37 protein-coding genes, 1 tRNA gene and 1 pseudogene are annotated in these 42,109 nt (G+C 67.8%); 18 read left to right on the top strand and 21 right to left on the bottom strand.

Going from position 1 to position 42,109, the window contains the following annotated elements; all coding sequences use genetic code 11:
* Positions 1-184 (bottom strand): iron-sulfur cluster assembly protein (locus V7Z54_RS02095; RefSeq protein ID WP_334133998.1); only part of this gene is annotated, 184 nt, incomplete at its 3' end.
* A gap of 217 nt (positions 185-401) precedes the next feature.
* On the opposite strand from V7Z54_RS02095, the gene metG reads away from it, so the two are divergent.
* The 5 genes from metG (at position 402) to V7Z54_RS02070 (ending at position 6,453) form a co-directional block, all read left to right on the top strand.
* Entirely contained in the window at positions 402-2,522 is a 2,121-nt protein-coding gene (metG, locus tag V7Z54_RS02090; protein WP_334133996.1) for a methionine--tRNA ligase, read from the top strand.
* 154 nt (positions 2,523-2,676) lie between these two features.
* Positions 2,677-2,889, top strand: a complete 213-nt coding sequence (locus tag V7Z54_RS02085) for a DUF3460 family protein (protein WP_334133994.1) — start codon at positions 2,677-2,679, stop codon at positions 2,887-2,889.
* The gene (locus tag V7Z54_RS02080; protein ID WP_334133992.1) at positions 2,886-3,725 is read left to right on the top strand and encodes a segregation and condensation protein A; all 840 of its coding nucleotides are present in this window, start codon (positions 2,886-2,888) and stop codon (positions 3,723-3,725) included. The genes V7Z54_RS02085 and V7Z54_RS02080 overlap by 4 nt, the downstream gene beginning before the upstream one ends.
* 13 nt (positions 3,726-3,738) lie before the next feature.
* Positions 3,739-5,355, top strand: a complete 1,617-nt coding sequence (gene nadB / locus V7Z54_RS02075) for an L-aspartate oxidase (RefSeq protein WP_334133991.1) — start codon at positions 3,739-3,741, stop codon at positions 5,353-5,355.
* A gap of 129 nt (positions 5,356-5,484) precedes the next feature.
* On the top strand, positions 5,485-6,453 hold the full coding sequence (locus V7Z54_RS02070) for a DMT family transporter (RefSeq protein ID WP_334133990.1): 969 nt from the start codon (positions 5,485-5,487) through the stop codon (positions 6,451-6,453).
* Here V7Z54_RS02070 and V7Z54_RS02065 read toward each other — a convergent pair.
* The gene (locus V7Z54_RS02065; protein ID WP_334133988.1) at positions 6,422-7,093 is read right to left on the bottom strand and encodes a sulfite exporter TauE/SafE family protein; all 672 of its coding nucleotides are present in this window, start codon (positions 7,091-7,093) and stop codon (positions 6,422-6,424) included. The genes V7Z54_RS02070 and V7Z54_RS02065 overlap by 32 nt on opposite strands.
* A 33-nt stretch (positions 7,094-7,126) precedes the next feature.
* A complete protein-coding gene (gene hemN / locus V7Z54_RS02060; RefSeq protein WP_443082405.1) occupies positions 7,127-8,506 on the bottom strand; it encodes an oxygen-independent coproporphyrinogen III oxidase in 1,380 nt (459 codons plus the stop codon).
* A 231-nt stretch (positions 8,507-8,737) separates the two neighbouring features.
* On the opposite strand from hemN, the gene fnr reads away from it, so the two are divergent.
* Entirely contained in the window at positions 8,738-9,496 is a 759-nt protein-coding gene (gene fnr / locus V7Z54_RS02055; RefSeq protein ID WP_334133986.1) for a fumarate/nitrate reduction transcriptional regulator Fnr, read from the top strand.
* A 115-nt stretch (positions 9,497-9,611) separates the two neighbouring features.
* Here fnr and V7Z54_RS02050 read toward each other — a convergent pair whose 3' ends face one another.
* From V7Z54_RS02050 to V7Z54_RS02010, 9 genes are all read right to left on the bottom strand, one after another.
* Complete coding sequence (locus V7Z54_RS02050; RefSeq protein ID WP_334133984.1) at positions 9,612-9,947, bottom strand: hypothetical protein; 336 nt, start codon at positions 9,945-9,947, stop codon at positions 9,612-9,614.
* Positions 9,948-9,987: 40 nt separating this feature from the next.
* Positions 9,988-10,287, bottom strand: coding sequence for a nitrogen fixation protein FixH (locus V7Z54_RS02045; RefSeq protein WP_334133983.1), 300 nt, complete (start codon positions 10,285-10,287; stop codon positions 9,988-9,990).
* Between the two features lie 69 nt (positions 10,288-10,356).
* Positions 10,357-11,775, bottom strand: a complete 1,419-nt coding sequence (gene ccoG / locus V7Z54_RS02040) for a cytochrome c oxidase accessory protein CcoG (protein WP_334133981.1) — start codon at positions 11,773-11,775, stop codon at positions 10,357-10,359.
* Between the two features lie 60 nt (positions 11,776-11,835).
* Positions 11,836-12,741: a cytochrome-c oxidase, cbb3-type subunit III gene (ccoP, locus tag V7Z54_RS02035; RefSeq protein ID WP_334133980.1), complete on the bottom strand. Its 906-nt coding sequence runs from the start codon at positions 12,739-12,741 to the stop codon at positions 11,836-11,838.
* 26 nt (positions 12,742-12,767) lie between these two features.
* A complete protein-coding gene (locus tag V7Z54_RS02030; RefSeq protein ID WP_334133979.1) occupies positions 12,768-12,905 on the bottom strand; it encodes a cbb3-type cytochrome oxidase subunit 3 in 138 nt (45 codons plus the stop codon).
* Between the two features lie 24 nt (positions 12,906-12,929).
* The gene (gene ccoO, locus V7Z54_RS02025; RefSeq protein WP_334133977.1) at positions 12,930-13,616 is read right to left on the bottom strand and encodes a cytochrome-c oxidase, cbb3-type subunit II; all 687 of its coding nucleotides are present in this window, start codon (positions 13,614-13,616) and stop codon (positions 12,930-12,932) included.
* A 16-nt stretch (positions 13,617-13,632) separates the two neighbouring features.
* Positions 13,633-15,072, bottom strand: a complete 1,440-nt coding sequence (gene ccoN, locus V7Z54_RS02020) for a cytochrome-c oxidase, cbb3-type subunit I (protein ID WP_334133976.1) — start codon at positions 15,070-15,072, stop codon at positions 13,633-13,635.
* 70 nt (positions 15,073-15,142) lie between these two features.
* Positions 15,143-15,280, bottom strand: a complete 138-nt coding sequence (gene ccoS, locus V7Z54_RS02015; protein ID WP_144328081.1) for a cbb3-type cytochrome oxidase assembly protein CcoS — start codon at positions 15,278-15,280, stop codon at positions 15,143-15,145.
* Positions 15,281-15,288: 8 nt separating this feature from the next.
* The gene (locus V7Z54_RS02010; RefSeq protein WP_443082406.1) at positions 15,289-17,727 is read right to left on the bottom strand and encodes a heavy metal translocating P-type ATPase; all 2,439 of its coding nucleotides are present in this window, start codon (positions 17,725-17,727) and stop codon (positions 15,289-15,291) included.
* 153 nt (positions 17,728-17,880) lie between these two features.
* Here V7Z54_RS02010 and V7Z54_RS02005 point away from each other — a divergent pair, with 153 nt between their 5' ends.
* A complete protein-coding gene (locus tag V7Z54_RS02005; protein WP_334133973.1) occupies positions 17,881-18,324 on the top strand; it encodes a universal stress protein in 444 nt (147 codons plus the stop codon).
* 86 nt (positions 18,325-18,410) lie between these two features.
* On the opposite strand, the gene V7Z54_RS02000 is transcribed toward V7Z54_RS02005, so the two are convergent.
* The gene (locus V7Z54_RS02000) at positions 18,411-19,967 is read right to left on the bottom strand and encodes a malonate--CoA ligase (RefSeq protein WP_334133972.1); all 1,557 of its coding nucleotides are present in this window, start codon (positions 19,965-19,967) and stop codon (positions 18,411-18,413) included.
* A 79-nt stretch (positions 19,968-20,046) separates the two neighbouring features.
* Positions 20,047-20,850: a prolipoprotein diacylglyceryl transferase gene (gene lgt / locus V7Z54_RS01995; RefSeq protein WP_334133971.1), complete on the bottom strand. Its 804-nt coding sequence runs from the start codon at positions 20,848-20,850 to the stop codon at positions 20,047-20,049.
* Positions 20,851-20,933: 83 nt separating this feature from the next.
* Between lgt and V7Z54_RS01990 the strand changes: the two genes are divergently transcribed.
* Positions 20,934-21,182 carry a hypothetical protein gene (locus V7Z54_RS01990; RefSeq protein ID WP_334133970.1) on the top strand — a complete coding sequence of 83 codons (249 nt, stop codon included), beginning with the start codon at positions 20,934-20,936 and terminating at the stop codon, positions 21,180-21,182.
* A 24-nt stretch (positions 21,183-21,206) separates the two neighbouring features.
* Here the strand turns inward: V7Z54_RS01990 and ilvD are convergent, their stop codons facing one another.
* Together ilvD and V7Z54_RS01980 are read right to left on the bottom strand one after the other, a co-directional pair.
* Positions 21,207-23,123 carry a dihydroxy-acid dehydratase gene (gene ilvD / locus V7Z54_RS01985; RefSeq protein WP_334133969.1) on the bottom strand — a complete coding sequence of 639 codons (1,917 nt, stop codon included), beginning with the start codon at positions 23,121-23,123 and terminating at the stop codon, positions 21,207-21,209.
* Between the two features lie 273 nt (positions 23,124-23,396).
* Positions 23,397-23,636 (bottom strand): TIGR04438 family Trp-rich protein, encoded by a 240-nt coding sequence (locus V7Z54_RS01980; RefSeq protein WP_334133968.1) that lies wholly within the window; start codon positions 23,634-23,636, stop codon positions 23,397-23,399.
* A 161-nt stretch (positions 23,637-23,797) separates the two neighbouring features.
* Between V7Z54_RS01980 and V7Z54_RS01975 the strand changes: the two genes are divergently transcribed.
* Complete coding sequence (locus V7Z54_RS01975; protein ID WP_334134000.1) at positions 23,798-24,103, top strand: c-type cytochrome; 306 nt, start codon at positions 23,798-23,800, stop codon at positions 24,101-24,103.
* A 149-nt stretch (positions 24,104-24,252) separates the two neighbouring features.
* Here V7Z54_RS01975 and acs read toward each other — a convergent pair whose 3' ends face one another.
* Positions 24,253-26,247, bottom strand: coding sequence for an acetate--CoA ligase (acs, locus tag V7Z54_RS01970; RefSeq protein WP_334133966.1), 1,995 nt, complete (start codon positions 26,245-26,247; stop codon positions 24,253-24,255).
* Positions 26,248-26,387: 140 nt separating this feature from the next.
* Here acs and V7Z54_RS01965 point away from each other — a divergent pair, with 140 nt between their 5' ends.
* Both V7Z54_RS01965 and V7Z54_RS01960 read left to right on the top strand, forming a co-directional pair.
* Positions 26,388-26,981 (top strand): TIGR00645 family protein, encoded by a 594-nt coding sequence (locus V7Z54_RS01965; RefSeq protein WP_443082404.1) that lies wholly within the window; start codon positions 26,388-26,390, stop codon positions 26,979-26,981.
* A gap of 56 nt (positions 26,982-27,037) precedes the next feature.
* Positions 27,038-28,588, top strand: a complete 1,551-nt coding sequence (locus tag V7Z54_RS01960; RefSeq protein ID WP_334133963.1) for a fumarate hydratase — start codon at positions 27,038-27,040, stop codon at positions 28,586-28,588.
* Positions 28,589-28,759: 171 nt separating this feature from the next.
* On the opposite strand, the gene V7Z54_RS01955 is transcribed toward V7Z54_RS01960, so the two are convergent.
* Entirely contained in the window at positions 28,760-29,374 is a 615-nt protein-coding gene (locus V7Z54_RS01955) for a DUF6806 family protein (RefSeq protein WP_334133961.1), read from the bottom strand.
* A gap of 153 nt (positions 29,375-29,527) precedes the next feature.
* Between V7Z54_RS01955 and V7Z54_RS01950 the strand changes: the two genes are divergently transcribed.
* Positions 29,528-29,612, top strand: a tRNA-Leu gene (locus tag V7Z54_RS01950).
* Between the two features lie 26 nt (positions 29,613-29,638).
* Here the strand turns inward: V7Z54_RS01950 and V7Z54_RS01945 are convergent.
* Positions 29,639-31,021, bottom strand: a complete 1,383-nt coding sequence (locus V7Z54_RS01945; RefSeq protein WP_334133959.1) for an RsmB/NOP family class I SAM-dependent RNA methyltransferase — start codon at positions 31,019-31,021, stop codon at positions 29,639-29,641.
* Positions 31,022-31,104: 83 nt separating this feature from the next.
* Between V7Z54_RS01945 and V7Z54_RS01940 the strand changes: the two genes are divergently transcribed.
* Together V7Z54_RS01940 and V7Z54_RS01935 are read left to right on the top strand one after the other, a co-directional pair.
* Positions 31,105-32,724 carry a peptide chain release factor 3 gene (locus V7Z54_RS01940; RefSeq protein ID WP_334133957.1) on the top strand — a complete coding sequence of 540 codons (1,620 nt, stop codon included), beginning with the start codon at positions 31,105-31,107 and terminating at the stop codon, positions 32,722-32,724.
* 73 nt (positions 32,725-32,797) lie between these two features.
* The gene (locus tag V7Z54_RS01935; protein WP_334133956.1) at positions 32,798-33,382 is read left to right on the top strand and encodes a YqaA family protein; all 585 of its coding nucleotides are present in this window, start codon (positions 32,798-32,800) and stop codon (positions 33,380-33,382) included.
* 10 nt (positions 33,383-33,392) lie between these two features.
* Here the strand turns inward: V7Z54_RS01935 and purN are convergent, their stop codons facing one another.
* The gene (gene purN / locus V7Z54_RS01930) at positions 33,393-34,013 is read right to left on the bottom strand and encodes a phosphoribosylglycinamide formyltransferase (RefSeq protein ID WP_334133954.1); all 621 of its coding nucleotides are present in this window, start codon (positions 34,011-34,013) and stop codon (positions 33,393-33,395) included.
* Between the two features lie 198 nt (positions 34,014-34,211).
* On the opposite strand from purN, the gene V7Z54_RS01925 reads away from it, so the two are divergent.
* The 4 genes and pseudogenes from V7Z54_RS01925 (at position 34,212) to V7Z54_RS01910 (ending at position 39,997) form a co-directional block, all read left to right on the top strand.
* Positions 34,212-35,384, top strand: a complete 1,173-nt coding sequence (locus tag V7Z54_RS01925) for an acyl-CoA dehydrogenase family protein (RefSeq protein ID WP_334133953.1) — start codon at positions 34,212-34,214, stop codon at positions 35,382-35,384.
* A gap of 89 nt (positions 35,385-35,473) precedes the next feature.
* Positions 35,474-36,586 carry an acyl-CoA dehydrogenase family protein gene (locus V7Z54_RS01920; protein ID WP_334133952.1) on the top strand — a complete coding sequence of 371 codons (1,113 nt, stop codon included), beginning with the start codon at positions 35,474-35,476 and terminating at the stop codon, positions 36,584-36,586.
* Positions 36,587-36,782: 196 nt separating this feature from the next.
* Positions 36,783-38,415, top strand: a pseudogene (locus tag V7Z54_RS01915) (GMC oxidoreductase).
* Positions 38,416-38,530: 115 nt separating this feature from the next.
* The gene (locus tag V7Z54_RS01910; RefSeq protein WP_334133950.1) at positions 38,531-39,997 is read left to right on the top strand and encodes an aldehyde dehydrogenase family protein; all 1,467 of its coding nucleotides are present in this window, start codon (positions 38,531-38,533) and stop codon (positions 39,995-39,997) included.
* Positions 39,998-40,006: 9 nt separating this feature from the next.
* Here V7Z54_RS01910 and V7Z54_RS01905 read toward each other — a convergent pair.
* A partial coding sequence (locus V7Z54_RS01905; protein WP_334133948.1) for a hypothetical protein occupies positions 40,007-42,109 on the bottom strand: 2,103 nt, incomplete at its 5' end.

The following is a 42,109-nucleotide window of genomic DNA, read 5'->3' as shown; positions in this document are numbered from 1 at the left end:
TGAAGGCGCGGCGCAAGGCGCCGTGCTGGCTCTGGCACGGATAGCCCAGCTCGACGTCGAACGTCACGTCGCCCTCGTGCACCTGCAGGTTCTTCAGCGCCTTGGTGGACACGAAATCCCTGCCGGTGTTGGGATCGGTGACCGCCTGCAGGGCCTGAAGCAAGCTTTGGGTATCGATCGCCAAGGTCTGTTCTCCTCGTCGTTGTGGGGATGCGGTTGCGGCGCGCCAGCGACCGTGCCGCGCATTGTGGCAGAGCGCGCGTTACGCCCCGGCCGCGCCCCGCATGCACCCAGTGCGGGCGGGTGCTTCGCGGCGGCGCGGGCGCTGCCACCCCAGCCCCTCACCCCGGGGCCGATAGAATCGTGAGCTTTCGTTGACCCGCTTTTCGCGCCCATTCCGCATGTCTGCCACCAAGCGCCGCCTGTTTGTCACCACTGCGCTGCCCTACGCCAACGGCCACTTCCACATCGGCCACATCATGGAATACATCCAGGCCGACATCTGGGTGCGCACCCAGCGCCTGCTGGGGCACGAGGTGCACTTCGTCGGCGCTGATGACGCGCACGGCGCGCCGATCATGATTGCCGCCGAGAAGGCCGGCAAGACGCCGAAGCAGTTCGTCGCCGAGATCGCCGCCGGACGCGCGGCCTACCTGGATGGCTTTCACATCCGCTTCGACAATTGGCACAGCACGGATGCCCCGGAAAACCACGAACTGGCCCGCAGTATCTATCTGGGATTGAAGGCGGCGGGTCTGATCGAGACGCGCACCATCGAGCAGTTCTTCGACCCGGTCAAGGGCATGTTCCTGCCCGACCGCTACATCAAGGGCCAGTGCCCGCGCTGCGGCGCACCCGACCAGTACGGCGACTCGTGCGAGGCGTGCGGCGCCGTCTACACCCCCACCGAACTGCGCAACCCCACCTCGGCCCTGTCCGGCGCCACGCCGGAGCTGCGCCAATCCGAACATTACTTCTTCAAACTGTCCGACCCGCGTTGCGTGCAGTTTCTGGAGGAGTGGACCAGCGCCCCGGGGCGCCTGCAGCCTGAGGTGGTCAACAAGATCCGCGAGTGGTTCGCCAAGGACGACAGCGGCCAAGGGGGCCTGGGGGACTGGGACATCAGCCGCGACGCACCGTACTTCGGCATCGAGATCCCGGATGCGCCCGGCAAGTATTTCTACGTCTGGCTGGATGCGCCGATCGGCTACCTGGCCAGTCTGAAGAACCATTTCGACAAGGGCCAGGCGGCCAACCACTGGCACACGCCATCACGCACGACTCAGCGCTTTGAGGAGTTCGTCGCCGACCCGGCGGTGGAGCAGGTCCACTTCATCGGCAAGGACATCACGTACTTTCACACGCTGTTTTGGCCGGCGATGCTGCATTTTTCGGGCCGCAAAACGCCCACGCATGTGTTCGTGCATGGCTTCATCACCGTCAGCGGCGAGAAGATGAGCAAGAGCCGCGGCACCGGCATCGACCCGCTGAAGTACCTGCGCCTAGGATTCAACCCCGAGTGGCTTCGCTACTATCTGGCAACCAAGCTCAACCCGCGCGTGGAAGACGTGGACTTCAACCCCGACGATTTCGTCGCCCGCGTCAACAGCGACCTGATCGGCAAGTACGTCAACATCGCCTCGCGCGCTGCGGGCTTCATCACCAAACGCTTCGGCGGGCAGCTGGGCGCCATCTCCCCCGATGGCGAGGGGCTGCTCGATACCCTGCGAACCGCGTTGCCCATGGTGGCCGAGCTGTGGGCCGAACGCGAGTACGGCAAGGCGGTGCGCGAGGTGATGGCACTGGCCGACCACGTCAACGCCTACGTAGATCAGACCAAGCCGTGGGAGCTGGCCAAGCAGCCCGAACTGGCGGGTCGGCTGCACGACGTGTGCACCACCTGCATCGAGGCGTTCCGCGTACTGACCGCGATGCTCAAGCCGGTGCTGCCGGCCACCGCCGAACGGGTGGAGGCGTTTCTGCAATGTGCGCCGCTGGACTTCGACAATGCGCGCCAGCCACTGGGGGCCGGGCACGCTATCGCGCCCTACACACACCTGATGCAGCGCATCGATGCCAGCGCGCTGGACGCCCTGTTCGCGCCGACGGCCGCTGCCGCCGATGCCGCGGCCGCTGGGAACGCGGCCAACACGGCGCTGCCCGGCGGTGAGGCCATCGCCCCCACCATCACCATCGACGACTTCGCCAAGGTAGATCTGCGTGTGGCGCGCATCGTGGACTGCCAGCGCGTCGAAGGCTCCACCAAGCTGCTGCGGCTGACACTGGACGTCGGCGAGGGCCGCCACCGCACCGTCTTCTCCGGTATCGCCTCGGCCTACCAGCCGCAGGACCTGATCGGCCGCCTGACCGTGCTGGTGGCCAATCTGGCACCGCGCAAGATGAAGTTCGGCGTCAGCGAAGGCATGGTACTGGCGGCCAGCCACGCCGACGACCAGGCACAGCCGGGGCTGTTCGTGCTCGAGCCCCACCCCGGCGCGCAACCGGGCATGCGCATCCGGTGAGACCGTGCCGTGGGCGCTGCGCATGGCCAACTGCGGCAGCGCATCGTCATGCCCCCTGCACTACACTGGTGTGTGTCTGGCTTCGGAGTACCCAGCCAGGCTTGACCGGCCGCCCTACAATGTTGTGTTGTCCACAACGCAAACACGTCTAGCCATGAACCCGCTTGGCTTGCCCGACTACGTCTCCGACGCCACCCAGTTCATCGAATCGCTCAAGCGCGCCAAGCCCACGCTGGAAGCCGAACAGCGCGCTGGGCGCGCGCTACTGTGGGAGCGCCCGCAGGACCGCGAATTCCTGCGCCAGGTCCAGGCCGCGCGTGTGCCGCAAAAGCCCTACGTCTACCAGACCGAGCCGACGCAGCTGTGAGCAGCACTGCGCCGGCGCCAGCGGCCAGCGACGCCGATGGCCCCGCCCTGATCGATCAGGTGGCCATCGCGCGGCTCTATGGCGAGCCGCTGTTCGCGCTGCCGCAAGACCTCTACATCCCGCCGGATGCGCTGGAGGTGTTTCTGGAGGCGTTCGAGGGGCCGCTGGACCTGCTGCTGTACCTGATCCGGCGCCAGAACTTCAACATTCTCGACATCCCGATGGCCGAGGTCACGCGGCAGTATCTCGGCTACGTGGAGCAAATCCGCACCCGCAACCTTGAGCTGGCGGCCGAATACCTGCTGATGGCGGCCATGCTGATCGAGATCAAGTCGCGCATGCTGCTGCCGCCGCAGCCCAGCGCCGACGGCAGCGAACCCGAGGACCCACGGGCCGAGCTGGTGCGCCGCCTGCTGGAGTACGAGCGCATCAAGGCCGCGGCCCGCGAACTGGAGGCGCTGCCGCAGCTCGGACGCGACTTCTGGCGCGCGCGCGCGTGGGTAGAACAGGTAGCCACGCAGCGCTGGCCCGAGGTCGTCATCGATGATCTGCGGGCCGCGTGGGCCGCGGTGTTGCGCCGCGCCCGCCTGGTACAGCGCCACACCATCACGCGCGAGGCACTGTCGGTGCGCGAACAGATGAGCCAGGTACTGCGCGCCCTGCAGGGGCGGCGCTTCGTCGAATTCACCGACCTGTTCGACCCGGCGCGCGGTGTCGCCGTGGCGGTGGTGACCTTCATCGCCTTGCTGGAGCTGGCCCGCGAGCACCTGATCGAGCTCACGCAAGCCGAGGCTTACGCCCCCATCTACGTCCGCCTGGCCTACGCCAGCGCCTGAAACCTCACACCCCATGTCCGTGCATCTGCCCGCTCCCGCTCCCCACGTGTATGACGCGCTGATCATCGGCAGCGGACTGGCGGGACTGGCCACGGCGCTGCAGCTGCCCCGCCACTGGCGCATCGCTATCGTCACCAAACGCAGCATTGCCGACGGCTCCAGCGGCTGGGCGCAGGGCGGCATTGCCGCCGTGCTGGCCGAGGACGACAGCTTCGCCGAGCACATCGCTGACACCTTGGTAGCGGGCGCCGGCCTGTGCGACCTGCAGGCCACGCGCTTCACCGTCGAGCATGCGCCTGAAGCGATCGCCTGGCTGCGCGCGCTGGGCACCCCGTTTACGGTGGAAGGCGACGGCCTGCACCTGACGCGAGAAGGCGGCCACAGCCACCGCCGCATCGTGCACGCCGCCGACGCCACCGGCGCGGCGGTGCAGCAGACCCTCATCGAACGCGTGCGCGCCGCCGCCCACATCGACGTCTTCGAGACCCACGCGCTGGTCGACCTGATCCTGAGCGACCGCCATGCCGTGCAGCCGACGCTGCCGCGCCGCGTGCTGGGCGCCTACGTGCTCAACGAAGTGACCGACCGCGTGGAGGTGTTCGCGGCGCCGCACACCGTACTGTGCACCGGTGGCGCCGGCAAGGTGTACCTGTACACCTCCAACCCCGACACCGCCACCGGCGACGGCATCGCCGCCGCCTGGCGGGCCGGCTGTCGCGTGGCCAACATGGAGTTCATCCAGTTCCACCCGACCTGCCTGTACCATCCCAAAGCCAAAAGCTTTTTGATTAGCGAAGCGGTGCGCGGCGAAGGCGGCATCCTCAAGCTGCCCGCACATGTGGGCAGCCACCGCTTTATGCCCGACCACGACCCGCGTGCCGAACTGGCCCCACGCGACATCGTCGCCCGCGCCATCGACTTCGAGATGAAAAAACACGGCATCCCGTGCGTTTATCTCGATATTTCGCACCAAAGCCCGGCCTTCTTACACGAGCACTTCCCCAACATCCTCAAACGCTGCGCCGAATTGGGCATCGACATCACGCGCGAACCCATTCCGGTGGTGCCGGCGGCGCACTACACCTGCGGCGGCGTGGTGACCGACCTGCGCGCCCGCACCGACCTGCCCGGCCTGTACTGCGTGGGCGAAGCCAGCTACACCGGTCTGCACGGCGCCAACCGGCTGGCCAGCAACTCGCTGCTGGAGTGTCTGGTGTTTGCGCGCGCGGCGGTGCAAGACATGACGGCGCAGGCACCGACTTCGCCGCCGGCGATCCGCCCCTGGGACGACAGCCGCGTCATCGACGCCGACGAGCAGGTCGTCATCTCGCACAACTGGGACGAGCTGCGGCGCTTCATGTGGGACTATGTCGGCATCGTGCGCACCGACAAGCGGCTGGAACGCGCCGCGCACCGCATCACCCTGCTGCAGGCCGAAATCCAGGAGTTCTATGCCAGCTTCCACGTCAGCCGCGACTTGCTGGAGCTGCGCAACCTGGTGCAGGTGGCCGATCTGATCGTGCGCTCGGCCCAGCAACGCAAGGAAAGCCGCGGGCTGCACTACAGCCGCGATTACCCCCACACACTGCCCGAAGCGCGGCCGACCATCCTCACCCCCGTGCCACGCTGACAACGCTGCTGACGCAGACCCGATTTCTCACGCAAGACTGCCGAGCTGACATCGCCCAACGTCACCGCACCGCCCGCCCATGGCCACCGTCCTGCCTCCCGGCCGGGTCGATGGCCAACCCGCCTGACCATGCTCACGCACACGACCGCTCCCGCCCGTCCCCCTTGGCACGCCTACCTGGCCCTGGCGGGCAGCATGGCCCTGGTGGGCAGTTACGTGGCGCTGTCCAAGCCGCTGGTGGCGGCCATGCCTGTCTTCCTGCTGGCGTGGCTGCGCTACTTGATCGGCGCGGCAGCCATGGCGCACTGGGTGCGCCGCCCGCCGCACGAACCTGCGGCCGACCACCGCACCCACGCGCTGCTGTTTCTGCAGGGATTCCTCGGCAACTTTCTGTTTTCCCTGTGCATGCTCTATGGCGTCAGCCTCACCACTGCCAGCGCGGCTGGGGTGATCATGGCGGCCATCCCGGCGGTGGTGGCGGTACAGTCCGCGCTATTCCTGCGGGAGCGGCTCGACGGGCGGTCGCTGGCCGCCATCGCGCTGGCCGCCAGCGGCATCGGCCTGTTTTCTTTCGACAAGACGGGGGCTGACGGGGCGGCCACGCCAGCGGGCAGCTGGCTGGGCGTACCATTGACGCTGTGGGGCAACGTGCTGGTGCTGGCGGCCGTGTGCTGTGAGGCGGCCTACGTCGTCATCGGCAAGCGCCTCAGCGCTCAGATGGGAGCCAGGCGCATCGCGGCCCTGATCAACCTGTGGGGGCTGGCATTGATGACGCCCCTGGGCCTGTGGGCGGCGCAGGACTACGACTGGGGCCACATGTCGGCCACCCTGTGGGGGCTGCTGATCTTTTACGGGCTGGCCGCCAGCGTCTGGACGGTGTGGCTGTGGATGACCGGCCTGCGCCACGTGCCGGCGGCCCGCGCTGGGGTCTTTACCGTGATGCTGCCGGTCAGTGCCACAGCCATTGGCGTCCTGTTCATGGGCGAGCGGCTGTCCCCAGCGCAATGGGCGGCGTTCGCGCTGGCGCTAGCCGGTGTGGTGCTGGCGACTCTGCCGCCGCAGGGGTTCACGCGCACCACAAGCCGGTCGGCTGGGTGATGCCCATCCACAACGCCCACGCGGAGATGGCCACCAGCGCTGCCCCCGCAGCGCGAATGCCCCAGCCGCCCGAGCGCATCGACCCCAGCCGCAACAGCAACCAGGGGCCCAGCGCCAGCGCCACCATCGTGCCGGCGGCAAAGGCCGCCATGATCAGTGCCCCCGACAGCGCCGATGCCGACAGCGAGGCCACCAGCAACGCCGAGTACAGCAGCCCGCACGGCATCAGCGCCCAGCCCAGCCCCAGCACCACCGGGGCGCGCGGCCCCAACCGTCCCAGCACCGGGCGCGCGCGCCGCCACACCGCCTGCGCCCAGCCATCCAAAAAGGCGGGTTGGCGCGCCTGCCACATCAGCACCAGTCCCAGCAACAGCGCCGCCACGTGCATCATCGTCCACACCGGGCGCAGCACCGCGGTGTGCTGCCCCAGCCAGGCCATGCCCTGTACGGTGCCGCCTGCGACGGCACCCAGCAGTGCATAGCCACCCAGCCGACTGAGCTGCCACGTCCACAGCGCGCGCCGGGCGTGCGGTTCGGCGGCACGGGCAATGCCGGCGCACGCGGCACCGCACATGGCCACGCAGTGCGGCCCGCCCACCAGACCCATTACCCACGCCGACAGCAGCATCGACCCCAGCATGGCCGCATCCTAGCAGGGCCGCCTGCGCGGCACTCAGATGATTTTGGAAAACCGGGCCCGATCCTGGTCCACCTGCAGGTAGCGGTCGAACACCATGGCAATCGCACGCACCAGGTACCAGCCAGTGCACGTAACCTCCAGATGCGTGTCGTCGACCCGCACCAGACCGGCCGCCTCCAGCTCGCGCAGGGCATGCAGTTCACGCGCGAAGTAGCGCCGGAAGTCGATCAGGTGGGCGAGGTTGATCGACTCGAAATCCACCAGCCCCTGGCACATGATCGCCATGATGACACTGCGCCGCAGCACGTCGTCGCGCGTCAGCGCCAGACCACGCACGATGGGCAGCCGCCCCTGATCGAGCGCGTCGTAGTACTCCTCCAGCGTCTTGGCATTCTGGCTGTAGGTGGCGCCAATGCGCCCGATGGCCGACACCCCCAGCCCGATCAGATCGCAGTCCGGCTGTGTGCTGTAGCCCTGAAAGTTGCGGTGCAGTCGCCCCTGCCGCTTGGCCACGGCCAGCGCGTCGTTGGGCAGCGCAAAGTGATCCATCCCCACGTACACGTACCCGGCGGCGCTGAGGTGATCGAGCGACAGCGACAGCATCGCCAGCTTCTCGGCGGCGCTGGGCAGCTCGGCAGCGACGATGCGCCGCTGGGGTTTGAAACGCGCCGGCAAGTGCGCGTAAGCGTACAGGGCCAAACGGTCCGGACGCAACCGCTCGATGTGCTGCAAGGTGCGCCGGAACGACTCGGGCGTCTGCTGGGGCAGGCCGTAGATCAGATCGACGTTGATCGACTCGAACCCCAGCGCGCGGGCCGCTGCCACCAGCTCGAACACCTGATCGGCCGGCTGAATGCGGTGCACCGCCTTCTGGACCGCGGGGTCGAAATCCTGCACCCCAAAACTGAGCCGGTTGAAGCCCAGGCGCTGCAGGTGCGCCAAGCGCTCGGCGGTGACGGTGCGCGGATCGACTTCGATCGAGTACTCCCCGCCGGGGACGAACTCGAAGTGCCGGCGCAGCATGGCCATCACGTCGTCGAGCTCCGCGTCACTCAGAAACGTGGGAGTGCCGCCGCCCAGGTGCAGCTGGCTGACGCGGTGGCCACGCCCAACGTATTGGGTCTGCAACTCCAGCTCACGCCCCAAGTAGCGCAGGTACTCGGCGGCCTTGTCGTGATGGCGGGTGACGACCTTGTTGCAGGCGCAGTAGTAACACAGCGATGCGCAGAACGGGATGTGCACATAGACCGACAGCGGCAGCGCCATCGAGCCGGCGCCGCGCTGCTGCAGCGCCTGGATATAGTCGCGCTCAGCAAACGCTTCGACGAAGCGGTCTGCCGTCGGGTACGACGTGTAGCGCGGCCCGGGAATGTCGAACCGGCGCAGCAGGGCTTCATCGATGACGTGCTTCACGGGGGCAGACTCCATCGGGAGCGTACTGTGCCCGAACGCGGGTCCGTGCCTCTTGACGTGAGTCAAACGCCCCGCGATCGCGGCCCGACCCGTATGGGCGCGCGCCCACGACGCAATCGCGGCGGTGCGCCACGGGCCGTCACGGCACCGAACCGCTGCACGGCCGCAAAACCCGGGGGTTGATGCGGTCATACGGCACGGCACCGCGAAGACGCTTGATATGATGCCGACATGGTGAGCTCCTCCCATTCTGCCGCCCCCCGCGCGCTCGATCCCGCCACCGTCAGGGTGGCCTGCTCGAACTGCAACCTGCGCGAGCTATGTCTGCCGGTGGGGCTCAGTGCCGATGAGGTGCGCCGCCTGGATCACCTGATCGCGGCACGGCGCCGGATACGGCGGGGGGCGACGCTGTTTTCCGCGGGCGATCCGTTTACGTCGCTGTACGCGGTGCGCTCGGGCTTTTTCAAAACCACCGTCACCACCGCCGACGGGCGCGACCAGGTAACCGGGTTCCAAATGGCCGGCGAGATCTTGGGACTCGACGGCATCGTGCAGGACAAGCATTCGTGCTCGGCGGTGGCGCTGGAGGACGCCGAGGTCTGCATCCTGCCGTTCGAGCAGCTGGAAGACCTCTCGCGCGAATTTAGCGCGCTGCAACACCACGTGCACCGCATCATGAGCCGCGAAATCGTGCGCGATCAGGGTGTGATGCTGCTGCTGGGCAGCATGCGCGCCGAAGAGCGTGTCGCCGCCTTCCTGCTCAATCTGGTGCAGCGCCTGCACGCGCGCGGATTTTCCCGTTCCGAGATGATTCTGCGCATGACGCGCGAAGAAATCGGCAGCTACCTCGGGATGAAGCTGGAAACCGTCAGCCGCACCTTTTCGCGCTTTCAGGAAGACGGCATCATCGAGGTGAAGCAGCGCTACGTGCGCATCCTCTCCCCTCAGGCGCTCGAGGCCATCGTCAACCAGGCCGACACCCGCCTATAGGGCCAACGCCCGCGGCCGCTCCCTCTCCTGCCGGTCAAATCGCCTCCCACAGGGCAAACGCGGGCGCACGCCGCTTCGTGAGCCGCGCCCACGGCAAAAGCAGACGTCGCCCCGTTTACGCGCAGCCCCCGCAGTCCGGACGCGCGTCGCTGCCCTGTACTCGCATCGGGTCATTGCGAACGCAGTCGGCGGGCCGCTGGTCGGGCGGTACCGGACAACGGTTGACCTCCCAGGGCGACATCGACAGCAGTGTGGTCAGCGCGCTGGAAGCCATGGTGGCGGCCCAGAAAACGAAGAACGTCACCGTGTAGACCGCCTGGCGCGACCACCCCAGCCGCTCGCCGGCCCAGTGCAATTCGGACGGGTCGACGAACGCGAACACCACCATTTCCAGCACGGCCGCCATCAGAAACGCAGGCCAAGCGATCCACATCAGGCGTTGGGCCAACATCGTCTGCTCCTCTGTCATCGCGCGGCCCTGGGCGAACCGCTCAGTCTTTTCGGGTGTCGTCCTTCGGCAGCGCTGGCGAGACGACGTGGTTGCGCGCCACGCCTGCCGGCAGCACGGCCTTTTCGGCTTGCAGTCGCTCCGCTTCCGTGAGGGGCGCCTGAGGCAGCGCCACGCGAGCGGGCGCCGCTTCGCGCGGCAGCACCGGGTCGGCGTGACGCACCGCGATGACGACCGTCACGACCGACGCGATCACCACCGCCAGCGGCCCACCGATGACGAGCCAGACATAAGGCTCCCGGTACCACGGGCGGATCTTTGCGGTGGGGGGAAGGGTCGTCATCGTGTACATAGTGTATGCCCACAGGGGTACGGTGTCAGCCGGGGACTAACCCGGAGTCCGGCGGTCGCGTCAGCGCGGTATCAAAAAGGTGGTTTTCTCGTGCACCGTGATGTCACCATCCGGAGTGCGGAACGTGAACACGATTGGGTGCGATCCGGGGGCCTGCCCTGGCGGCACCTGCACGCGCACCGCCACCGAACGCACCTCGGTCGGCAGCAGGTGCACCGTGCGCTCAGATGCCACCTCGATACCCGGGAGCCCCTCCACCAGCAGCTGCAGCTCGCGTTCGGCTTCCGACGCGTTCATGAACTGGATGCGGTAGACGTTTTCGATGCGACCCATCTCGACCATACGCGCCAGCGCGCCGCGGTCGCGGATCACGTCCACCTTCAGCGGCACGCGCAGCCACAAGCTGACGCCTAGCGCGGCCACGATCGACAGCAGAATGGCGCTGTAGACCAGGACGCGCGGCCGGAATGCGCGTCTGATCATTTGCGCACGGCTCCAGCCATGGGCCATGCCATTCTGGGTGGAGTATTTGACTAGCCCGCGCGGGTAGCCCATCTTATCCATCACCTCGTCGCACACGTCGGCACAGGCACCGCAGCCAATGCACTCATACTGCAGACCGTTGCGGATGTCGATCCCAGTCGGACACACCTGCACGCACAACGTGCAGTCGATGCAGTCGCCTAAGCCCAGCACCTTCGGATCGGCCGACCGCTTGCGCGCCCCGCGCGGCTCGCCGCGGCGCGCATCATAGGTCACGATCATCGTGTCCTTGTCGAACATCGCGCTCTGAAAGCGCGCATAGGGGCACATGTACTTGCACACCTGCTCGCGCATGTAACCGGCATTGCCGTAGGTGGCAAAACCGTAGAAAAAAATCCAGAACGTCTGCCACGGACCCAGATCCCAGGTCACCACCGTGTGCCCCAGTTCGCGGATGGGGGTAAAGTAGCCGGCGAAGGTAAAGCCGGTCCACAGACCGAACAGGATCCAGGCCACCTGCTTGCCGCCCTTGCGCACCAGCTTGTTCAGGCTCCACGGCGACTGATCCAGGCGCATGCGCGCCGAACGGTCGCCCTCGAAGAGCTTTTCCATCCACAGGTAAATTTCGGTGTAGACCGTCTGCGGGCAGGCGTAGCCGCACCACAGGCGGCCCGCGATGGCCGTAAACAGAAACAGCGACAGCGCCGAAACGACCAGGATGCCCGTCAAGTAGATGAAGTCCTGCGGATAGAGCACGAGGCCGAACAGGTAAAAGCGCCGCGCCTCCAGGTCGAACAATACCGCCTGTCTGCCGTTCCACATCAGCCATGGCAGCCCGTAGAAAACGAGCTGGGTCAGCCAGACGAATACCCAGCGCCACTTCGCAAACACGCCGCTGACAGCACGCGGGTAAATCTTCTTGCGCGCCGCATACAGCGAGACCTCGACCTCCTCGTCGGAGGGCGGCCGGGTGGATGACGTTGCCTGGGTACTCATTGCAGTGTTAAAAAAAGTCAAAAAGGGTCCAGCGATGGCTGGACCCTCGATGTGCACGTCTCAGTTCGCGTGGGACAGTTTCCAGACGTAGCCGGTCAACACATGGATCTGTGCGTCGGTCAGCAGCGCGTTTTGCGCCGGCATCACGTTGTTGAAGCCCTGGTTGATGGCGCGCACGATCGCCTCCTCGCCCCAGCCGTGCAGCCAGATCTGATCGGTGAGGTCGGGCGCGCCAGTGGCATGCATGCCCTTGCCATCGGCACCGTGGCAGGCGGCGCAGGCCGCCCACTTGGCCGCCCCCTGGGACGCGCGCACGCTGTCGTGGGGGCTGCCCGACAGGCTCAGCACGTAGTGCGCCAGATTGCGCACATCCTCCGATCCCCCAACGGCAGCAGCCATGGGCGGCATGACCCCTATGCGGCCCTGGGCGATCGTTTGGTGGATGTACGCGGGCGAGCCATCGCCGCCCAACCAGTCGGCGTCGGTCAAGTTGGGGAAGCCCTTGCTGCCGCGCGCGTCCGACCCGTGGCACTGTGCACAGTAGTTCATGTACAGCCGCTCGCCCACCGCCATCGCCTGCGCGTCCTTGGCCAGATCCTTCGGATCCATGCCCTGGAACTTGGCGTACAGCGGCTCAACTTTGGCCAATGCCCGAGCACGCTCCGCCGCCCACTGTTCGTGCGAGGTCCAGTTCAGCACACCGCCCATCTTGCCGAACATCGGGTACAGCGCGCCGTAGGCCAGCGCGAACACCACGGTGATGATGAACAGATACACCCACCAGCGCGGCAGCGGGTTGTTCATCTCACGCAGATCGCCGTCCCACACGTGGCCGGTGGTGTTGTCGGCCGTTGCCATGACGCGCGTCTTGCCGCTGGCCCACAGGAAGAAGGCACACGCCAGAATGCTGATCAGCGTAATACCGCCGACGTAGAGGTGCCAGAACTCACTGGTGAAATCGCTCATGATGATGCTCCTGGTCGGTGGGGCGGTCAGTCGCTCTGGAACGGCAGCCGGGCTGCCTCGTCGAAGCGCGCCTTGTTCTTACGCGACCACGCCCAAACCCAGATACCAACGAAGGTCACTAGGCTGATGACGGTCACGATGACGCGCAGGTCGTTGATGTCCATGATGATCACCCCTGCAACGATGGGTTACTGGGCGGTGCCTTCGGCCGACGGGGTCTGGGCCGTCTTGCCCTGTTGCGCCAGTTTGTCCCACGAACGGGCCGTCCCCAGCCCCTGCAGGTAGGCGATCAGGGCCTCCAGCTCGGTCTTGCCCTTGACCTCCTCGGCGGCCTTGGCGATATCCTCGTCCGTGTACGGCACGCCCAATTTGCGCAGCGCCTGCATCTTGGCTGGCAGGCTGTCGGCGTCCACCGCGCGACGCTCCAGCCACGGGTACGCCGGCATGTTGGACTCGGGCACCAGATCACGCGGGCTGATCAGGTGAATACGGTGCCACTCATCCGAATAGCGGCCCCCGACGCGGGCCAGATCCGGCCCGGTGCGCTTGGAGCCCCACTGGAAGGGATGGTCGTAGACGAACTCACCTGCCACCGAGTAAGGGCCGTAGCGCAGCGTCTCGGCGTGGAACGGGCGCACCATCTGCGAGTGGCACACGTAGCAGCCTTCGCGGATGTAGATGTCGCGCCCGGCCAGCTGCAGCGCGGAATACGGCTTGACCCCTTCGATCGGCTTGGTGGTGGAGTGCTGGAAGAACAGCGGCACGATCTCGACCAGACCGCCCACTGCCACCACCAGGGTGATGAGGACGATCATCAGGAAGTTGTTGGTCTCGATGCGCTCGTGACCGCTGGGCTTGTGTTGTGCATTGGCCATGGTGTCCTCCTGCGGTTCAGGCGTGCGCGGGGGCGGGAATCGGCACCGGTGTCGCCTTGCCTTGGGTAGCGGTCTTCCACACGTTCCAGGCCATCACGAACATGCCGGCCAGATACAGCAGGCCGCCGAGCAGACGGATGACGTAGAACGGGAAGGTGGCCTTGACCGATTCGACGAAGGTATAGGTCAGCGAACCGTCGGGGTTGACCGCGCGCCACATCAGGCCCTGCATGACGCCGGCAATCCACATGGCAGCAATGTAGAGCACGATGCCGATGGTCGAGATCCAGAAGTGCAGCTCGATGGCCTTGACGCTGTACATCTGCTTCTGGCCAAACAGGCGCGGAATCAGGTAGTACATCGAGCCCATCGTGACCAAGCCGACCCAGCCCAGAGCGCCCGAGTGCACGTGACCGATGGTCCAGTCGGTGTAGTGCGACAGGGCGTTGACGGTCTTGATCGACATCATCGGCCCTTCGAACGTGGACATGCCGTAGAACGACAGCGACACGATCAGGAAGCGCAGGATCGGGTCATCCCGCAGCTTATGCCAAGCACCCGACAGCGTCATAATGCCGTTGATCATGCCGCCCCAGGACGGCGCCAACAGGATCAGCGAGAACACCATGCCCAGCGACTGCGCCCAGTCGGGCAGCGCGGTGTAGTGCAGGTGGTGCGGGCCAGCCCACATGTAGGTGAAGATCAGCGCCCAGAAGTGCACGATGGACAGCCGATAGGAGTACACCGGCCGCTCGGCCTGCTTCGGGATGAAGTAGTACATCATCCCCAGGAAGCCCGCGGTCAGGAAGAACCCCACGGCATTGTGGCCGTACCACCACTGCACCATGGCGTCCTGCACGCCGGCGTAGGCGGAGTAGGACTTCCAGAAGCTGACCGGGATGGCGGCGCTGTTGACGATGTGCAGCAGCGCCACGGCGATGATGAAGGCGCCGTAGAACCAGTTGGCCACGTAGATGTGGCGCACCTTGCGCGTGCCCACCGTGCCGAAAAACACGATCGCAAACGCCACCCAGACGACCGCGATGAGCAGGTCGATCGGCCACTCCAGTTCAGCGTACTCCTTGCCGCTGGTGATACCCAACGGCAGGGTGATCGCGGCCAGCACGATGACCGCCTGCCAGCCCCAAAACGTGAAGGAGGCCAGCGCCGGCGCAAACAGCGTCGTCTGGCAGGTACGCTGCACCACGTAGTAGGCGGTGGCGAACAGCGCCGAGCCGCCGAAAGCAAAGATCACCGCATTGGTGTGCAGGGGTCGCAGACGGCTATAGGTCAGGTATTCGATGCCGAAATTGAGCTCCGGCCAGGCGAGCTGGGCGGCAATGATGACGCCGACCAGGAAGCCGACGATCCCCCAGACCACCGTCATGATGGCGAACTGCCTCACGACCTTGTCGTTGTAGACCCCCGCGGTGGGGGTCGCAGCGGTTGCTGACATGGGAACACTCCTGTTGTGAAACACCCGGACGCAGTATCCGACAGGCGGTCCTCGCCGCCCTTGACGTAAATCAATCCTGCCGAAGGATACGTTCACCCTCGCGCTCAATGTTGTCGAACTGACCGGACTGCAACGCCCACCAGAACAGACCGATGATCAGCAGCACCAGCACCACGGACAGCGGAATGAGCAGGTACAGGATTTCCATGACGTCCCTCACATGGTTCGGGCGGTGGCTTCTGGCCGGGGCACAAACGCCGACGCTGTGGCGGCGCCCTCCGGTTCCGGGGCGGGCCGCGCCGCAGGCAGCCGCGACAGCCGCATCGCGTTGCCAATGACCAGCAGCGAGCTGGCCGCCATCCCCAAGCCAGCCGCCCAGGGCGGCATCCAGCCCATCAGGGCCAGCGGTACCGCGATGGCGTTATAGCCAGCCGCCCAGGCCAAATTCTGGCGCACCACCCGCAGCGTCGCACGCGCGTGCTCCAGCACCGCAACGACATCGGTCATGCGCGCACTTTGCACCACGAAGTCCGCGCGCGTCTGCGTCAGGGGCGCGCCGTGTCCCAGCGCAAACGACACGTCCGCCCGCGCCAGCACCGGCGCGTCGTTCATGCCGTCGCCGACCATCGCCACCCGATGGCCCTCGGCTTGCCAGCGCTGCACGGCGGCCAGTTTGTCTTGCGGACTGGCTCCCGCGATGACCTGCTCGATGCCCAGGGGACGCGCCACGCGCTGGGCCGCCTCCAGGCGGTCGCCGGACAGCAGCCACACGCTCAGCCCCAACACGCGCAGGCGCTCCACGGCAGCGCGCGCGTCCGGTCGCACCCCTTCGTCGAGCACGAAGGTGGCCACCCATCCGGACTCATCGGCCAGGTACGCACACGGCAGGTCGGGCACGGCGCGTCCGGTTGCGGCCAGCGCGGCCTCATCCAGCCCGCAATGGACAGCAGAGCCCAGGCGCCAGCGGTGCCCGTGCTCGTCGTGCGCCGTCAGCCCTCGTCCCGGCACTTCCTGCACCAGCCAAGGGGCCTCGACAGCAGTGCCTGCCCGCGCCACGATCGCGCGCGACGCCGGATGCAGCGACGCCTGTGCCAAGCGTGCCGCCACGCGCAGCGCCTGCCCGGCCTCCCAGCCGCGGCGCGTGCGCACCTCGTGCACGACGACGCGGTCCTGGGTCAGGGTACCGGTCTTGTCGAACACCACTGTGTCAACCGACGCCAGCGCCTCGAACGCCTGCAGCCGACGCGTCAGCACGCCGCGCTGCGCCAAGGCACCCGCGGCGGCCAGCATCGCAGCCGGGGTGGCCAGCGACAGTGCACACGGACAGGTAACAATGAGCACCGCCACGGCCGTGGCCACCGCCCGGTGCGGGTCCACCGACCACCATACCCACGCCGACAGGGCCGCCGCCAACAGCACCAGCCCGAGGAAGGGCGCGGCGATGCGATCGGCCAGCCGCGCCAGCCGCGGACGCTCGGTGCTGGCCTGCTCCATCAGCGCGACGATCTGGCCATAGCGCGTCTGCCGCCCCAGCCGGTCGATGCGCACACGCACTGTGCCGGCCAGGTTGTAGCTGCCAGCCACCACGGTGTCACCCTGCCGGCGCGTCACCGGGTGGGACTCACCGGTCAGCAGCGCCTCGTCCACTGTGGCCGCGTCACTGAGCACCGTGCCATCGCCCGGAAAAGCCTGCCCGGCCTCGATGCGCAGCACGTCGCCCACCTGCAGGCGCTTGAGTGACACGCGCTCCAGCGTGCCGTCGGCGCGTTCGCGCTGCACCTGCTCGGGCAGCCGGTTCATCAGCGCATCCAGCGCCCCGGCGGTGCGGTCGCGCAGCTTCAATTCCAGATAACGCCCGCCGAGCAGGAAGAATACGAACATGGTCAGCGAGTCGAACCAGATGTCCGAACCCCACGGACCATCCGGTTCGAATGTCGCCAGACTGCTGACCACGAACGTGACGGCGATGCCGATGGCCACCGGCACGTCCATGCCGACGCGGCCCTGTCGCACGTCGCGCCACGCGCTGGCGAAAAATGGTCCGCTGGCAAACAGCATCACCGGCAGGCTCAACACCCAAGACGCCCAGCGCAGCAGTTGCACGATGTCGGCCGGAATCTGACCCGGCTCGGTGACGTACTCGGGCCATGAGTACATCATCACCTGCATCATGCAAAAGCCAGCGACGAACAGGCGCCACAACGCCTTGCGCGTCTCCTGCACGCGCGCGCTGACGGCCAGCGCCTGGCGCATCGGCAACAGGCGGTAACCGCTGCGACCCACCGCCCGCGCCAGGTCCGACAGGCGCACGCGCGCCGGATCCCAGCGCAACACCAGGCGCCGCGTCGCTGCGTGCACGTGGGCCTGCAGCACGCCAGGCTGCGCCACCAGCGCGGCCTCCACGGTGTCGGCACAGGCGGCGCAGTACATGCCCTGCACCATCAGCACCGACTCCTGCACGGGCTGCCCGGCCCCCTCCTCCACCGGCTGGGAAAAGTCACGCTGCTCCAGGGGATCGTCGAGCACGCTGAAGTCGTCGTCCACCGTCAGCAGCCCGCGGTGCGGCACCCACGGCGCCGCCACTGCACCGGCGCCATCACCGGCCTCGGCCGCCGGCCGCAGCGGGGTGTGGGACGCAGGGTCGATCTCAGCCATCATGTAACGGTACCCGATCCCGCCACGCACCGGCTTGACCTATGTCAAGCCCACCGACCACCGCAGTGGTAGTCTGCCCGTCGGCTGGGATGTCCCAGTAACCGCGGCACAGGGTGGGCGCCTCGCCGCCGTCGCCAGCACAGGAGGTGTCCGATGTATCAGCGCATTTTGGTAGCCACCGATGGGTCGCCGCTGTCCGAGCGGGCGGTCGAGCACGCCCTGGCTCTGGCCGATCTCACCGGCGCCGAAGTGGTGGCGCTGCGCGTCGTACCCCGCTATCCACAGACGTTTTACGAGGGGGGCATCGCGCTGGGCACCGACGAGGTGCGCCGCATCGAACAGCAGTGGGCCGACGAAGCGCGGCAGACGGTGCAAGCCGTCAAACTGCTGGGCCAGCAGCGCCAGGTCAAGGTCAAGCCGCTGACGGTCAAATCGGACCTGGTCGCGGAAGCCATCGTCGCCGCCGCCAAGCGCCATAAGTGTGACCTGATCGTCATGGCCTCACACGGACGGCGCGGCCTGAAACGACTGCTGCTGGGCAGCGAAACGCAGCAGGTGCTGACCCACGCCCACACCCCCGTGCTGGTGCTGCGCTGACACCGCGCCCCCGGAGCGCGCGGCATCGCCGGGCAGAGCCCGGGACGGGCAACGGCGCATAAGCAACGCCAAGGCCGCAGGGGGCGTCACGATGCCGCCGCGGCATCGCGCCAGCGCTCGCGCAGGACGTTTTTCTGCACTTTGCCCATGGCGTTGCGTGGCAGCTCGTCCACGACCACGCAGCGCTTGGGGATCTTGTAGCTGGCCAGCCGCCCGCGCAGGGCCGCCAGCACCCTGTCGGGCTGCACTGTGGCGCCAGGCTGAGGGATGACCAGTGCCAGCCCCACTTCCCCCCACTCGGGATGCGGCACGCCGATGACGGCGCTTTCCGCAACACCCGGCAGCTCGTTGATGGCGCCTTCGACCTCGGCCGGATAGACGTTGTAGCCGCCACTGATGAGCACATCCTTGCTGCGCCCGACCAGCGTGACGTAGCCGCGTGTGTCGATGAAGCCAACGTCTCCCGTGCGAAACCAGCCGTCTGCGGTGAAATCCTCGGCCGTCTTGTCAGGCATGCGCCAGTAGCCTTGAAAAACGCTGGGCCCACGCACTTGCACGCCCCCCACCTCACCGGCGGGCAGCGGCCGGTCCGCCGCGTCAGCAATACGCAGCTCCACCCCCGGCAGCGGAAAGCCGACCGTGCCGCCGCGGCGCTCGTCCTGCCCGCCGTAGCGCACGTCCGGCCCGCAGGGGTTGGAGGTAAGCATGATGGTCTCGCTCATGCCGTAGCGCTCCAGGATGGTGTGCCCGGTGCGTTGCTGCCAGGCACGGAAGGTGTCGATGAGCAGCGGCGCCGAGCCGCAGATGAACAGCCGCATGCGCGCGCAACGCTCGGGCGTGAGTTCCGGCTCACCCAGCAGCCGGGTATACAGCGTCGGCACCCCCATGAACACGGTGGCGCGCGGCAGCCACTGCAGCACGGTGCGGGGATCGAACCGGGCCGCCCACAGCATCGGGCTGCCGTTGAGCAAGGCCCCATGCACCGCGACGAACAGGCCGTGCACGTGAAAAATGGGCAGGACGTGAATCAGCACGTCGTCCGCCCGCCAGTCCCAGTACTGGCGCAGTATCTGCGCGTTGGCCAGCAGGTTGCCGTGGGTGAGCATCGCTCCCTTGCTGCGCCCGGTGGTGCCACTGGTGTAGATGATGGACGCCAGCGCCTGCATCCCCACCGGCACCGGCGACTGGATGTCGCTGCGGTGGGCCGCACGCTCCAGTAGCGTGCCTTGGCGATCGGTGCCGAGTGTGTAGACCACCTGTGCCCCGGCGCGAAACGCCAGCTTGCTGACCCAGCCAAAGTGCTGCGGCGTGCACACCACCGCCGCAGGCTGCGCGTTATCGATCAAGTACGCCATCTCGGCTGGCGGGTACGCGGTGTTGAGCGGCACATACACCAGCCCGGCACGCAAAGCGGCCAGATACAGCATCAGCGCCTCGACCGATTTGTCCACCTGCGCCACAAGGCGCGCACCCGGCTCCAAGCCACGCGCCGCCAGCTCGTTGGCGATCATCGCGCTGCCGCGATCCAGATCGCGCCAGGTGTAGATCAGCCCCGCGTCGGTCTCGATGGCCCAGCCGTCCAGCGCCGCCGGGAAGGCATCACGCAGGGCCGCGTACAGGTTGGTCTGCGGCTTGTCTGTCATCGTTGCTCTCCTCCATCCCCTACGGCGTCGGCACCGCGTATCGCCGTCCGACACCGGCGCTGCGCTGCCGGGCGCGGCATCACCGCAGCTGCGGCGCGCGCCAGCGCACCCAGGCCCACAGCACGACACCGCAGACGATCAGCGGCAGACTGAGCCACTGCCCCATACTCAGGCCCAGCGACAGCAGCCCCAGATGCGCGTCTGGCTCGCGGAAATACTCGGCCGCGAAACGCAAGCTGCCGTAGCCCACCAAAAACGCCGCCGACACCTCACCGGTGTAACGCGCGCGCGGCGCCCACCACCACAACAGCAGAAACAGCGTCAGGCCCTCCAGGCCGGCCTGGTAGAGCTGGGACGGATGGCGCGGCTCGGGCCCCGCGGCCGGAAACACCATCGCCCACGGCAGATCGGCCGACGCCACCCGGCCCCACAGCTCGCCATTGATGAAGTTGCCGATACGGCCGGCCGCCAGCCCCGCTGGCACACAAGGGGCCACGAAGTCCATCACCTGCAGCCACGACCGACGCTGGCGCCGTGCCCACAGCGCCATCGCCGCCAACACCCCCAGCAGCCCGCCGTGAAAGCTCATGCCCCCTTCCCACACCGCGAACACGCGCCAGGGCTGGGCCAGATAGGTCAGCGGCTGGTAGAACAGCACATACCCCAGCCGTCCGCCGACGATGACGCCCAGCACGCCCCAAAACAGCATGTCCTCCACGTCGCGCCCCTGCCAGCCCAGGGTGTGGTACGGCTTGTGACGCAGCCGCCGCTGGCCCAGCCACCAGAACAGGGCAAAGCCGACCAAGTACATCAGGCCGTACCAGTGCACCGCCAGCGGCCCAACGCGCAACGCCACCGGATCGAAGCCGGGATGGATCAACATAGCCCGCCCCCCGCCCGTGCGCCTTGCCACGCATTGCCGACGTCACCGAAAATGCACCGTCTTGTCATACAGGAGGAAGGTTGATGACCGCCGCGACCGAACGCCGCCAGCACCACCGTGTTCGCGCCATTTTCGAGGAAGCCTTGACCCTCTGCGTGCCGTTTCTCGACCCCCGGCAAGGCATCGGTGGACAGGCGCTGACGCACCACATCCCGGTCGTGTTGCGGGATCGGTTCCCCGAACTGTCGCCTGAAGAGCTGCTGGTGTTGGTGCCGGCGCTGCAGACGGCATGGCGGCTGCGCCAGCGCACGCGCGCCGTGGCCGAGCCGTGATCGCTGGCGAACATCCGCTCCCATTCACGACCGGCTCAGCCGCCCCAGATCGCGCACCGCCCCCTGGTCAGCCGAGGTCGCCATCATCGCGTAGGCCTGCAGCGCCGTGGAGACCCGACGCGCGCGCGGCTTGGCCGGTTTCCAGCCCAGCGCATCCTGCTCGGCGCGGCGGCGCTGCAGTTCGGCCTCGTCCACCATCAGCTGGATGGAGCGCCCCGTCACGTCGATGCGAATGCGGTCGCCGTCGCGCACCAGTCCGATGGTGCCCCCGGCGGCCGCCTCGGGCGAGACGTGGCCGATCGACAGCCCCGAGGTCCCCCCGGAAAACCGGCCGTCGGTCAGCAGCGCGCACACCTTGCCCAGCCCCTTAGACTTCAGGTACGAGGTCGGGTACAGCATTTCCTGCATGCCGGGGCCACCGCTGGGACCCTCGTAGCGGATAACGACCACGTCACCCGGCTGCACGCGGTCACCCAAAATGGCCTCGACCGCCTCGTCCTGGCTCTCGAACACGCGCGCCGGACCTTCGAAGACGCGCAACACCGATGTCGGCACGCTGGTGGTGTAGCGCAGCTGCTCCACCTCGAACATGCTCTCGTCGATACCAGCGGTCTTGACGATGCAGCCGCGCTCGGCCAGGTTGCCGTACAGCACGGCCAGTCCGCCGTCGCGCGAGTACGCGTGCTCAACACTGCGGATGCAGCCCTGCTGGCGGTCCCGATCCAGCGACGGCCAGCGGGTGTCCTGGCTAAACGGTACCTGGGTCGGAATCCCGGCCGGCCCCGCACGATAAAACAGCTCCACCTCGGGCGAAGGCTGGCGCATCACGTCCCAGTGTTGCAGGGCGTCGGCCAGGGTAGGGCTGTGCACGGTGCGCACATGGCGGTGCAGCAGACCGGCGCGGTCCAGCTCGCCCAGGATACCCATGATGCCGCCGGCGCGGTGTACGTCCTCGATGTGGTACTTGTTGGTGTTGGGCGCCACCTTGCACAATGTCGGCACGCGGCGCGACAGGCGGTCGATGTCGGCCATGGTAAACGGCACGCCCGCTTCATGGGCCGTGGCCAGCAGGTGCAGCACCGTGTTGGTGGAGCCACCCATCGCGATGTCCAGCGACATGGCATTTTCGAACGCCTCGAAGGTGGCGATGGAGCGTGGCAGCACCGACTCGTCGCCCTGCTCGTAGTAGCGTCGTGCCAGCTCGACGATCAGCCGCCCGGCGCGGCGAAACAGCTGCTCGCGGTCGGCGTGGGTGGCCAGCATCGTGCCGTTGCCCGGCAGACTCAGGCCCAGCGCCTCGGTCAGGCAGTTCATCGAGTTGGCGGTAAACATCCCCGAGCACGAGCCGCAGGTCGGGCAGGCCGAGCGCTCCACCTCGGCCACCGTGGCGTCGCCCACGTGCGGGTCAGCCGCCATCACCATCGCGTCCACCAGGTCGAGCTTCTTGATCTGCACCGTCTGCTCACCCGGCACCGCCAGCCGCACCTTGCCCGCTTCCATCGGCCCGCCCGAGACGAACACCACCGGAATGTTCAGGCGCATCGCCGCCATCAGCATGCCAGGGGTGATCTTGTCGCAGTTGGAAATGCACACCAGCGCGTCCGCACAATGCGCGTTGACCATGTACTCGACGCTGTCGGCGATCAATTCGCGGCTGGGCAGCGAGTAGAGCATGCCGTCGTGGCCCATCGCGATACCGTCGTCCACCGCAATGGTGTTGAACTCCTTGGCCACGCCACCGGCGGCCTCGATCTCGCGCGCCACCAGCTGCCCCAGGTCCTTCAGGTGCACATGGCCGGGCACGAACTGGGTAAACGAGTTGGCCACCGCGATGATGGGCTTGTCGAAGTCGCCGTCCTGCATGCCGGTGGCACGCCACAGGGCGCGTGCGCCGGCCATGTTGCGGCCGTGGGTGGTGGTACGGGAGCGATAGGTGGGCATGGTCTGAAACAGTAAGCAAAGGGGCTTGGGGAAAGCGGCGCTGGACACAACGCACCCGGCTACAGCTGCCGACCTGCGGTCATTCAAAGCAGCCGCAGCAGCTGGCGGGAATTGTGCCAGTAACGCCATCGCCACGCATCGACTGGGCGGGGCGATACCGGCACCGACGTGCTGGCACCGGCACCCGTCAGCCACGCCCCATCCGCGCCGGGCTCAAGCGACCCGCGTGCCACAACGCGGCCCACACTGGCGGCCACGCCCGGGGCGTGGCTCTTAGGAGCGCGAGGTCGGCGGGCGCAACGCGTCACGCGCCCTGGCCTGCCGCGCTGCTTTGCGGGCCTGCTCGCGCTGCATGGCCTTGCGGCTGGTGTAGCCCGACCAGTCGGCCCACCACCACCACAGCACCGCCGCCCCGAATGGCGCCAGCACCCAGCCCCAGGCCAGGGACGCCACCGGCTCCACGCCGGCCCATTTCAGTCCCAGCAGGATCACACCCAGCAACAAAAAGGCCATGGCTTCGTCTCCCGTGGCGCATCGGCACCGTGCCGCAGCCGGCGCCGCACGACCCTGTATCGATTGCAACAAGCTGTAAAAAGGCATTGTGCCCGAAAGGCGCCCCACTACAATGGCACACGCCGAACCCGCTGTTTTCCTTTCACCTGGAGATCAATGTGATGAAACGTGCTCTGCTCACCCTGGCGGCGCTGGCCGCCGTCTCCGGCCCCGCCCTGGCCGACGAAGCGCTGGCCAAGGCGAAGAACTGCATGGCGTGCCACGCCACCGACAAAAAGCTCGTCGGCCCGTCGTACAAGGACATCGCGAAGAAGTACGCCGGCGATGCCAAAGCCGCCGACATGCTGGCCACCAAGATCCAAAAGGGCGGCTCCGGTGTCTGGGGCGCGATCCCGATGCCGGCCAACCCGCAGGTCAGCGATGCCGAGGCCAAAAAACTGGCCGCCTGGGTGCTGAGCCTCAAGTGAGGCGACACCATCACAGCTGCCGCTGCATCGTGTAACGACACGAGCGTCATCCGGTGCCGGCCGGATGCTCGGTGTGGGCCGGTATCCGCGGTTGCACAGACACAAAAGCCCGCCGCACGGCGGGCTTTTTGCGGGTAGGCACGCGCGCCTTAGTTGTTGCGCGCCAGCTGCTCCAGGATGTGCGGATTCTCCAGCGTCGAGATATCCTGGGTGATGGCCTCACCCTTGGCGATGGCGCGCAGCAGCCGCCGCATGATCTTGCCCGAGCGCGTCTTGGGCAGGTTTTCGCCGAAACGGATGTCCTTGGGCTTGGCAATCGGGCCGATCTCCTTGGCGACCCAGTTGCGCAGCTCATTGGCGATGGCCTTGGCCTCGTCACCCTGTGGCAGCGGGCGCTTGAGCACGACGAAGGCCACGATCGCCTCACCCGTCAGGTCGTCTGGACGGCCTACGACCGCCGCCTCAGCCACCAAGTCGGTCTTGGCCACCAGCACCGACTCGATCTCCATCGTCCCCATGCGGTGACCGCTGACGTTGAGCACATCGTCGATGCGGCCGGTAATGCGGAAGTAGCCGCGATCCTCGGAACGCACGGCCCCGTCGCCGGCCAGATAGTAGCCCTTGAGCTCGTCGGGGAAGTAGCTCTTCTTGAAGCGCTCCGGATCCCCCCAGATGGTGCGGATCATCGACGGCCACGGCTTCTTGACCACTAAAATGCCGCCCTGTCCGTTGGGCATGTCGTTGCCCTGCTCGTCCACGATGGCCGCGAAGATACCCGGCAGCGGCAGAGTGCACGACCCCGGCACCAGCGGCGTGGCCCCGGGCAGCGGCGTGATCATGTGGCCGCCGGTCTCGGTCTGCCAGAAGGTGTCGACGATCGGGCAGCGCTCGCCGCCGACGTGCCGGTAGTACCACATCCATGCCTCGGGGTTGATCGGCTCGCCCACCGAGCCCAGGATGCGCAGCGTCGACAGGTTCCAGTTCTTCGGATGCACCTTCTCGTCGGTATCCGACGCCTTGATCAGCGAGCGGATGGCGGTGGGCGCGGTGTAGAAGATGGTGCAGCCGTGGCGCTCGATCATCTGCCAGAAGCGCCCGGCGTTGGGATAAGTGGGCACGCCCTCGAAGACGATCTGCGTGGCGCCGGCCGCCAGCGGACCATAGGCGACATAGGAGTGGCCGGTGATCCAGCCGATGTCGGCGGTGCACCAGAACACATCGCTGTCCTTCAGGTCGAAGGTCCACAGCATGGTTTGCTTGGCCCACAGCAGGTAGCCGCCGGTAGAGTGCTGCACGCCCTTGGGCTTGCCGGTGGAGCCCGACGTGTACAGAATGAACAGCGGGTGCTCGGCACCGACGATCTCGGGCGCGCACTCGGTGGATTGATCGGCCAGCAGCTCGTGCAGCCACACGTCACGGCCCGCCACCATGTTGCAGGCGCTGGGGGTGCGCTGGTAGACGACGATATGGCGCACCGACTCGCAGCCTCCCATGGCGATGGCCTCATCGACGATGCTCTTGAGCGGCAGTTCCTTGCCGCCGCGCATCTGGAAGTTGGCCGTGACCACCGCCACCGCCCCCGCGTCTTGGATTCGGTCCTTGAGTGCGCCGGCCGAAAAGCCCCCGAACACCACACTGTGCGTGGCGCCGATGCGCGCGCATGCCTGCATGGCGACGATGCCCTCGATCGTCATCGGCATGTAGATGACGACACGGTCACCCTTCTGCACACCCAGCGACTTCAGCGCGTTGGCCATCTGACTGACGCGCGCCAGCAGCTCGCGGTAGCTGACGCGGGTCACTGTCCCGTCGTCGGCCTCGAAGATGATGGCGGTCTTGTGCTCGACCGGGGTGCCCATGTGGCGGTCGAGGCAGTTGTACGAGGCGTTGAGTTCTCCGTCCTGGAACCACTTGTAAAACGGCTTGTTCGATTCGTCCAACACCTGGGTGAAGGGCTTGTGCCACACCAACAGCTCGCGGGCACGCCGCGCCCAAAAGCCTTCGAAGTCGCGCTCGGCCTCCTCGCACAACGCACGGTAGGCATCCATACCCGCAACCCGCGCCTGCGCCACCAGCGCCGGGTTGGGCTCGAAGACACGGTTTTCCACCAGCATGGAAGCGATGGCAGCGGACGATTCAGCCATGTTCAGGTCTCCTCAGGACAAGGTAGCGATTCAGGAACAGCCAGGCACTGTGCAGCGGACATCTGACAAAGGTCTTACGGAAGGGGACTCTACAATCGGCAGGTGTTCGTTCGTGGAGCGCACCGCCAATCATGTCGTCCATGCACAAGCCCATCGCCCCGCTGCCCAAGCTGATCTTCGCCAGCCGCTGGCTGCAGTTGCCACTGTACATCGGCCTGATCGTGGCGCAAACGGTGTACGTTTATCACTTTTGGGTGGAGCTGGTGCATCTGATCGAGGCGGCATTCGGCAACACCGCTGCGCTGGACAAGCTGGTCACCAGCATCGGCTACGTGCCGGATAAGTCGCTCGACGGCCTCAACGAGACCATCATCATGCTGGTGGTGTTGGCGCTCATCGACGTGGTGATGATCAGCAACCTGCTGATCATGGTCATCGTGGGTGGCTACGAGACCTTCGTCAGCCGCCTGCGGCTAGAAGGCCACCCCGATCAGCCCGAGTGGCTCAACCACGTCAACGCCGGCGTGCTCAAGGTCAAGCTGGCCACGGCCATCATCGGCATCAGCTCGATTCACTTGCTCAAAACCTTCATCAACGCCGCCAACTACACCGAGAAGGTGCTGCTGTGGCAGACCGTGATCCACGGCATCTTCCTGCTCAGTGCGCTGGCCATCGCGCTGACCGAGCGCCTGATCCACCACCCGGCGGACGACGACGACAGCGACCGCCACTGACACTTGGCCGCGCCCGCCGACGGCGGCGCGCCCCCCACGCCACCAGGAACCCCATCATGACCGCCATCCGCCAAGATGACCTGATCCAGTCGATCGCCGACGCCTTCCAGTACATCAGCTATTACCACCCGGTGGACTATATCCAGGCGCTAGGCCAGGCGTATGAGCGTGAGCAAAGCCCGGCGGCGAAGGATGCGATCGCGCAGATCCTGACCAACTCGCGCCTGAGCGCCGAAGGCCACCGCCCGATCTGTCAGGACACCGGCATCGCGGTGGTGTTCCTGAAAGTGGGCATGAACGTGACCTGGCCCGACGCCACCATGAGCGTGCAGGAGATGGTCAACGAAGGGGTGCGGCGCGCCTACCTGAACCCGGACAATCCGCTGCGTGCCTCGGTGCTGGCTGATCCGGCCGGCGCGCGCAAGAACACCCGCGACAACACCCCGGCGGTGGTGCATTATGAAATCGTGCCCGGCGACGGCATCGAGGTCATTTGCGCGGCCAAGGGCGGCGGCTCGGAGAACAAGTCCAAACTGGCGATGCTCAACCCGTCCGACTCGATCGTGGACTGGGTGCTCAAGACTGTGCCCACGATGGGCGCGGGCTGGTGTCCGCCGGGCATTCTGGGCATCGGCATCGGCGGCACGCCCGAAAAAGCGATGCTGCTGGCCAAAGAAGCCCTAATGGCACCGGTGGACATCCACGAGCTGATCGACCGCAAGAAGGCCGGTGCCACGCTCAGCCGCGTGGAGGATCTGCGCCTGGAGCTGTACGAGAAGGTCAACGCACTGGGCATTGGCGCCCAAGGCTTGGGGGGCCTGACCACGGTGGTGGACGTCAAGATTCTGGACTACCCCACGCACGCGGCCAGCCTGCCGGTGGCCATGATCCCCAACTGCGCGGCCACGCGCCACGTGCACTTTCACCTGGATGGCAGTGGCCCCGCGAAGCTGCAGCCACCGCGGCTGCAGGACTGGCCCGCCGTCACCTGGACGCCGGACACAAAAAGCGCGCGCCGCGTCAACCTGGACACGCTGACGCGAGAGGAAGTGGCGTCGTGGCGGGTCGGCGACAAGTTGCTGCTCAATGGCAGGATGCTGACCGGTCGCGATGCGGCGCACAAACGTATCGCCGACCTGCTGGCCCAGGGCGAAAAACTCCCGGTGGACTTCACCAACCGCGTGATCTACTACGTGGGTCCGGTGGACCCGGTGCGTGATGAGGTGGTGGGCCCGGCTGGCCCGACCACGGCCACGCGCATGGACAAGTTCACCCGCATGATGCTGGAGCAGACCGGTCTGATTGCGATGATCGGCAAGAGCGAGCGCGGGCCGGTCGCCATCGAAGCCATCCGCGACAACCGCAGTGCCTACCTGATGGCGGTGGGCGGCGCTGCGTATTTGGTGGCCAAAGCCATCAAAGCCGCGCGCGTCGTGGCCTTCGAAGATCTGGGCATGGAGGCCATTTATGAATTCGAGGTGCAGGACATGCCGGTGACGGTGGCGGTGGACGCCAGCGGTACCAGCGTGCACGACAGCGGCCCGGCCGAGTGGCGCCAGCGCATTGCGCGCGGCGAGCTCAAGGGCATTGCGGTGACGCTCGCCTGAGTCCGTCAGCTCCGCCGCAGCGGCTGGTCGGCCGGTCGCCCGGCCGCGCCCGGGGCCGGCGCTTTGCAGCGCACTGCGCGGCACCCATTTGGATGCGGAGGCACTGGTCACCGCTCAGGGACAACTGTCCCGGCGCACGGGCGCTAGGCGGCAAGCCGGGGGCCGGCGATTTCAGTGCAGGTGACGCGGCTTGCGCGGTCCGCCGTGACCACCGCCACCACGCGGCGGCTTGCCCAGTTGCAGCGAGTTGACCATAGCGTCGAAGCGGTTGGCAAACAGCTGGTCGATGGCCTGCACGACGCCACCCAGTTCGGAAGCGTCGAAATGGCGCTCCATCAGGTTGACCACATCCTGCACCAGCAGGTCGCGCTGCACCTGCATGATGGCCGCTGGCGTCGGCCCCACGAAGCACATCAGGAAGTCATCGCGCGCCTCGGCATCAGGCGGCGCTTCTTCCTCGTCAAATTCCAGGTCGTAGAACGACACCTCGATCGCGGCACCGGTAGCGGCGATGTCGTTCAGGCCCATGCACGCCTCTTCGATGGCCAGGCGGAAATCCTCGCCGCCCTCGATGGTCCAGCACAGGTGCAACACCCGTTCGTTGGTGTCGAATCGGATGCCCGGCTCTTCCTCGTAGGCGCTGGCGGCGGCGTCGATGAGCGAGCGGGCACCGACGTAGCTCCACAGCGGCCGCAGCGCCTCCTGGATGTGGGTGTAGTCCACGTCGTCACGCAACGGGATATCGCCGTGCACGTGGATCTCGAACGGAGGGTGGTCGTGGCTCATGATCGGGATCCGTCGCAAAAACGGTATTGTACGACCAGGGCCTGTGATCACCGGGGCAAACCCGGTTGGAGCCGGGCGCGGGCGTGCGGCAACGGGGCGCTGCAGCCGGCCGCCGTGCCGATTAGAATCGGCCGCCGCACCCGGCACGGGCTGGCGAGTGTGATGGAATCGGTAGACATACAGGACTTAAAATCCTGAGGCGTAAGCCGTGCGGGTTCGAGTCCCGCCACTCGCACCAGCACGCGGCAACCATCAGGGCACCGCTTAGCGCCGCCGCCACGCCACGGCATAGAAGCCGTCGGTACCATGCCGGTGTGGCCACAGCCGCAGCGCCCCGTCGGCGGTCACGGCGTCGGCCCTCGACACCCGCGCCGCGGCCAGCAGTTCACCCGCGTCCAGTAGCTCGAACGCGCCGTCGCTGGCGCGCTGGAATGCCTGCGCAACAGCATCGTTCTCCTCCGGCAGCAAGCTGCAGGTCGCGTAGACCAGACGCCCGCCGGGTCGCACCAGCTGGGCAGCCGCGGTCAGGATGCGCAACTGCAGCGCCGCCATCTGGGCGATGGTTTGCGGGGAGTGGCGCCACTTCAGCTCCGGGTGTCGGCGCAGCGTCCCCAGGCCGCTGCACGGCGCATCCACCAGCACGCGATCGATTTTGCCGGCTAGGCGCTGCAGGCGCGGGTCGTTCTCGTGGCTGAGCGTCATCGGATGCACATGGGTCAACCCCGCGCGCTGCAGGCGCTCCTGCAGGCGCTGCAGCCGCGCCCCTACAGTGTCGAACGCGTACAGCCGACCCGTATTGCGCATGTCGGCCCCCAGTGCCAAGGTCTTGCCGCCCGCGCCGGCGCAAAAATCGGCCACGGTTTCGCCGCGGCGCGCGCCCACCAGCGCGGCAATCAGCTGCGACCCCTCGTCCTGCACCTCCAGATGGCCCCACACCCAGGCGGGCTGCGCCTGCAGCGGCGTGCGTGCGGGCAGGCGCAGGCCCCAGGGTGCGTGCGGCGTGGGCTCGGCCGGCAGGCCAGCGGCACGCAGTTCGGTCAGCACCGCGTCGCGCTTGGCGCGTAGCGCGTTGACGCGCACATCCAGCGGGGCGGGAGCGCGCAGCGCGTCGGCCAGCGCCGCCAGCTCATCCCCCACAGCGGCGCGCAGGCGCTCAATCAACCACCCCGGCAAGCCCAGCCGCACCGGCTCGGGCTCGGGCGCGGCGGGCAGCCTCTCGGCGGCGGACCGTGCCGCCAGGGCATCGGGCCCGGCATCCGTTGCACTGGCCCCCAGCACGTCCACCGCCTCGCCGGGCCACGCCAGCGCCACGATGTCGCGGCATGCTGCCGCATCGTCACGCAGACGCGCCACGTCGACCTCGCTGACACCCTCCCCTCGCACACGCTGGCGCAGCCAGCACCAGCGTGGCAGGTCGCGCAGCGCGGCAAACAGCGCATCGCCCACGGCCGCGCGTGCACGCGCCCCCAGACGTTGAGGACCGCGCAGCGCCTGTGCCAGCAGCGCGTCGGGCGGCTGTTGGAAGCGCACCGTCTGCTGCAACAGTCCCGCGGCCAGCTCCAGCGGCGTGACCGGGCGGCTGTGCCCCTTGAGGGGGTTCGAACGTCGGCTGGCCGGAGTCCGGGAGGAACGGGGTATCTTGCTCATGGACGAATTGTCCTGCAGGGACTGCGGCACGATGGCCAGGCCCGCCGCCGCGCGGCGATGGCGGTGCCGGATAATCGCGCCCCATGCCAGATATCGCTTCCGAGGTGCGCCGCCGGCGCAGCTTTGCCATCATTTCCCACCCCGACGCGGGCAAGACGACGCTGACCGAAAAGCTGCTGCTGTTTTCGGGAGCCATCCACATTGCCGGCAGCGTCAAGGCGCGCAAGGCTGCACGCTACGCCACCAGCGACTGGATGGAGATCGAAAAGCAGCGCGGCATTTCGGTGGCCAGCTCGGTGATGCAGATGGAGTACCGCGACTGCGTGATCAACCTGCTGGACACACCAGGGCACCAAGACTTTTCGGAAGACACCTACCGGGTGCTGACCGCAGTGGATGCGGCGCTGATGGTGATCGACGCGGGCAACGGCGTGGAGCCACAGACGCGGCGTCTGCTGCAGGTGTGCCGCGCGCGCCACACGCCCATTCTGACCTTCATCAACAAGATGGACCGCGAGGTCCAGGCGCCGCTGGACTTGCTGGACGAGATCGAGCGTGAGCTGGGCATGACGGTGGTGCCGTTTACCTGGCCGGTGGGCATGGGCAAACGCTTCCATGGCGTGTGGGACCGGCGCGCGGATCAGATGCGGGTGTTCACCCCGGGCGAAGACCGCCGCGGTGGCGACGAGGAGATTCTGGCGGGCCGCGACCATCCGGCCATTGCACAGCGCTTCGGCTTGGAATGGCAGCAGGCGCGCGACGAATTGGAGCTGGTGGAAGGCGCCACGCCGGTCTTCGACCATGCGGCCTTTGTGGCCGGCATGCAAACGCCGATGTTTTTTGGCTCGGCGATCAACAACTTCGGCGTCAAGGAGGTGCTGGACGCGCTGGTGGATCTGGCACCGCCGCCCGGCCCCAAGCCCGCGCTGCAGCGCGAGGTCGCCCCCACCGAACCGAAGTTCAGCGGCGTGGTGTTCAAGATCCAGGCCAACATGGACCCGGCACACCGCGACCGCATTGCGTTCGTGCGCGTGGCCAGCGGACGTTTCGAGCGCGGCATGAAGCTGCGCATCACGCGCACCGGCAAGGAGTTCAAACCCAACACGGTGGTGTCGTTCCTGTCGCAGCGGCGCGAGCTGCTGGAGGAGGCCTACGCGGGCGACATCATCGGCATCCCGAACCACGGGCTGCTGCAACTGGGCGACACACTGACCGAGGGCGAGGCGCTGCAGTTCACGGGGCTGCCGTTTTTTGCGCCCGAAATCATCCGTAGCGTCGAGGTGGCGGACCCACTGCGCACCAAGCAGCTCAAGGCAGGGCTGCAGCAGCTGGGCGAAGAAGGCGCCATCCAGGTCTTCCGGCCGATGGTGGGGTCGGTGCTGCTGCTGGGTGCCGTGGGGCAGCTGCAGTTCGATGTGGTACAGCACCGGCTGGAAACCGAGTATGGGGTGAAGGCGCGCATCACGAGCAGCCCTTATCACGTGGTGCGCTGGGTGACCTGCCCGCCGGAAAACGGCGGCGAGGCCGAACTCAAGCGCTTCATCGATGCCAACCAGCACCGCATGGCGTGGGACGCGGTGGAGGCACCCGCCATCTTGCTGGACCACGCCGCCACGCTGCGCGCGGTGGAGGCCAACTGGCCCAAGATCCGCTTTCATGCCATGCGGGAACACGCCGGGTTGGTCTTTCACGGGTCAGCCTGATGGTCGGCCACACGACCATTATTAGGCCACCCCGCACATGGGCCGGTACACACCGGCCCGGGGAGAAGTCATCGTGACGTGGGGCTTTCAGGCGCTCTACGACCGCGCCCTGGTGTGGGCGCGGCATCGGCACGCGCCGCGCTATCTGGCGGCGCTCAGCATTGCCGAGTCGTCGTTCTTTCCCGTTCCCCCGGACGTGATGCTGGCGCCCATGGTGCTGGCCCAGCCGCAGGCAGCGTGGCGGCTGGCATGGCTGACGACGTGGACCTCGGTGCTGGGCGGGCTGATCGGCTACGCGCTGGGGGCGCTGGCGTTTGCCGCCATCGAGCCGTGGCTGATGGCCAGCCGCTATGCCAGCCCCTACCAGCAGGCGGTGGCGTGGTTCGACGTCTGGGGCGCATGGGCGGTGTTCATTGCCGGTTTTTCGCCCATCCCCTACAAGGTATTCACGCTGGCCGCCGGGGCGCTGGCCATGCCGCTGCTGCCCTTCACGCTGGCCTCGCTGATCGGGCGCGGCGCGCGTTTCTTTCTGGTGGCTGCCTTGGTGCGCCTGGGTGGCGAGCGCATGCAGGCCCAGCTGCGCCGGCACATCGACCGCATTGGCTGGGCCACCGTGGCGCTGGTGGCGGCAGGCGGGCTGGTCTACGCGCTGCGCTGAAGCTCGCCGCTCAAAGCGCCAGCAGCCGCTCGATGGCGCGCGGATAGATCACGTGCTCCTGCGTGAGCACACGCGCGGCCAGCGTCTCGGGCGTGTCGCCGGGCAGGATGGGCACCACCGCCTGCTCCAGATACTCACCGTGGTCCAGTTCGGCGGTGACGCGGTGCACCGTCGCACCGGCAAAGCGGCACCCGGCCTCGATGGCGCGGCGGTGCGTGTGCAACCCAGGAAACGCCGGCAACAGCGACGGGTGGATGTTGACGATGCGCCCTTCGTAGCGCTGCACGAAAGCGGGCGTGAGAATGCGCATGAAGCCGGCCAGAATCACCAGGCCACGGCCCTGCGGGTCGAAGCCATCGATGACGTGGGCCAGTTCGGCATCGAACGCTTCCCGACTGGGGTAGGCGGTGTGATCGACGAGGGCGGTAGGCACCCCCTGTTCGTGCGCCCACTGCAGGCCTTTGGCGTCGGGGCGGTTGCTGACGACGGCCGCGACCGCCGCACCGAAGCGCTCGGCCCAGCGCTGGCGATCGGCGGCGCGCACGATGGCCTGCATGTTCGACCCGGTGCCGGAGATGAGGATGACGAGCGGCCGCGCCGGTGGCGTATGACGGGGGGTGAATGTGCCCATGGCGCCAGTGTAGCGGCAAGCCGTCGTCCAGCCGGCCCGCAACCCCGCGCTCACCCCGGTGGCTTGCGCGTGGCGCCCTGGCGCGACGCCGCGCGCTGGTTCGCATCGGCGCGGCCGACGAGCTGTCACCGGTCCGACAGCGTCTCCTGCGGCTTTGCGGCATAAACCGCCATCCCACGACGTTGAGGAGACGGCACGATGGAATTGGCGTTCACGCCCGAGGAACGGGCGTTTCGCGACGAGGTGCGGGCGTGGATCGACACGCATCTAGACCCCGCGCTGGCGGCGAAGGTGCTGGGCGGACTGCGCCTGAGCAAGGAGGACATCCAAGGCTGGGCGCGTACGCTGGGGCGGCAGGGCTGGCTGGCGTACCGCTGGCCGCGCACGTTCGGTGGCCCGGGCTGGACGGTGGTGCAGCAACACCTGTTCGACGAGGCACTGGCCGAAGCCGGCGCACCCCCCATTCTGCCGTTTGGCCCGGTGATGGTCGCGCCGGTCATCATGGCCTTTGGCACACCGGAGCAGCAACAGCGGTTCCTGCCCGGTATCGCCAGCGGCGAGGTCTGGTGGTGCCAGGGCTACAGCGAACCGGGGTCTGGCTCGGACCTGGCCAGCCTGCGCACCCGCGCCGAACGCGACGGCGACCACTACGTCGTCAACGGCCAGAAAACCTGGACCACACTGGCCCAGCACGCCGACTGGATCTTCTGCCTGGTGCGCACACGTACCGACGGCAAGCCACAGGCCGGCATCAGTTTTTTGCTCATCGACATGCGCTCGCCAGGCGTGACCGTGCGGCCGATCCGGCTGCTCGATGGCGAATACGAGGTCAACGAAGTCTGGTTCGACAACGTGCGCGTGCCGGTGAGTCAGCGCATCGGCGAAGAAAACCAGGGCTGGACGATCGCCAAGTACCTGCTGTCGCACGAGCGCGCCAACATCGCCGACGTCAACCGCAGCAAGCGTGAACTCAAGCGCCTCAAGCGCCTGGCCCAGGCCGAAGGCATATGGGACGATGCGCGTGTGCGCGACCAGATCGCGCTGCTGGAGGTCGATATCGTGGCGCTGGAGATGCTGGTGCTGCGCGTGCTGGCGGCGGAGCGCTCGGGCAAGCCGGCGCTGGACATCGCTGCGCTGCTGAAGATCCGAGGCAGCGAGGTGCAGCAGCGTCTGACCGAGCTGATGCTGCTCGTCGCCGGGCCGATGGCGCTGCCCTACCTGGAGCCCGCCCTGACCGGACAGCCGGTAGCGGCTGCCGACGCTGCGCTGGCGCCGCTGGCGCCGCGCTACTTCAACATGCGCAAAACCACCATTTACGGTGGCAGTAACGAGGTGCAGCGCAACATCGTCGCCCAAACCCTGCTCGGGTAACTTTCATCATGCGGAATAAAACCCGCGTCACGAAGGCAGCCGTCCCCCAAGCAGCCGTGTTTTTCACACCAGACACCGGAGCACGCACCATGGATTTCGATTTTTCCGACGAGCAACGGCAGTTGCGTGACGCGGTGGCTCGCTGGGCCGAGCGCGCTTACCCGTTCGAGCAGCGCCGCGCCATCATCGCCGCCGGCGGCTTCGATGCGCGCATCTGGCGCGACCTGACCGATCTGGGGCTGACCGGATTGACCGTTGCCGAGACACACGGCGGCATGGGCCAGGGCCCGGTAGAGGCACTGCTGGTGCTGGAAACGCTGGGGACAGCGCTGCTGCTGGAGCCGCTGGCCGCCACCTGGGTGGCGGCGGCCCTGTTGCAGGACTGCGCCGATGGCGCGCTGCCGCAGGCTTGGCTGCCGCGCCTGGCGGCGGGGGACCTGGTGGTGCCGGCGCTGCTGGAGCGGCGCAGCCGCCACGACCTGCCGCAGGTGGCCTGCCAGGCCAACGCCGACGGGAACGCATGGCGGCTGAGTGGCCGCAAGCACGTCGTCCCGGCAGGCGACCAGGCGGCGGCCTGGCTGGTGTCGGCCCGGGCGCCCGACGGCGTGGCGCTGTTTCTGGTGGAGCGCAGCGCCGCGGGTATCGCCACAACACCGTATCCGCTGCAGGACGGCAGCCGCGCCGCCGACCTACACCTCAACGCCACCCCGGCCCAACGTCTGCCCGGCGATGGGGCGACGGCACTGGCCTGGGCAGCCGACGTGGGCGCCGCACTGGCATGTGCACAGGCGGTGGGGGTGATGGAGCGCGCACTGGCCCTGACGGTGGAGTACCTGAACACACGCCGGCAGTTCGGTGTGCCCATCGGCAGCTTCCAGGTGCTGCGGCACCGCGCAGCCGACATGAAGATGGCGCTGGAGCTGGCCCGCGGGATGGCCTACTACGCGCTGCTCAAGCTGGATGCCCCGCAGGCCGAGCGCCGTCAGGCGGTGGCCCGTGCCAAGGTGCAGGTGGGCCAATCGGCACGTTTCGTCGGTCAGCAGGCGGTGCAGTTGCACGGCGGCATCGGCGTCACCGACGAATACGTGGTGAGCCACTGCTTCAAGACACTCACCCAGCTGGAACTGAGCTGGGGCGACACGCTGCACCACCTGGGGACGGTGGCGGCGGTAATGGGCGAAGACGCCGCCGTCGGCGCCTGAGCGGGTCCGGCACACCAGGCGAGCCGGTGCCTGTAGGACCAGTCCACGGGCGGCGGCGTCTGCCACCGTGTGCGACCGACGCCGCGGCGGGCCTGCCGGCGTTCGGCACCCTACCTGTCGGCGGCGCGACAGCCCCAACCCGGTATCGGGTTTCCCCGCTGGCGGGGCGACTATCGACTGTCCCACTATCGCGATCATGCAGGCGTTCGACGTCGATTTCGCGATCATCGGGTCGGGTTTTGGCGGCGCGGTGGCGGCGCTGCGTCTGGCCGAGAAGGGCTACCGCGTGGTGGTGCTGGAGCAAGGCCGGCATTGGCAACCGCAGGATTTTCCCGCCAGCAACTGGCAGCTGCGCCGCTGGCTGTGGCGTCCGGCGCTGGGGTGCCACGGGTTTTTCAGTCTGCGTCTGTTTCGCTACGTTGTGGTGCTGCACGGCAACGCGGTGGGCGGCGGCTCAGTCACCTATGCCAACACGCTGCTCGAGCCGCCACCAGAAGTGTGGTCGCACGGCACCTGGGCTGGACTGGACGACTGGTCCTGGATCATGCCCGCCCATTACGAAACGGCGCGGCGCATGCTTGGCGTCACCGTGAATCGGCGCCCCGCAGCGGCGGACGAGCGGCAGCTGACGATGGCGCAGGCCTGCGGCCTGCAGGACACCTGGGTCCTGACCGACGTGGGGGTATTTTTCGGCGACGACCATGACCACGAGGGAGGACGCCTCCACCCGGACCCCTATTTCGGTGGTGTGGGGCCGCCGCGCACATCTTGCTCCGGCTGTGGCGCGTGCATGGTGGGCTGTCGGGGTGGGGGCGAAGAACACGCTGGACCGCAACTACCTGCATCTGGCCCAGCGCCAGGGCGCCGTGCTGCGGGCGCAGACGCGCGTCACGCGCATCGTCCCATTGCCGGCCCCGGACAGTACCGCCGACCCCAGCGGGGCACACGGCTACGCAGTGCACGCCATCGGCACGGCCGACGCCAACCGGCGGCATCAGGTGCTGCGCGCGCGGGCCGTGGTGTGCGCCGCCAGATCACTCGGTACCCAGGCGCTGCTGATGGACGCACGCCGTCGCGGTGATCTGCCATATCTGTCGTCCGCGCTCGGCCGTCACGTGCGCACCAACGCCGAATCGCTGATTGGCGTGCGCTGGCCGGACAGCCCCGTCGATCTGTCGCGCGGCATCGCCATTGGCGCCAAAATCCGGCTCGATGCGCACACCACCGTCGAGGCCACGCGCTACCCTGCCGGCTCGGACGCGATGGCGCTGCTGTCGACCATGATGGGTGGCGACGGCACGCGCGCCGGCTGGATGAAGGCGTTGCTGTCCGCTGTGCTGCGCAGGCCCTGTGCCACCGCCCGACTGCTGTGGCCCCGCCACTGGGCGCGCGAATCGATGATCCTGCTGTGCATGCAAACGCTGGATGGCACGCTGACGCTGCGCTGGGAGCGCCCGTGGTGGTGGCCGTTTGCACCCCGTCTGCGCAGCCACGGCGCACCGCTGCCCCATGCCATTCCGGACGCCGAGAGCTTCGCGCGGCGCGCCGCGGCAGCCACCGGCGGGGTGCCGATGGCGTCGCTGCCCGAAGTGCTCTTTCACATCCCCATGACCGCGCACTGCTTGGGCGGCGCCGTCATGGCGGCCGACGCCGACAGCGTGGTGTGCGACGCGCATCACCGGGTATTCGGCCAGCGTAACCTGTACCTGATGGACGGCTCGGTGGTCGGCGCCAACCTCGGCGTCAACCCCAGCTTGACCATCACCGCCCTGGCCGAGCGCGCCTGCAGCCGAATTGCGCCGGCGGCAGCCGCCGCGATGACGGGTTGAACCCCGGGGGTGTAGATTGGCTGCGACCCCGGGGTCCCCGGGAGTCCGGGAACCGCCCAGGGTCGGTTCCCCTCCCCCGATCGCCGACCGGTCCGTTCACGTCACAATGCTCATGATGAACGCCTGGCGACACGATTTCAGCGCCTTGCCCCCCGGCGATCTGCACGCCGCGCTGCAGGCCCAATGTGAACGCATGCGCGCGGCGTGGAGCGCCACCGCACCCACCTCCGCTGGGCAGCGGCGCGCCCGCCTGACCCGACTGCTGGAGGCTGTGCTGGACCGCACAACCGAATGGGTGGAGTGCGTCGACGCCGACTTCGGCGGGCGCAGCCCCACCGAGACCCGGTTGCTCGAGCTGGCACCACTGGCGGATGAGATCCGGCATCTGCGCCGTCACGTCGCGCACTGGATGCGGTCGCGGCCCGCGCGCGTCAACCCGCTGTTCTGGCCGGCACGGGCACGTATCGTGCCGCAGCCGCTGGGGCTGGTGGGCATCATCGGCGCGTGGAACTATCCGCTGCAGCTGACGCTGTCGCCGCTGGCCAACGCGCTGGCGGCAGGCAACCATGTGCTGCTCAAGCCGTCGGAGCTGGCGCCGCGCACGGCGGCACTGCTGCAGCGGGTCTTGACACAGGCCTTCGAACCCGACGAGGTCTGTGTGATCACCGGGGGCGCTGAGGTGGCGGCGGCACTGGCAGCCGCGCCGCTGGATCATCTGCTGTTCACCGGATCGGGGCGTGTCGGGCGGCTGGTGATGCAGGCCGCCGCCGCGCGCCTGACCCCCGTCACGCTGGAACTGGGCGGCAAGTCACCCGCCATCGTCGCCGCCGACGCCGACGTGGCACAGGCCGCAGACCGCATCGCCAGCGCCAAGGGCTGGAATGCGGGGCAGACGTGCATCGCACCGGACTATTGCCTGGTGCCACGGGTGCAGCGCGACGCCTTCGTGACGGCCCTGCGCGACAGTGTGCGGCGGCGCTGGCCGCGTGGACTGGCCGACCCGGACTACAGCGCACTGCTGTCTGGCGCGGCGTGGCAGCGCATGCAGCGCTTGGCTGAGGACGCGGCCGCTGCTGGGGCGACACTGGTGCCCCTGATGACAGGCGACACGCCATGGGGCGACGCCAACCGTCACCGTATGGGGCCGGTGGCAGTACTCGACCCGCCACCAACCTGCGCGCTGATGCGGGAGGAAATCTTTGGTCCGTTGCTGCCCGTGCTGGGCTACGACGGCGACCTCGACGCCGCCATTGCCCACGTCAACGCCGGCCCGCGCCCGCTAGCGCTGTACCTGTTCAGTCAGCGCCCCGACACGATCCAGCGGGTGCTGAGCGCCACCACCAGCGGGGGCGTCACCGTCAACGACTGCATGCTGCATCAGCCGCAGCACGGCCTGCCCTTTGGTGGTGTCGGCCCCAGTGGCATCGGGGCCTACCACGGGCGTCACGGGTTCGAGCGCTTCTCGCACCTGAAGGCGGTCTACCTGCAGCACCCGCTGGTTGGCGCGGTGTTCGACCGCTGGGTGCGGCCGCCTTATGGCCCGTGGACCGACCGGCTGCTGCGCTGGATGCTGCGGCGTTGAGCGCCGGCATCAGCGCATGGGTGGCCACACCCATGCGCCGACCCACCAGGCCAGCGCCCCCAGCGCCAGCGCGAGCACGGCGGCGATCCACCCCCAGTGCAGGCCGCGGTCGGCGTCCGGATCCGCGCCGCCCCGCTGCGCCCCCGCAGGCAGCGCAGCCACAGCCGTCAGGCGGCGCCCGAACGCGAGGCTGATGCGGGCGCGGGTATTTACCGCCCAGCCGTTGGCATCCAGCAGGGGGCCGATGTTGCGCTCGCGCAGCTTGAACCAGGCCAGCGCCACCGAGGGCCCGGAAATCAGGGCCATGACCCCCAGAATCACCAGTGGCATCTGCCACCAGGCCAGTTGCAGAAAACCGGTGACAAGGGCGGCCAGCGCGGTGCCGATAGCGCCCAGTGCCAACCCCAACGCCGCAAAGATGCCGGCAAAGCGCGCGATGTCGAACGCCGACTGCGCCGGCAGACGTGCAGGCGGACTCTGCACCGCCTCGGCGCCGCCTTCCACGCGCTGGGCCAGCTGCGCCTGCACCGCCTGCTCGCGCGCCGCCGCAAATTTGCGTACCTGCTCGCCCACCAACCGCACGACGCGCCGGTAGGGTGCCCAAAACGCCTGCCGCAGGCTCACTGGGTTCTCCACCACCTTGATGACGCGCGCGTGCCAGTCGCGACCCCGGCGATCGACGAACAACCCGTTGCGGCCCGGCACCATGAAGTCCGGTGCGTCGCCGCCGGTTAGTGCCGCCACGATGATCTGCGGCACCTCACCGGCACGCTCGCATTGGCAGTACAGCAGGTACAGCCCACTGTAGCCCGCAAGCTGCGCGTGCGCGACGACGTCGTTTACCGGCAGGCACAAGCGGCACTCGCGCTGGTCGATGAACAGCCGCCCACACTGGAAGGCCCCGTCCGCCGACCCGTAAAAGTCGGCGAAGTTGACGACGTTGCGCAGCACGCGCGCCAGATCCCGCCGCAAAACCACCAGCTTTTGCAACGCATCGAGCCGCTGCGCCAACGCCGCGCCCGTCAGGTCATGCCCGATGAGCGCTTCCATGCGGGCCATGACGCGCTCGGCGTCCCACGCCGACAGGATGGCGTCCTCCCAGTCAGCCACCGTGGTCTGCGGACGCTGGGCACACCAGGCCTCCCACGCCGCGAGTCGCTGGCGCAACGCCTGCCAGTCGGCCTGGGTCAGGTGGTCGCGCTCACCCAGCAGGGGCAGCACCGCATCGGCATACAGGCGTTCGATGGCCGGCTGCCAGGCCGGGTTGATCCCCTGCCGCAGCGGCAGCACGGGCTCGGCGCCCACGTGCGCCAGCGGCAGCGCCGTCAGCTCGGCTTGGTCCGCCGCCAGAAGCCCGACCGCCAGCGCCTGTAGCGCCTGCAGCGGCACATCCAGCGCGGCGGCGGCCCGCGCATCGAACGCCGCCAGCTGGCAGCGCACGAAGTGGTCTTCCACCTTGGCGGCCACGGCCTGCATGGCCGCCAGCGCGGCACTGAAGACGGGCGCCAAACCCTCGGGCTGCACGGCGCGCCAAGCCCGCACCGCCGCCACCGCCTCCGCGCAGCGCTGCACCCCGGCGGCATCGACACCGTCGCCCCCACTGCGATCGGCCACCCATCCGGTGGCCATGCCAATGCGTTCCAACCATGGCACCACGCCGGCGTCGATGGCCTGGGCCAACTCGCGTGTCACCACGCCGTCGCCGTTGGGCTGGTCAGCCGGAAACACGCACGCCGCGTCTGCCCAGTCGGCGGGGGACAGCTCGGTTTCCGGGCGCCCCAGCCGGCGCAGCAGATCACACGCCGCCGTGCGCAGCGCCAGTCCTTCATCGTTGGCCACCAGCGCGTCCAGCGGCAGGGTGTCACCGGGGACGAACAGCAGCCCCGGATCGACCAGGCGCTCGCACACCCACTGCACCGCTGCCAGCACTTCGGGGCGGCGGACCAGGCCATCACCGTCGGCATCGAGCAGCGCCAGCGTCTGGGGCCCGACGTCCAGCCCCTGGACCGGGCAGGCGAGCGCCGCCCACAGCTTGGGGTCGAGCGCCGCCAGAGCGAAGAGGTCGCGCGCGTCGTCCATACGGACCTGATCGACTCCACCGGCACGGAAAAA

Origin of the sequence: Tepidimonas sp., from assembly GCF_036824975.1 — a bacterium.
Taxonomy (GTDB): Bacteria; Pseudomonadota; Gammaproteobacteria; order Burkholderiales; family Burkholderiaceae_C; genus Tepidimonas.
The sequence above is the reverse complement of the archived record's forward strand: the minus strand, read 5'-3'. Positions and strand labels throughout refer to the sequence as shown.

Coding starts and splice junctions, on each gene's coding strand:
- fnr (WP_334133986.1), top strand. CDS start 8,738: ATGGTGAGCTCCTCCCATTCTGCCGCCCCCCGCGCGCTCGATCCCGCC.
- ccoP (WP_334133980.1), bottom strand. CDS start 12,741: ATGAGCGATTTCACCAGTGAGTTCTGGCACCTCTACGTCGGCGGTATT.
- V7Z54_RS02070 (WP_334133990.1), top strand. CDS start 5,485: ATGCTCACGCACACGACCGCTCCCGCCCGTCCCCCTTGGCACGCCTAC.
- lgt (WP_334133971.1), bottom strand. CDS start 20,850: ATGTTGATCCATCCCGGCTTCGATCCGGTGGCGTTGCGCGTTGGGCCG.
- V7Z54_RS02005 (WP_334133973.1), top strand. CDS start 17,881: ATGTATCAGCGCATTTTGGTAGCCACCGATGGGTCGCCGCTGTCCGAG.
- V7Z54_RS02085 (WP_334133994.1), top strand. CDS start 2,677: ATGAACCCGCTTGGCTTGCCCGACTACGTCTCCGACGCCACCCAGTTC.
- V7Z54_RS02050 (WP_334133984.1), bottom strand. CDS start 9,947: ATGTTGGCCCAACGCCTGATGTGGATCGCTTGGCCTGCGTTTCTGATG.
- ilvD (WP_334133969.1), bottom strand. CDS start 23,123: ATGCCCACCTATCGCTCCCGTACCACCACCCACGGCCGCAACATGGCC.
- V7Z54_RS01940 (WP_334133957.1), top strand. CDS start 31,105: ATGCCAGATATCGCTTCCGAGGTGCGCCGCCGGCGCAGCTTTGCCATC.
- ccoG (WP_334133981.1), bottom strand. CDS start 11,775: ATGAGTACCCAGGCAACGTCATCCACCCGGCCGCCCTCCGACGAGGAG.
- V7Z54_RS02000 (WP_334133972.1), bottom strand. CDS start 19,967: ATGACAGACAAGCCGCAGACCAACCTGTACGCGGCCCTGCGTGATGCC.
- V7Z54_RS01980 (WP_334133968.1), bottom strand. CDS start 23,636: ATGGCCTTTTTGTTGCTGGGTGTGATCCTGCTGGGACTGAAATGGGCC.
- V7Z54_RS01920 (WP_334133952.1), top strand. CDS start 35,474: ATGGATTTCGATTTTTCCGACGAGCAACGGCAGTTGCGTGACGCGGTG.
- V7Z54_RS01955 (WP_334133961.1), bottom strand. CDS start 29,374: ATGAGCCACGACCACCCTCCGTTCGAGATCCACGTGCACGGCGATATC.
- V7Z54_RS01925 (WP_334133953.1), top strand. CDS start 34,212: ATGGAATTGGCGTTCACGCCCGAGGAACGGGCGTTTCGCGACGAGGTG.
- V7Z54_RS02030 (WP_334133979.1), bottom strand. CDS start 12,905: ATGGACATCAACGACCTGCGCGTCATCGTGACCGTCATCAGCCTAGTG.
- V7Z54_RS01960 (WP_334133963.1), top strand. CDS start 27,038: ATGACCGCCATCCGCCAAGATGACCTGATCCAGTCGATCGCCGACGCC.
- V7Z54_RS01990 (WP_334133970.1), top strand. CDS start 20,934: ATGACCGCCGCGACCGAACGCCGCCAGCACCACCGTGTTCGCGCCATT.
- V7Z54_RS01910 (WP_334133950.1), top strand. CDS start 38,531: ATGAACGCCTGGCGACACGATTTCAGCGCCTTGCCCCCCGGCGATCTG.
- V7Z54_RS02010 (WP_443082406.1), bottom strand. CDS start 17,727: ATGGCTGAGATCGACCCTGCGTCCCACACCCCGCTGCGGCCGGCGGCC.
- V7Z54_RS02045 (WP_334133983.1), bottom strand. CDS start 10,287: ATGACGACCCTTCCCCCCACCGCAAAGATCCGCCCGTGGTACCGGGAG.
- ccoS (WP_144328081.1), bottom strand. CDS start 15,280: ATGGAAATCCTGTACCTGCTCATTCCGCTGTCCGTGGTGCTGGTGCTG.
- acs (WP_334133966.1), bottom strand. CDS start 26,247: ATGGCTGAATCGTCCGCTGCCATCGCTTCCATGCTGGTGGAAAACCGT.
- ccoO (WP_334133977.1), bottom strand. CDS start 13,616: ATGGCCAATGCACAACACAAGCCCAGCGGTCACGAGCGCATCGAGACC.
- nadB (WP_334133991.1), top strand. CDS start 3,739: ATGTCCGTGCATCTGCCCGCTCCCGCTCCCCACGTGTATGACGCGCTG.
- metG (WP_334133996.1), top strand. CDS start 402: ATGTCTGCCACCAAGCGCCGCCTGTTTGTCACCACTGCGCTGCCCTAC.
- V7Z54_RS01945 (WP_334133959.1), bottom strand. CDS start 31,021: ATGAGCAAGATACCCCGTTCCTCCCGGACTCCGGCCAGCCGACGTTCG.
- V7Z54_RS01975 (WP_334134000.1), top strand. CDS start 23,798: ATGAAACGTGCTCTGCTCACCCTGGCGGCGCTGGCCGCCGTCTCCGGC.
- ccoN (WP_334133976.1), bottom strand. CDS start 15,072: ATGTCAGCAACCGCTGCGACCCCCACCGCGGGGGTCTACAACGACAAG.
- purN (WP_334133954.1), bottom strand. CDS start 34,013: ATGGGCACATTCACCCCCCGTCATACGCCACCGGCGCGGCCGCTCGTC.
- V7Z54_RS02065 (WP_334133988.1), bottom strand. CDS start 7,093: ATGCTGGGGTCGATGCTGCTGTCGGCGTGGGTAATGGGTCTGGTGGGC.
- V7Z54_RS01965 (WP_443082404.1), top strand. CDS start 26,388: ATGCACAAGCCCATCGCCCCGCTGCCCAAGCTGATCTTCGCCAGCCGC.